Source organism: Candidatus Polarisedimenticolia bacterium (genome assembly GCA_036001465.1).
Classification (GTDB): Bacteria; Acidobacteriota; Polarisedimenticolia; order Gp22-AA2; family Gp22-AA2; genus Gp22-AA3.
In genome coordinates this window covers 1-56793 of the sequence record DASYUH010000067.1, presented here as the reverse complement: position 1 = coordinate 56793, position 56793 = coordinate 1, and the positions used below count along the sequence as shown (strand labels likewise).

The following is a 56793-nucleotide window of genomic DNA, read 5'->3' as shown; positions in this document are numbered from 1 at the left end:
AGAGCCCCCGGGCAGTAACGCGGCAGAAGGGAGCACATCACCAGGAGCCCGAGGGCGAACCCCGACATCGACGCTCTCTTGGCGGCCAGAATCAGGCAGCCCCCACCCATCATCATCCCCAGCCGCACGGGTAGTCGAATGGGCAGTTTCCGCCGACACAAGTAGATTCCGGTCAGCGAAAGAGTCATCAACGAAAAGTAGAGCCCCGCCGTGGCGGGGGCATTGCCGAAGGTCCCCCGCTGGCTGCCGATCTTCCCGGCTTCGACATCGGTGGCTCCCACCATCTTCTCGTTGCCAAGAACATCGAAGGAGAACCCCAGAATGTTCTGAAATACATAAATCGCGCATTGGATGGCGAATCCAAGATAGAGCCCACGCAAGAAGATCAGCAGGTGCTCCTCGTTCCTAATCGCGTTCAGCAGCACTAGAAAGATGAACAGCATTTCCAGTTCCTGAGCGAGGGCAACGAAGGAGAGGGTCCGATCCGTGGTGTTCACCATGGAGAGCAATCCCGCAAAGATGAACAGCAACATCGGCACTGAAACGCGTGGCTCGAAAAGGGGCCTCGCCTTGTCGATCTGCCCGGTCACCAGCCCCACCAGGGCCAGTGCGGCGGTGACCAGGAGGGTTCCGCTGACGGCCAGGACACTTCGATCGCGGTCAATGAGAATTATCTGGACGAAATACGGCATCGTGAATCCGACGCAGGAGAGCAGGAACTCGTACCTCCGGCGCAGGGCCAGGAAAAAGGCGACCACCAGGCCGGCGAAAATCAACGCAGCGAGATATTTAATCGACCGGAGCCGGAGGATGGCGGCCGTTCCCGCCAACAGGGCAAAGAGTGTCGCTCCTGAGGCCACGACAATCCGGGACGAGATTTCGATCGTCTCAAGCCGGCGGAATCCGCTGGTCCACCGGTCGCGTATCACCGTGACCGCGTTCACCAGCAGATGCCTCCCGGCTTCGTCCGGCCGTCCTGGGCCAGGCGCCCGAAGAGATCGATGAGAGTCTGCTCCTTCGTCAGCATGGTCGGGATGCGATCCACCCCCGGATCGTCGGTGCCGATGACCACGACCTCCGCGTCCCGGAGCGCGCCCTCGAGAGTCTCGACCAGAAGGGACCCGATGTGTGGAATCTCGCGTTCGATGAAATCTCTGTTGGCTCCGACCAGGGAGGAGAGCCGGACATTCGCATCGAAGATCCGGACCGGCACACCCTTCCCCAGGAGGTTTTCCACGAGCCGGACCATCGGGCTTTCGCGCAGGTCGTCGGTCCCGGCCTTGAAGCTCAGCCCTACGAGCGCGGTCCTGGGCCGGCCGAATGAAAGAATCCGGTTGGTCGCCGCCCTCAGGTGGACCTCGTTGCTCTCCAGCACGGCGTCCAGGAGCGGCACGCTGACGTCCGCGCGTTTCGCCTCGTAGGCGAGCGCGCGGAGATCCTTGGGGAGGCAGGAGCCGCCGAATGCCATCCCGGGACGCAGGTAGGCCGGCGAGATATTCAGCCTTCTATCTTCGCAGAGCAACCGCATGACCTCCATGCTGTCCACTCCGCGAGCGTGTCCCAGCCGCCCGATTTCATTGGCGAACGCGACCTTGAGCGCGTGGAAGGCATTGTTGACGTATTTGGCCAGTTCGGCCGTCTCCAGGCTCGTCGCCTTGAACGGTCGGTTCCGGCTCGCATAGAGCGCCCGGACCACATCGGCCGTCCGATCGTCGTTGGCACCGCACAGGTCGAAGGGAGCCGAGTCGTAGTCCCTGATCGAGGTTCCTTCCCGCAGAAACTCCGGATTCATGGCTATCCCGAGGCCCTCCCCCACCTTCCGTTCGCTCCTCGTCTCGACGAGGGGGATGACCCTTCCGCGAATCGTGCCTGGAGGGACCGTGCTCCGAACGCTGACGACCTGGAACTTCTCCACTCCCCGGACCGCATCGCCCACGTCGGACAGGGCCCGGAGGAGATGGGTCAGATCGGACGAGCCGTTTGCCGAGGAGGGGGTCCCGACCGCCACCAGGAATGCGTCCGCCTCCCGCGCGCCTGCGTCGAGCCTGGTGGCCGCCCGAAGGCCCCCGGTGCGGCGTCCCTCCCGGATCAGCTCGTCCAGGCCCGGTTCCAGTACCGGCGTCCGGCCGTCCTGAATGGCGCGGACTTTCCCCTCGTTGACGTCGATGCCGATCACCTCGAAACCGTCCCGGGCGAGGCAACCGGCGCAGACCGTCCCGACGTACCCCAGGCCCATGACCACGATTCTCATATCGTCCGGCCCCGCTCGACCGCATCGCGGCAGAGATCTCGAAGCGCTTGCACCTGGGCCGTGGAAATCCGCCTGCGCTCGTCCTTGAGCAACCGGATTTCCCGCTGGAGCGCCGCCCCATCGGACTGGATGAGGCGCACCGCCGCCGCGATCCCCGCCGCGCTGTTGTCGACGTGCAGCGTGCCTCGGCTGAAGACCTCTCGAAGGAGCGGCCAGTCCGACGTGATCAAGGGCTTCTCGAGCGCCACGGCTTCGTACCCTCCCCTCTGCATCGTGTGGTCCTCGCTGGTCAGAACCAGGATGGCGTCGGCTCCGCGCAGCAGGGCCAGGTAGTCCTCCTCCGGGACGAAACCCGTCAATCGGACGTTGGACGGGAGTCCTTCCCGGAACCCTCTGGGAGCGTACGAGGGATCTCCCGTGAAGGAGAATCTCACGTCTGGAAGGCGGCGCGCCGCTTCCACCACCGCCGCGACCGGCTCATCGACAGAATGGGTGCAGACGTACACCACATGGAATCGTCCGGAAGGGGTCGAGCGTCCGCCCGGATCGAGCGGCAGGGCCAGATCCTGAACCTTCACAGCCTTCCCACCCCAGGACCCAACGATCCCGCCCATATGATCGTTCGTGACGATGGTGGCGAGGGCCCGCCGGGTCAGGAAACGCTGAAGAGGCAGAGACCACATCCATCTCGTGTGCTGGAAGGCGCCCGAGTGGGCGTCGATGACGTACCGATATCGCATCAGTGTCGAGACGAGCCAGACAACCATGGGCGCGATGACGGGCGGATTCGCCACCAGGACCAGCGAGGGACGAGCGCGCATCACAAGCCACAGGGTACGCAAGGCCTGGAGGAAGTATTTCAACGGAGCCTGGTAGGGGACCTTGAACTTCAGATAATGAACCAGGTGGGAGCGCGCGCCGATCTGCTCCGCCAGGACGTCGCTTCGGCGACAGTAGGGATACCAGGTGACGAAAACCCAGGGTCGTGCCGCGGTGGCGATCAGCCCGGTCCGGGTGTCGGTGGTGGAACTCGAACGCGGCAGGGCGTCCGGCCTCATGGCTTGGCCACCGGCTGACCGGAGAAGGGAACGGCGGGCCGAGGCCCGCTTTCCGCGTCGAAGGCTACGACCGCCCCCGAAGCCGGATTGCGGCGAGAGGGAGGCCATCCCGCAGCCGCCCGGTAAACCTCTTCGAGCCGCTCCTGCATCACCCGCATCGAGTACTGGCTGACGACCGTTTCTCTATTCCGCCTGGCTTGGGTGCGAACCCGGGCGGGAGAAGCAAGAAGTCGATCGAGCGCCCCGGCCAGGGCGGATCGATTTCCAGGCGGAACCAGCAACCCGCCTTCCCCATACCCGAGCATTTCGGGAATCGCCCCGACATCGGTGGCCACCACGCCCAGCCCGGCGGCCATCGCCTCCAGGAGGACGTTGGGCATGTTCTCGAAATAGGAGGGGAGGACCAGGACGGTGCTTTCGGAGAGTAGCGCCAGTCTCTCGTCGCCGGCGACGCGTTCCAGGCACCGTACCCGGGGCCCGGATCCCGACGCCGCGATCCCCTCGGCCTCGAGGCGCGCGCGGACCGCCCCGGGGTCATCCAGTCCGGCCAGAACCCACCGGGTCTCCGGATGGCTTCGAGCGACGCCGGGAAGTACGTGCAGGAGATCCTCAAGCCCCTTGTCGCGATTCAACGCCGCGTTCCCGGTCCCGAGGAAGAGCACCTGCGGCGATCGGAAATCGCCGCTCTGGCGAAGCAACGCCATTTCTGCGTCATCCAGTCCATTGGGAACAACTGAGAGGCGGGCGGGCGGGGCGATGGCGGCGATGCGGTCAGCCCAGCCTCGCGAGAGAACCACAACCCGGGTCGTGCACCGCAGCGTCCATCGAATCCAGGCTCGAAGGAGGGCCGGACTGCGCCGGAAGAAAGTTTCGAACCGGCCGCTGTGGATCTGCAGGACGACAGGAAGGCCCTGACGGCGGGCGGTCCAGGCGTAGAGCGCGTTCTGATGAAAATTGACGCCGCTGCTTGTCTTGACGTGAACAAGGTCGACCGGGTGGTCCGCCAGATCGCGCCGCAGCGCCCGGATCCGGCCGTACATGTAGGCGATCCTCTCGGCAAGCGAGCGATGCGGATCATGCACGCGGTAGGTGTCGAAGACCCGCATCGACGTCCGCGCGGCCAGGTCGCTCCCCAGAAGCAGATCCACTCCCTTCTCAACACCCCCCAGGAACGGCGGCTCGGGGCGGGGGCCGATCAGGAGAACCCGTGGTAGCTTCTCCGACTGCTTTGCCGCCGGCACCTCTTCCTCTCCCTCCCACCGAAAGGAGGCGGGTGAGCGTTGAATCATCAGGAGCCCTGGCACGAGACAGCCTCCCTGGACCACCCATTCCACCAAGTAATAAGCGGCCCGCCGCAGGCTCCTCCCCCGAATGACCAGCGCGATGAAAGCAACTGCCGAGACCCCGAGCCAGGCCATCCCGGCCCATTCGATCCCCCTCACCCACAAACCGACGGCGACGACCCCAAGGAGGAGGTGTCCCAGGACCATCAGAACCCGGTCCAATCCATGGAAGGCGGCTCTGGCTTGCCCCGCAGACAGAAGCACCCTGGCCGCTTGTCCCCGGCCCAGGAAAAAGCCATGGTTCAAGGAACGGAGCAGACGCCGTGCGCTCTCCCGGGGCACCGTCGTATGCCGGATCATCGGCACCATCAGAACGGTGATGCGATACCCGGCCGAAAGAATCCGATAGCCAAGTTCCTCCTCTTCCTTGGCCCGGAGGTAGGGATTGAACGAACCGGCCGCTTCCAGCGCCGTTCGCCGGTAGAGAGCGCATCCGCCGTAGGCGTGCCGGCGGTCGTTGGCCGACCGTCTGTCCTGGTAATATTCGACAGAGGCCGGCACGCTGCCCTCCTGGGTAAGGTAGTAGTCCTTGCGCTGACCGGCGACGACTCCCAAGGTCGGATCCGCCTCCATAGCGGCCACGGCCTCGGGCAGGAATCCCTCCTCCAGCTCGCAGTCTCCGTCCAGGAACAAGAGATACCGGGACCGCGTCAACGAGGCGCCGATCCATCGAGCCGCGGCGGGGCAGATTCGGGAGGCCTTCCGGATCCGGAAAACTCGACATCCTTCCCGAAGGGCCCGCTCGACCGTCCGATCGCTGGATGCGGAATCAACCAGCAGGACCTCGCCTCCACCGACGGAGGATAGGCCCCTCCTCGTGGCCGAAATGCACGATCCGATGGTCCGTTCTTCATTGCGGGCGATGGCCACCGCGGAGATGAGCGGCTCCCCGACCGATTCCACCAACGAAGCCCCCTTCTTCGCTAGAAGATCGTGTAGATGAACGGCGCCAGAGCGGACGCGTGCGTGAGGACCATCAGGATCCCCAGGAAGACACAGAGGACGATGATGGGCGCCAGCCACCACTTCTTGCGGACCTTCAGGAAATCCCAGAACTCGGCGCAGAACTGAACCTTTTCCATGACCGACTTCTTGAAGCTCATCTTGATCCTTTCCTCTTCCCCTCAGTCGAGTTGGAACTCTTCACGCCAGTCCTTGTCCTCCTTGAGAGGAGGCTGGCTCTTCTTGTCCAGCAGGTAGGGCCCCATGGCCAGGTAGTCCATGTGGGTCCTCATGAAACAGCGATACGCGTCCTCCGGGGAGCAGACGATCGGCTCCCCCCGGACGTTGAACGATGTGTTGATGATCACCGGGACTCCCGTCCGGCTCTCGAACTCCCGGATGAGATCGTAGTAGAGCGCATTCTGCCCGCGGCTGATGCTCTGGATGCGGGCCGAGTGATCCACGTGGGTCACAGAGGGGATCACTCGCTTCCCCTCCCTGACGGGGGCCACCAGCAACATGTACGGACTGGGCCTGTCGATCTCGAAGTACTCGCCGATCTTCTCCTCCAGGACCGACGGGGCGAAGGGCCGGAAGCTCTCCCGGAACTTGATCTTGAGGTTGACGACGTCCTTGTTCTCGGGATTGCGGGCATCGGCCAGGATGCTCCGGCTCCCCAGGGCCCTGGGGCCGAATTCCATTCTGCCCTGGAACCAGCCGATGACGGTCTGCCCCTCGATGAGGGCCGCCACCTGCCGGACCAGCTCGTCCCGCTCGAGGCGCCGGTAGGGGGCGCCGTACCTCTTGAGGGTCTCGAGGATCTCCTCCTCGCCGTATTCCGGGCCGAGGTAGGCGTCGTCCATGCGGATGGTGCGCGGATTGCCCAGCAGGGAATGATTGATGTAGGCCGCCACGCCGAGGGCGCCCCCCGCGTCCCCCGCCGCCGGCTGGATGAACAGATCCTTGAAGGGGCCTTCCCGCAGGATCCGGCCGTTGGCGACGCAGTTCAGGGCCACGCCCCCCGCCATGCACAGGTTCTCCATCCTCGTCTCGCGGTGCAGGTAGGAGGCCATCTTGAGCATGACCTCTTCCGTGACCTTCTGCACCGACGCCGCGATGTCCTTCTGTTTCTGGTCCAGCTTCGATTCGGGGTCCCGCGGCGGGCCGCCAAACAGGTCCGCGAAGCGGCCGTTCGTCATCTTGAGGCCATGGTGGTAGGAGAAGTAGCTCATGTCCAGCTCGAAGCTTCCATCGTCCTTGATCTCGATGAGCTTCTTCACCTGGTCGACGTACCGGGGGACGCCGTAGGGCGCCAGGCCCATGACCTTGTACTCCGCGCTGTTCACCTTGAATCCAAGGTAGTAGGTGAAGGCGCTGTAGAGTAGCCCGAGGGAATGGGGGAAGCGGATCTCCTTGAACAGGTCGATCTCAAGGTCCCGACCGACACCGTAGCTCGCCGTGGCCCACTCCCCCACGCCGTCCACGGTGAGGATGGCGGCCTCCTTGAAGGGACTCACCAGAAACGCGCTGGCGGCGTGGGAAAGATGGTGCTCCGTATACAGGATCTTTCCCTCGTAATTCAGCTCCTTCCGGATCCGCTGCGGGATCCAGAGCTTCTCCTTCAGCCAGACCGGCATCGCCTTGGAGAAGGAGCGGAATCCCCGCGGGAAGGTGGAAAGGTAGGTGGACAGGAGACGCTCGAATTTCAGGAACGGCTTGTCGTAGAAACCGACGTAGTCGAGGTCCTTCGCCGCGATCTTCCCCGCCCGGAGGCAGTATTGGATCGCCTCGTGCGGGAACCCCTCGTCGTGCTTCTTGCGGGTGAATCGTTCCTCGGAGGCGGCGGCCACCAGGCGCCCGTCCTGGATGAGGCAGGCGGCCGAGTCATGATAGAAAGCGGAAATTCCCAGGATGTTCAACGTCGTGTCTCCCCTCGAATGGAGAATGGCTTCATGGCTTCGTTCCCTCTTCAATGACCAGCGCATACCGAATCCTGCAGGGCGCCTCCCCCTCCCATTCCACCCGCACGGTGGGGGCCTTCACGGTGACTCCATAGGAGGGGGAGTGCAGGTCGTCCTCCACCCGCACGCGGGCCTCTTCCGGCGGACGCTTCCAGCGGAGGCTCAGGGTGGGGCCCTCCTTCGGGCTGCGGGCCGTCCACCCCTCGGCCCCGGAGGTGACGCTCCAGCCGGGGGCCAGATGGAAGCTGGCCAGGAACCGGTGCCGGCCCCTTCCCTTGAGCCAGTCCTCAATTTGAAAGATCCCCGAGGCGCGGTCAAGGAGAATGCTCCGGCGATGGACGACTGCGGCAGGAAGGCGCCGGTAGGCGAAGTGCTCTGCCTGCATGTAGGCGTATTGCTTCCCCAGGCGCCATCGCAGGACCCGTGGAGAATCGGCGGGAATCAGGCGGAAGGGCTCGTCCGGAAACGGGTTCGTCTCTGCATCGTCGACCTGGATGGTATTGTGAGCGCGGGTGGAGCGGAATCGATTTCTTTGCGACAGGTCCGGGGAATAGGTCCCGGTGCCCCGATCGGGCAGGACCTCCCGGCCGAACGCGAAGAGGTCGAACGCCAGCGTGTCGTTGTGGGCGTGGCTGCCGTTGTTCCTCTGCCCGACGCTTCCCGCGTCCACCACCATCTGGATGCTCCCGGCCCCCAGCTGGTATATCCCCGCCTCCGGAAACGCATGACAGCGGAAGTCAGGGACGGCAGCAGAGGCCTGCAGCGATTTCCGCCAGCGGAGGAAGGGCTCTCCCAGCACCCACGCCCCTTCCACCCAGGCGTCACCGGCGAGCGAGAGCCACCCGGCGCGGCGGTAGAGGTAGGCGCCCAGAGCCAGGAGCGGTCTCCAGTCCCGGCGCGGGCGATGGTACTGGGAGAAGATCAGGAAGCGACCGTCGTCGTTGTCGCCGATCTGCGGAAGCGTCCCGTCGGGGCGGATCAGAATGGCCACCGCTTCGAGCATCTTCTCCAGTCTCTCCAGATACGGCCGGGGGAAGCCGCTGCCCTTTTCGGACGCCAGGAGCGCCGGGAAGAGGAAGATCTCCGTGACGAGTGCGTGGTAGGGAAGAGAGGCTTCATAGTCCAGCCCGTCCTCCGTGACCTGCCGCTGCATTTCGGCAACGAGCCTTTCCCGTGCAAATTCCGTCCATCCCGCAGTCTCGCGGAACTCCGGCAGACCGAGACCGCACAGAAACAGCCCGGCGAGATTTGAAAGGTAGTGGTTCCCCCGGACCGGTCCGTCCTCGAGGTTGTCGAGAATGAATCGGGCGTGGAGCAGCAGGGATTTCAGGAGCTCGGCCCAGAACCGGTCGTCACCGGCCCCGCGAAGATACCCTTCGGCAGCCAGGATCTGCGCGGCACGGATGGCCACGTCCATGGAGCAGTTCCAATTGACGCCGCGATAGACAGGGTTCTCGGCGACGAACGAGGCGATTTGGGACACCGCCCGCTCCCGGAATCCGGTGTCGTCGCTCAAGGCCGAGCCCATCCCGAGCGTCGGAAGGTGCTGGAGTCGGGCCAGCTCCCAGGGAACCTTGATGTCATGTCCTTGATCGTGGGTCTGCACGATGTCCAGGGAATAGGCCGCCCGGTCCCATCGCCTGCCGGACTTGAAGTCGACATGCCAGTCCGGATTCGGCCCGAGTCTCACCGGCCCGGATCCCAGGAGGTCGAAGGTGCCCTCCGCCACGGATCGCGCCGCCCTCAGGATGGCCTCGCAAGCTCCAGGCGCCTCGTCCCGGAGAATGCCCGCGGTTGCGGCGCATCGGGACGACGCCGGCACCAGGGGATCGCATTCCCGGCGCCGCGCAACCAGGTCGGTCACCGAAGACAGCGGTGCGGCCAGCGCGGAGAGCAGCGCCGCGTCGGTCAGGTGGGATGCGCGCCGCCGGTTCCGGACCTTTCGCGAGTAGCGCACGGCCCTCCCCGAGAGGCGGCGCATCACCTCTCCCGCGGGAAGGGAGAAGGCCTTCCTCAAGTCCCATGTCAGATCATCCAGTCGATACGTCACTGTATGCCGTCCTTCACCCGCCGACTCGCTGCTGGTAGAGCCACGCCAGCAGATCCCTGCGGCAATATCTCAGTCCGGAGGTCTTGCCTCCCCCAATCCGATAGGCCGGGATCAGCCGACGGCGCGTGAGCTCGTGAAGCTTGGTCTTCCCGATCTTCAGCAGCTGCCTGGCCTCCCGGCTCGTCAGGATGACATCCGTTTCTCCGGCGGACTCGCGTTGCACCGCGAACCCGCTCCGCCGCCGCGCTCTTCGTACCGTATCAGTCTCTGCCATGCCGTCCTACGCCGAATCGGGCCGAATTGTTCGGCCAGCGGGAAAAAAGAGGGACCGCTGCCTCAGAACTGTCGGCCACACTCTTCCATGCGCTCCCGGGTGTGCTCCCGGGGATTCCAGAAGGACCCCGGCTCCCTCGGGGCCTGCATCGGGTCCTTCCGGAACAGCTTCATGAGAAGCCCGATTGGCCCGAGAACCAGGGAGAACAGGAGGAAGAGCAGAATGGCGGTCTGAACCACCGCGATCTTCACTGCGATCCGCTTCCACCCTTCCCACAGGACGCGCAGCGAGGACCCGATCTCGCCCAGCAGGTTCCGCCGCAGGGCGTGTTCCACGGCGCAGGCTCCCAGGAGGAAGAGGGCCGGATCCGCCGGAATTCGGTAGCGCATTTGAGTAAAGAATGGCGCGTAGCAGGCCCCGAGGACGATTGGCCAGGCGATCAGAAAACCGGAGTGCGGGCTGCCCCGACCGGCTATCAGGGTTCCCATCAGGCCGGTCACGAGCAGAAGCGTGAACCCGATGGCATAGATCATCCGGGGGGCATCGCCGATCAGTGGATTGTCCACGACCATCCGACTGTCCCTCGAGTGCAGGCTCTCTCGAAATGCGGCGTCTGCGGCCACCATCCGGTCGGGATAGGGATCCCAGAAGTGCCAGAACTCGTGGATCATGTAAGTGAACGTCCAGCCGGGATGGTCAGCCAACCCGGCGAGCTTCGCCTTCAGGAGATTCGTCCCGCTTCCCTGCCACAGGGGCGGATTCGATCCCGGGGCGGCGGGCAGGTGCATCCCGGCCCGGAGGATCAGAGGCCGGTAGTCACCGGCGCGAGCCATCTTGATGAGCCAGGGACTCAATGTGAGCAGGCAAGCCAGAAGCAGCATGGCGGCTGTCCGCATCCGGAGCCGCATTGGGCGGCGTTCCGCGAGCGCCCAGAGCACCAGGAAGAAGGCCGCGACCAGCCCCCCCTCGAAGAGCATGATGGCCAGACCGGTCACGACACCCGCAGCGACGATCCGCGCCGGCTTCCTTTCCTCTTCGCCCGGAGCCCGGGCGAACAGCGCCAGGGCGACCCAGATCAGGAACGTCCCGGGAACGAGGGGGTATTCGATCCCCGGGAGGATCACGTGGACGGGGAACAGAGCCGCTCCCGCGAGGGCCAGCATCCCCGCCCTCGCACCGAAATAACGCCGACCCAGGACCCAGACGCATACGCACATCCCGACGGTGAGCAGTGCCTGCAGGATCCGGAACGGGGTGAGGGAGAAACCAAACAGGCGATAGCTGGCCGTCAGCAGGAGCGGGTAAATCGGTGAGCGGTAGTATCGGGCATCGAAATGGCCGGTGTCCAGGAAGGTCCGGGCGGCCTTGTCGAAGTCCAGCGAATCCTCGAAGTAAAAGCCCGCCGGCTGCTGCAGGATGAATCCCACCCGGAGAAGCAGGGCCAGGCCCAGGAGCACCGCCACACCGATCCATTCGCGACGCGAGGGGGAATCAGGCCGCATGTCTCCCCTCGTGCCGCCAGGTCAGCAGCCTGTCCACAAGCTCCCGACCGATCACCGCCGGGGATGCCTTGGCCTCGAAGCGGCGTCGACCGTTGTCCCCCAGCCTCCGGGACAGCTCCGGGTCAGTCTGCAGTCTGCGGATGGCGCTGGCCAGGGCTCCCGGGTCTCCCCGTTCACACAGGAGGCAGTCGAGCTCGTCCGTCAGAAACTCCCGAGCCGCGGGTGAGTCGCCGGTCACCAGAGGTTTTCCCGAGGCGAGCGCCTCATAGACCTTGTTGGGCACCACCCGGGCCGCCTTGTCCGTGACCCCGAAAATCCCCAGGCAGAGATCGGCCTGCCGGATGCTCTCGGCAAGATCCCGAGGCGCCAGGGAGTCCTCGAACCGGATCGAGGTCGTCCCGAGCGTCCGGGCCAGGTCTTCGATCCGCCGCCGCCCTTCCCCGTCCCCCACCAGGAGGAATCGTACCGGCTGGCCTTCCTCCTCCAGTCGCCTGGCGGCCCGGACGATCGTCTCCAGGCCGTGCAGCGGGATGTAGCGGCCGAAGTGGATCACGGTATATGGATGCCCGTTCCGGGCGAGCGCCGCTCCGGGACGGAACACGTTGTCGTCGGCGCCAATCGGCAGCTCCCAGAATTTCTCCCGCGGCACCCGGAAGGTCTCGCAGAAGAAGCTCACGTGCGCCCGGGTGTCCAGCAGAATGCGATCGGCGAGCCGGCAGGCGGTGGCATCCACCGCCGCCAGGAATCGCGCCCGCCAACCATCCTTCGCCACGATGCCTCGATCGAGGACCAGCGAGTCGTAGAGAGAAAGGAAGGCATCGAAAACCAGGGGAACTCGACGCATGCGGCTGAGACACCAGGCGGGAAAGACATCGAAATGCCCCGAGTAGCCCACGAACAGGAAATCGGGACGCGGCGCCCTCAGGAGCCGGACGGACAGAATCAGGTACGCCCAGGCCCACCGGAACAGAAGCGCAGGCCGAATCCAGCCCGAGCCGGCCCGGCGCACCTTGTCGGCCGGGCCTCGCCAGATGGGAAAATGGAACTCCCGGACCTCCGCGCCGTTCGCCCGCAGTCCGGCGATCAGGATGCGATTCCTCGGATAATCGCGATCGTAGGTCCCCCAGTAGTAGATCGTCATCTCACGCTTGTTTCAGCACTCCGGCGGGCGCTCCACGCGACTTGCGGCGCACGTTCTGGGAGAAGTAGATCAGGCGGCTGAAAATGGAGAGCCCTCCCCGGAAGACGCGGCGGAGCTCACGGATGCTGGTCAGCCGCCCGAGGGTGCGAAGGATGAACCTGGGACGCAGGTAGAACCGACGATAGGCCTCCAGGCGCGCCTTCTCCAGATCCAGGCGCGACAGCGTCTCCGTTTCCAGGACGATGTCCCGGGCGGCGTAATCCTCCCAGGTCTGGGCCTTCAGGTAACCCTTGCGGACCGATTCCTCGTACATTTCAGTCCCGGGATAAGGGACCGCCGCGGCGAACTGGGCATTGTCGGGATCCAGGCGAATCGCGAACTCGATGGTCTCCTTCAGGGTTTCCTTGGTCTCTCCGGGGCCGCCCAGCATGAAGAAGGCCTGGGTCTTGATCCCGGCCCTCCGGGCCGCCTTGAACGCCGTCACCACCTGGGAGAGCTGGATCCCCTTCTTGAGCCGCTTCAGGATCTCCTGGGAGCCCGATTCGACCCCCAGGTAGACGTTGTCGCAGCCGGCCTTGCGCATCTCGCGCAGGAGCGCTTCGTCCACCGTGTCGACGCGGCCCATGGCGATCCAATGAACTTTTAATTCCCGCTCCTGGATCAGGCGGCAGATTTCGAGGAGGCGTTCGCGATCGATGGTCATGGTGTCATCGTCGAAATAGATGTCGTCCACCCCGTGCTGCTTGACGAGGTGCTCCATCTCGTCGACCACCGACTCCGGCCTCCTGGCCCGGAAGTCCCGCCCCACCATCGTCCCCGGCCAGAGGCAGAAGGTGCAGCGGTAGGGACAGCCGCGGCTGGACAGCATGAACGTTCCGTTCGTCCCCTGGTACTGGGCGGTCTGGTACTTCTCGATGGGAACGATGTCCCGGGCCGGATAGGGCCAGCTGTCGAGGTCGAAGTCCATCGGCCGGTCGGGTGTGACGCGAATCCCGGTCCCCTCACGGAAGGTCAGGCCCGCGACGTCGGAGAGGGGGGTGCCCCTCTTGAGCGCGAGGGCGGTCTCCCGGATGGTGATCTCGAACTCACCGCGGATGATGGCGTCGACTTCCGGGTGCTCTTCCAGGAGCTGCTTGTGAAAATAGGTCGCATGGGAGCCCATGAGGGCAACGTAGGTCCGCGGCCGGAGCTCCTTGATCTTGCGCACCGAGGCCAGGTCGTGGTCGATGGACGGCGTGGAGCACTCCATGGCGACGAAATCGGGCGCCAGCCGATTCACCTCGCGGGCGTACGCCTCGATCCCCAGCTCGTCCACGACCCCGTCCAGGAAGGCCGTTTCGACGCCGGCCTGGCGGGTCAGCGCCACGGCATACGAGAGGAAGATCGGGTACTCCAGCTTCTTGTCCTTCCGCTTGTGGGGCCACCGGACCGAAGCCCTCGCCCCGTAGCCCTCGCCCGGCCAGGGCGGATTGGTCACCAATGCCTTGAACATCGTCGTCTGTCTCCTCTCGTCTTCGTTAATTGCCGCTCACCAGCCCCCGGGAAGCAAGCTCCGCGGCGGCGTATTCGAACCGGTCCAGGGGCTTTTGGGTCCTGGCCCATTCAACCAAATCGTCAAATCCCTTCTCGAGCGCCACCTTGGGCTCGTAGCCCAGCCGGGTGCGGATCCGCGTGATGTCGGCGTAACAGTGCCGGATGTCGCCCTCGCGGAACGTTCCCAGGACCTTCGGCTCGATGGCCTTCTCCGGAGCGAGTCTCCGCATCAGGCCTCGCACGAGCTCGTGCAGCGACGTCCGCGTGCCCGTCCCTACGTTGAGCACCTGGTAGTCGGCATCGCACTTCTCCATGGCCAGCAGGTTCGCCTGGACGATGTCGCTCACATGAACGAAGTCGCGGCTCTGCTTGCCGTCCTCGAACATGCAGGGGGGATTGCCGTTGAGCAGGCGACTGGAGAAGATCGCCGCCACGCCGGTGTATGGATTGGAGAGGGCCTGCCCGGGGCCGTAGACATTGAAGTAGCGCAGGGCCACGGCCGGGATTCCATACGACTTCCCCATGACCAGCACCGTCTCCTCCTGGCTTCGCTTGGTCACCGCGTAGACCGAGGTTGGATGGAGCGGCTTGGCTTCATCGGTCGGGAGCGGGGTCAAATCCAGCCCGCAGGCCGGGCACGGAGGCTCCCACTTCCCGGAACGGAGCCGTTCCCGGCTGCGGGGCTCCGGCGCCACCGGGCCGCAGGCCGGACAGCGGTACCGCCCCTCCCCGTAAATCGACATCGACGAAGCCACGATCACCTTCTCGACCCGGGAGTCCGGCGTGGCGATCTTCTCCATCAGCATGGCCGTCCCCAGGCTGTTCACCCGCGTATAGGCGGCCGCCTCGTACATCGACTGGCCCACCCCCACGGCGGCGGCCTGGTGGAAGATCACCTCGACCCCCTTCAGGGCTCGGGTCAGCGTTTCTGGGTCCAGCAGGTCGCCGCGGATGATCTCGGCTCCCGGAGTCTCCGGCCGCCGGGCGTCGGCGCCGTGCACCTGGGGATCCATGATGTCCAGCACGCGCACCCGATGTCCCCGCTCGATCAGGGCCGCGGCCAAGTGGGATCCGATGAACCCCGCTCCTCCGGTCAGGAGGATCTTCCTGGTGGTCATGACTTTCTTCCCGCCACCGCGGTCGGCCCGGCCGCCTTCGTGGCCAGGCTTTCGATCCTCTCCCCGCCCCTCCGGCCGCTCTCCAGCTCCATGCGACGAATCCGATACTGGATGTCCTCCGCCAAGTGCCGGTTGGCCGCGATCAGGTCGCTGACGACTCCGATCAGGACCAGCAGGAGCCCCATCGCCGACAGCGAGGCACCCGCCAGGAGGGACTGAAGCCTGCCGACCGGTCCCGCGCCGGCGGCCAGGAAGTAGTAGAGGAAGCGCAACAACAGGACCGCCCCGACTCCACCCACCAGGGTCCCCAGATAGGAAAACGCCTTCAAGGGCTCGTACATCGCGTAGATCCGGACCATGGTGCTGACCGACCGCTTGAGATAGGTCCAGAGGTTGGGGAACAATCGAGACTCCCGCAGCTTCTGGTTGACCCGCACCGGGACGTGGGCCACGACAAGATTCTTCTTGCCGGCCTGGATGAGCGTCTCCAGCGTGTAGGTGAACTTCGAGAAGACATTGAGCCTCAGCGCGGCCTCCCGGCTGTAGGCCCGGAACCCGCTCGTGGAATCGAGGAGCTCGATTCCGGACAGCTGCTCCATCACCCGATCTCCGAGCCGGTGCAGCAGCTTCTTGATCGCCGAGAAGTGACGCAGCCCCTGGATCTGGCGATCCCCCACCACCATGTCGGCCGTCCTGTCCAGGATGGGCCGCAGCAGGTGCTCCATATCCCGGGCGTCGTACTGATTGTCGGCGTCGGTATTGACGATAATGTCGGCTCCCAGCCGCAGGCTGGCCTCGAGCCCGGCCCGGAACGCACTGGCCAGCCCCTGATGCCGGGGGAATCTCACCAAATGGTCGACCCCCATCCGCCGTGCCACCTCCACCGTCCCGTCCGTGCTACCGTCGTCGATCACCAGCACCTCGACAGCGTCCACTCCGGGGAGCGTCCGGGGCAGGCCGGCGAGTGTGACGGGGAGAGCCTCTTCCTCGTTCAGGCAGGGGATCTGGATGATCAGCTTCAAGCCTTCTTCCCCCCCGAGTCCTGCCGGACGCTCTCGCCTTCCGTGGCCCCGTAGCCGTAATAGAGATAATTCGGGTAGTGGTAGCCATCCTTCTTGAGGTCGACGTTGTTCATGACCAGGCCCAGGATGTTGGCCTTCACCTCGTCCAGCTTCTCCCGCGCATGCCTGACCATTTCCCGGCTGGCGGCCCCGGGGCGGTGGACCATGAGGACCGCTTCCGCGCGGGACGCCATGATGATCGCGTCGGGGACGGAGATGACCACGGGAGCATCGATCACCACCACGTCGTACCGGCTCTTGAACTGCTCGATGAGCCCGACCATCCGATCCGACCCCAGCATCTCGGAGGGATTGCTGGGCACCGAAGGGCAGAGGAGCAGGTCCAGATGCTCGACATAGGAGGCCTGGACCGCCTCCTCCAGTCGGCAGCTCTCTTTCAGGAGGCGGACGATGCCCCGGTTCCGCTCGCGCGCGAAGTAGCGATGGAGGGCCGGGCGGCGGAGATCGGCGTCGACCAGGAGGACTCTCCGGCCGCTCTGTGTCATGACGAATGCCAGGTTGGCGGCGGTCGTCGATTTCCCCTCTCCGCCGACTGCGCTCGTGACCAGAATCGTCTTCGGAACCGGCCGTCCGGTCGAGAACAGGATCGAAGTCCTGAGGTTCCGATAGCACTCGGCGGCGTGCGACCGCGGTCGATGGAACGCGACGAGCTCGGCCTTTCCCTCCCCCTTCCCGACCTCCGTCTTGATGTCGAGAGCGGGAATGACGGTCAGGAGCGGCAGGCGAAGGTAGCGCGCCGCCTCTTCGGGGTTCCTGATCCGACGATCGAGGTTGTCGGCGAGCGTCGCGAGCCCGACTCCCAGGACCAGGCCGAGCAGGACGGCCACCATCAGGTTCCTGACCGGCTGCGGCTCCGTGGGAGAGCCGGGAGGCTCGGCCCGGTCGAGCACCCGCACGGCGGAGATCTTGATCTGACCGGAGAGCTGTGCGTCGTTGAGGCGGCTCAGGAGATCGTTGTAGCTCTGCCGGTTCATGTCCACCGCCTGCTTGCGAAGGGAGTAGGCCACTCCCGTCCTCGACAGGTTGCGGGACTGTGCCTTCTGGGCCTTCAAGGTCTGGGCGAGCACCGACTCCTTCTGGGTCAGGGTCGTCAGCTCGGCCTGCAGATCGGCGATCTGGGCGTCGGTCACGGGGGGCGCCGTCTCGGTCCGGACGATCGGCTGCTCGAGCGACTCGAGCTCCTTCTGTATTCTGGCCACCTTCCCCGTGAGGGTGATGATATCGGGATGTTCCGGGCCGTACCGCTCCGACAGCTTTCGCAGATCGAGACGGGTCTGGATGTAGTCGGCCTCCAGGCTCTCCCGCACCTTCCGTTGGGTCTCGGCGTCCAGCGACTCGGCCGTCGAGCTGCGGCCTTGGGCGGGCCGTGAACCGCGGTTCCGCTTCATCGCCGCAAGCCGGGTCTGCCTTTCCATCCGCTGAAACCGGGTGGTCAGGTACTCGTCGTTGATCCGGCTCAGGCTGAGCGTCGAGAACGGATCCGCCTCGTCCGGGGCGACGATGTTCTCCTTCTCTTTGTAGGCCCGCAGCTCCTCCTCCGCCTCGGTCAGCTTGCCCCGCTGCTCGGCCAGTTTGGTCGTGAGCCAGGCAACCGCCTGACTGGCCAGCATCGATTTTGATTCCTGGTTGCTCGCCACGTATTCGTCGGCGATGGCATTGGCGATTCGAGCCACCCGATCCGGGACTCCCCCTGCCACGATGACGGTGATGAGCTGGGTGTCCTCGGCGGTCTGGACCCGCGTCCGGGGCTGCAGCTCCTTGGCGAGCTTGGAGGATGTCTCCTCGACGCGGTCCTTGGCCACAATGCCGTAGAGGCCTTCCGGCATCAGCCGCTTGACGGCCCCCTGTAGCAGAGTCCGGCTGCTCAGAATGGCCGCCTGCGTCTTGAGGTAGTCCCGCTGGCCGATGCGATCTCCCGGGATGGGGTCGGAGGTCAGCAGGCGCGGCGCCTCCCTGCCCACCAGGAGCGTGACCTTTGCCTCGTAGACCTTGGGCTGGAGCGCAGTCCCCACTCCCACCGCGACGGTCAGGGCCGCGGTGAAACCGAGGATGAGCCACTTCCGGTTCTTCAGGACCTGGAGGTAGGTCCTTAGATCGAACTCCTGTTCCCGTCGAGACTCGTCAGCCATTCAGTCGCCTCGCGCCATCGGTCTGCGCCGTTAGGAGGACCCCAGCGCCCGGACCACGACGCCGAGTGTCTTGAAGAGAATCTGAAAATCCAGGAACACGGATCGCTCCCGGACATATTCGACGTCCAACCTGATCCAATCGTGGAACGAGCTCTTGCTCCGGCCGCTCACCTGCCACAGGCCGGTGATGCCCGGCTCCACCTTGAGCCTCACGTCGCGCCAGGCCGGGCAGAACCGCATTTCCCGGGCGGCCAGCGGCCGGGGGCCGACAAGGCTCATCTCCCCCTTCAGGACGTTCCAGAGCTGCGGCACCTCGTCGATGCTGTACTTGCGGAGGAACCGTCCGAGAGCGGTCGAACGCGGGTCGTTCTCTATCTTGAAGACCGGCCCGTCGACCTCGTTGAGCGGGCGAAGCTCCGCCTGCAATCTCTCGGCGTCCCTGACCATCGTCCGGAACTTGACCATCCAGAACTCCCGGCCGTTGCGCCCGCACCGCCGCTGCCGGAAGAAGACCGGGCCGGGGCTGTTGAACTTGATCGCCAGCGCCACGGCCAGGATCAGCGGAAGCTGAACGACGAGGCCGACCAGCGCGACCGCGAGGTCGAACCCCCGCTTGAACGTCTGGTAGAGCAGGTACCGGAACTGGCTCTGGGCATACTGGCCGGCCGAGCCCGCCACTCCCTGTATGAGCAGCTCGGTGTCGGCCAGGTCGATCGCCCCGACATCCATGCTCTCCGGAATGGCGACGACCTCCCGAAGCGTCTGGCCCGGGGCGATCACGGTATCGGCCGCCAGGACGCACCCTTCGACGCTGGAATTCTGTTCCACCCGGGATCCCGGAAGCAGGAGGCTTTCCCTGACGATCGTCCCCTCCTCCACGACACAGCCGTCGCCGACACAGGCCGGGCCGATGATCTGGGCGTCGGGAGCGATGATGCAGTCGCGCCCGATCATCACCGGCCCGTGGAGAGTGGCCCGCGGGGACACATCGCTTCCCCGTCCCACCCAGACTCGGTCGGCGATCTGTCCGTCGAAGCGGTACCCGTTCACCTCCCCGCGGAGAATGGATCGGTTGAGGCTCAGGTAGTCCTTCATCTCGAGGATGTCCCGGCTGTAGCCCCGAAGCTCGCAGGCGAAGACCGGCTTCCCGTCCTGGCGCAACCGGGGGAGGAGCTGCTCCTTGATGTCGTAATAGACTTCGGGCTCGATGGCGGAAAGGACCGCCGGCTCGAAGACGTAGACCCCGACGGGCAGCGCGGAGGACTGCGCCCGGTCCGACAGGTTGCGGATCTGGATGCCCTCGACCCGGGCCCCCTCGCCGAGCCGCAATTCCATGTGATGCCAGTCCCGGGATCCCCCCGGGTTGCGCCGCACCCCGAGGGTCGCCAGAGCCCCACGGGACTGGTGAAACTCCGCCAGAGCCTTCAAGTCGACATCCAGGAACAGGCTCCCGTGGATGACCAGGAATGGCTCCCTGCCGATGAAGTCCGCCATCGGCAGCAGGCACCCCGCGGTCCCCCGGGGAAGCGTTTCGTACGAGTAGCGCAGGCGCAGGCCGAAACGCCTGCCGTCTCCGAGGACATCCTGATAGGGATCCTCGGCGGCGTTGACGGCCAGGACCACATCACGGACCCCGTTCTTCCTGAGAAGATCGAGCATGTACTCCACCATCGGCCGGTTGGCCACCGGCAGAAGCGGCTTGGGTACCGTCTGGACCATCGGCACCAGATGCGTGTTCTGGCCGCCGGCGAGTATGACCGCCTTCATCGCCGCCCCTCCTGGATGGCGACCGGCAGGGTGGGGAGGCTTGCCGTTCCCGTCGCACGCCCCGGGGCCACTCCATACACATCCTCGAGCTGGGAAATCATTCTCTGCCGCGCGAATTTCGTCTCAGCCACCTTCCGGCTCGCCACTCCCATGCCTCGCCGCAGGGACGGATCGGCAAGCAGGCCCTCGATCGACGCGGTCAAGGCCGGGATGTCGCCCGCCGGAACCAGACGTCCCGTGACCCCGGGAACCACCATTTCCGGAATGCCGCCGACCGCGGTCGCCACCGCCGGCAGGCCGGAGGCCATGGCCTCCATCAGGGTGACCGGCGTGTTGTCGGCGAGGGTCGGAAGGACGAACAGGTCGCTCCGCCGATACTCGTCCGGCATCGCCTCCCTGGGGATCCTGCCGGCGATCTCGATCCCGTCCCCCTCGGTCAATCCGTCCGGGGGATCCCCCACCACCCTCAACCGGAGCCCCGGGTATCTCTGCCGCAGCCGCAGGAAGGCCGGCCGGAGATCGGCCATCCCTTTCGTCGGGTTGTTGGGACCGGCAATAAAGAGGATGGTCGCCGGGCCCCCCGGCAGACTGCTTCGCTCCCCCGCCTCGCCCGGGCTGAACCGATCCAGGTCGATGCCGTTGTAGACGAGGTGCACCGGCTTTCTTCCCAGGAAGGAGTAGCGCAACAGGTCGCCGAGCCAGCGCGAGGGAACCACGACCTCGAGCGGAGAGGCGGCGAAGACCGCCTCCTTGAGGATCTTGTTGGCGACGGAGAGCCCCGGCCACGCCGTGCAGAAGAGGCAGAACCTCTTCATGCCCTCGCACGACGGGGGCTGCGGCACCGAGCGCACGCAGAGCGGCCACTGATCGTGAATCGTCCAGAACGACCGGCGGCGCCTGGACATGAGGAGCGACGCCAGGGAGAAGCTCCGCCTTTGGACGATGTGAAAATGGACCAGGTCGGGATTCAGCGAGCGCAGCGTCTGCCGCAGCCTTCGCACGATGGCGGGGCTCCAGTAGAGGTGCGACGCCCCCTGTTCCTCCGCCTCAGGCAGCGCCAGGGAGATCACCCGGAGCGCCCCCTCCTGGCGATCGGAGTCCGACGTGCCGCCGTGGATGAAGCTCACCTCGTGACGGAGGGCAAGTCCCTCGGCCGACTCGCGCGCGATGACGCCCGCGCCGGAATAGGGATATCGTCCGCAGAGGACCGCGATCTTCACGCCTGCTCCTGCTCCTCGAATCGGGTCCCGATCGGCCGCGGGAACCCGGTCGCGGCATACCGGCTCAGGAACGCCTTGAACTGCCTCCAGTTCTCCTTGATGTCGTAGATGTTGCGGATCCTGGAGACCCGCTTCAGGATGCGGCGCGGCGTCAGGTAGTGCTCGATGTAGATCCGGTTCATCGCGTTCTTGAGCTCCGCGGTCGAGAGATCGCACCAGGAGCGCCCGGAGACACCGTCGAAGTCGTGCCAGTCGGAGACCTCGTGCTTCACCTTTTCGTAGAAGGGGGTCCCCGGGATGGGAGTCATCAGGCTGACCTGGATGTCGTCCGGCTCGGTCTTCTTGATGAACTCCAGCGTCTCTCTGAGCGTCTCCCGGGTCTCCCCCGGAGCGCCCAGGGAATAGGTGCAGTGCACCCGGACCCCCGCCTCCTTGGCCCAGCGGATCGTGTCTTCCACTTCCTTCAGCGTGATCTCCTTGTCGATGGTCTCGTCCAGGAGCTTCTGGGAGCCGCTCTCCACACCGAGCAGGATCTTGGTGCAGCCCGCCTTCTTCATCAGCCGGAACAGCTCGGGAGTGGTCTGGTCGCCGCGGAAATTCGCAATCCAGCCGATCTTCACCCCGCGTCGAAGGATCTCGTTGCAGAGCTCCTCCACCCGGCGGACCGTGATGTTGACGGTGTCGTCGTGGAAGAACACCTCCCGCGCCCCGTATCTCTGTTGCAGGTGGATGATTTCATCCACCACCTTGTCCACGTCTCGGAACCGGACCTTGTTGTTGAACATCACCGGAACCCAGAGACAGAAGGTGCAGCGGAACGGACAGCCCCGGCTGGCCATCACCATGAAGCAGGGATCCTGGGTCCGGAGCCCCACGATGTACTGGTCTCCGGGGACCAGGTCGCGATCCGGCCACGGCAGCTCGTCCAGATCCCAGAGCAGCGGGCGATCCGGGTTGACGATCACCTCGTCCCCGCGCTTCCAGGTGACGCCCGGGACGGACGAGAGGTCCGCGCCCTGGTTCAGGGCGTCGGCCAGATCGGGAATCGCCGTCTCGAATTCGCCCCGCACGGCGGCGTCGACGAACGGCTCGGACACGAGCTCCCGGTGGAACACGGTCACGTGCGTGTCGACGAGGACCGTCGTCGCCCCCGCCTTCTCCTTGGCCAGCCGCGCCATCAGGAGGTCGGTGTGAATCGTGGGGGTGGAGGTGGCGACCACCACCAGGTCCGGATGCTCCTCGAGGAAGAGGGCCACCGTGCCGTCGATGCCGAGGTCCTCGGCGATCGAATCGACGTAGCGGACCTGGTAGCCCCGCTGCTTGAGCACGGCCCCGCACTGGGCAAGCCAGAAGGGGTAGGCGTGCGGCACCTGCTTGGTGATCTTGCGCGGCAGACGGTGGGGCCACCGGTCCCCGCTCCGAATCATCACCGAATTGACCCGGTCGTCCGGTCCATTCAGTAGCAACACCTTCCTGATCATGTCCTTCTCTCCGATAGAGCGTGTCCGATTGACGTCGTCAAATCCATGCTTCCGTCCGGGGTCGCGAGACCCTTCCTGCCGCCCTCATCATCCAGTAGTAGAGATAGCCGATTCCCAGCAGCATGCGGCGCTCCTGCGCGAATCCTGCTCTCGGCAGGCCGACCGCGGCCAGCGCCGCGGCGCTCAGGGCGCAGAGAGGACTCGCTACGATGAACAGCAGGCAGCGGAGGGCGATGCCTGTCGTCCGTTCCGAGCCGAGAGCGGCGCGGGTATAGCCCGAGTAGAAGAGCCGCTCCCGGAAAAAGGGGCGCGTCAGGCGGGAGGCGGGCACCAGGTGCCGCACCACCAGGCTCGGCAGGTAGAGGAGCCGGTGGCCGCGGGCATGGGCCCGCTTGAAGAGCTCGGTGTCCCCCCCTCCCATGAGCGAGTCCCCCTTGCGATCCAGATCCAGGCGGAACAGCCCGATCTCCTGGAACAGGCTCTTGCGGAACGCAACGTTCGTGCCATAGAGCCACGGCGGCGACGTCACGGGGACCACGTCGGGACCGTAATCGCAGTGGATCAGGTAGCGCAGCAGGACGTCGCTGAACCAGACCGGCCGGGGGGCCTCCCAGGTCAAATCGACCCGGCCGCCCACGATCGGTGCGTCGTGGCGCTTGAAGCCCTCCAGGATCGCAGCCGCCCAGTCGTTTCGGGCCCGGGCGTCGTCGTCGAGGAAGGCCACGATCTCCCCCGCCGCCTCCCGGATGCCCCGGTTCCGGGCGGCGTCCAGCCCGAGCTCCATTTCACGAACGCAGCGAATGTCGATGATCCCCCGGGCCGCGCACTGGGCCACCACCGCGGCTGTCGCGTCGGTCGAGGCGTTGTCCACCACCAGGACCTCGAAGCCGTCCCGTGGCAGGCTCTGGCCCTCGAGACTCTCCAGCGCGCCGCGCAGGAGATCGGCCCGGTTGTGGGTGCAGACCAGGATCGTCAGCGGCTTGTTCATGGCCGGACCTCCTCGTCGAGGGGTCGCAGCGTCGAGCGGCGGGTCCGCGAGTCGTACGTGTAGACCAGCGCCTCACGATCCGGATAGAGGGCCGCCAGCCTCCGATCGGCCTCGAGACCAAGGTCGCGCGCGAAGACGACACCGCTCCGAAAGTCGAGGGGATTCCGAACGAGATCCCCCGGTGGCATCCGGCCGCTGCCGGTGGCGAGAAAGACCAGGGCGGATGACCGTCCCGACCTCTCGATCGAGGTGAAGAGATCGCGGTTGTGGATCACCTTGTCCCGGTAATGGAACATCAGGAACGGGATCGTGCCGGCCACCGTCAGGCAGGCTCCGAAACCCAGGACCAGCGCCGCCCCGCGCCTCACTCGCGCGGCGGGGACCACTCCCGCCAGCGCCTCCGGTGCCCGCATCCAGCCGGCCGCCAGGAGAATGGCCAGGTAGGTCATGCCGTCGTAGTAGTACCGGGGGCCATACTCGTTCCCCCCCTTGTTCTGGAACACCAGGTACGAAGCCATCAAGGAGGCGAGCGCGACCAGCATCAGCACAAGGATCGGCTCCCGCCGGAACCATTCCCGCCAGCGCCGGCCGGAAATCAGGAACCACAGCCCGGCGAGAGTGCCTGGGACCAGCCAGAAGCAGAGCTTCAGGATCCACCAGCCGGTGATCGCCAGGTGATCCGATCCCATCCCGGGCCGGATGTCTCCCGGGTCGTAGGCGCCGTAGCCGCTCTGCCAGATCGACCCGAACATCCATCGGTTGTAGCCGGCCAATCCGGCCAGGGCTGCGAGGATGGGGGCCGCCGTTGCGGCCAGCAGGCGCCATCGGCCTGCCCGCACCCATCTCGACCCGAGCCAGATCAAGAAGGGGAGCGCCAGCGTCACGGCCGACGCCGGACGGATCCAGAGGGCCGCGCCGATCGCGAGCCCGGCCAGGAACGCCCACGAGACGCCGGCCCCTTCGGAGAGCCGGATCACTCCGATCAGGAACAGGGTGATCAGGAGCAGCGTGGCGGGATGGTTGTAATACGAGGCGGCATTGAGCAGGAAGAAGGGCGTTGCCAGGATGATCGCGACCACCGCCAGCTCGCCGTGACGGTTCAGGAGACGCCCTCCCGCCCAGCCGGCAAGGACCAGAGTCAGAGCCGACAGGAGCGGATTCACCGCCCAGGGAATCCCTGCCCTCACCCCCAACGACAGGATCGCGGCCCACCCGGGGAAGGCCTTGGCGAAGAAGCGCCCGCTCCCCTCGTCCATGATGAAGCTCCTGGCCCGGAAGAAATCGGGCCGGGACGGCGCGTCCACCCAGAGCCTTCCCGTGGCGAGGATCCTGGCCTGGGTCAAGTAGGAGTTTTCGTCGGAGGAATTCGGGAAGTCCTGCAACACCAGAATCCCCACCCCGATCGCCAGGAGGAAGACCAGAATGGCGAGGGGGATCCGCCAGCGGAAGGCCGGCCCCTGTTGCAGGAACCTCACTCCTCTCTGCACTCGATCCGCCACGCTCCTCTCCGGCCCGGAAGCGGGGCGGTCCAGGAGCAGCGGAATCAGGGAGAGGAACAGCAGGAAGGAGCCCCCGAGCACCCCGATGGCCGAGAATCCCCGCAAGCGGTAGAGCAGGCTTTCCTCGAGCCCTGCCTCCGGCGCCAGGCAGGTCCGGGCCAGGGGGCCGGCCATCACTCCAGCCAGAAGGAGGCCGCCACCCGACAGGGCCAGGGAGCTGCGCCAATCGAGGAGGGCCACCGTGCCCAGCGCCGTCAATCCCAGCGCGGTGATCAGGAGCAGGAACCGGACGAGCGTCAGCTCCCCGGAGTGGATCTCCTGGAGCAGGTAGGCGAGGGTGTCGTACCGGCCAAGGAACGCCTTCAGGTTCCAGGCGACGAGTCCGCAGGCCGCGGCGCCGGCGGCCATCGTTCCGGCGAGCGCCGGACCGAGCCTCACAACCGGGGCGGTTGCGGGATCGGGGACGCGCGCGTGATCCAGCAGGCGGATGACCAGGCTCATCGACCCCTCTTCCCGTAGAGGGCCAGCGTGGATCCATCGGGCTCCCGGAAGGACGCCAGCAATTCGAAGGAGGCGATCCGCGCTTCGAAATAGGCCTGCATCCGTGGAACCACAGCCTCCCAGGGTGGAACCGCGTTCACACCGCTCTTGGTGACCATGAAGTCGTACTGATCGAAGGTCTGGTAGAAGTCCCCCCGGTCGAAAGGATCCAGTCCCACCTCCACCGTGACGTGCCGCTTCATCCGGTTCACCAGCTGCACGACGGCCACCGGGAGATCCCGTCGGGCCGCGTAATAGGCGATCGTGGGTCCGTTCACCTCGCGCATATCGGGGATCACTCCCAGCCTGTAGGTCCTGTTCGGGAGCGGGGACCGGCCGGCGAGGTCCTTCTCCAGTCGTTCGACCAGCGGTCGGATGTTCCAGTCCCCCGTGAACCCGGTCCCCCATCCCCCGGCCAGCCCGGTGACGGGGACCAGGGCCAGCGCTCCTGCCGCCAACCGGACCCAGCCCCGGCCGGATGCGACCCGGCGCCAGAGAGTCACCAGACCGCCCGCCGCCATCAGAAGCAGGATCGGCAGCCAGGGGAGCAGATATCGCGACTGCTTGTTGGCCACGGCGAAGGTGAACACCGCATACAGGACCAGGGCCCAGCAGGGAAGCAGCCACCTCCCCCGGTCCGCTTTAGAACCACGCCACAGGAAGGCGACGATCCCGGCCGCCGCGGTGACGGTCAATGGCCACCCGAACAGCTTCCGGGGCAGCGCCTCGATGTGGAAGAGCGCGGACTCGAGCGTGAACGGTGAGGAGACACCGTCCGCCGCCGCCCCCGCGTGTACGACGGCTTTCATCACGAGGATCGGCAGGATTGGGAGGTAGAACGGGGCCGCGACCACGCCGCCGGCCAGGACCGCCAGGGCGAAATGCGCCCAGCGACGGCTCCGCTGATGCGGCTCCCGGCGCGAGGCGGCGCCCCCCGTGGCGAGGACCCAGATCACCGGCAGCGCCAGGAACAGGAAGAAAGTCCATTTGATCAGCATCCCGGCTCCGGACAGGAGCCCGAAGGCCAGGCTTCTGTCCAACCGGAGGAAGCCGTCGGTCGCAAGCAGCATCCAGGCCGCGACCACCACCGCGGCGGCCAGGGGAAGATCGAGCATGTATTCCCCGGCGTTGAGCCGCACTCCGGGTGCGGCCAGAAGCATCAGGGCCGCCCCGAGGCCGACGGGAGTTCCCATCAGTCGATTCCCCAGGAGCCACGTGCCGAGAATCAGCAGGGCCAGGAACAGGATCTGCGTCGCCATCGCGGTGGCGTAGGAACGCCCCGCCACGAAGTACAGGAGGGCGGTGACACCCGGCACGAGGGGTGGGTAATAGCCGGATGGAGTCAGCAGTGGATACTCCTCCGAGCCGTGCAGGATGTCCGCGAACACGCCGCCTCCCAGCGCCGATGGATGGCGCACCATCTGTTCGTAGATCAGACTGTCGCGCAGATGGACCGATTGATCCCATCCCGGGGGAGTCCCCGTTTCGATCAGTCCGGGGCTGAGGGCCAAGGCGAACGCCGCCAGCCCCAGCAGCAGGATCGAAACCTCCCGCCCAGGGGACCATCGCCGGATCGATCCGATGGAACGCCCCAGGGCGTCCATCGAGGTCGACAGGAGCGGCGAATCCATGGCTCTGTCTCTCACGCCGCCCCCCGCTTGAGATCCGCCACTCCGGAAGGGCTCGAGCCGTTGTTCCGGAGAAGCCGTCCGACCCCCTCGAAGAGCGCCGCCACGTAGATCGCCTGCTCGGCCACTCCGCGTCGATCCAGGGCGCACGCGGACCGGATGAGGTGGACGATCCGAATGGCCAGCCGGGCCACGAATCGCCATCCGCTGATCCAGTCCCCCGCCATGAAGTGCTTGGCGAAATAGGCACCGGCCCCGATGCCGTAGGCCCTGGAGAGGCGGCGATTCTGCTGCGCCGATCGCCAGGACCTGTGCCAGACGACCGCCTTCGGGGCGTACACGAGCCGATCTCCGGCCCGCAGGATCCGGTGAATCAGGTCCATGTCCTCGGCGCTCTCCAGGGGAGCCCCGGGGCCGAATCTCTCGTCGTAGGGCCCCCCCCGCCGAAGGAGTTCGCGCCCGGTGGCGAAGTTCCCACCCCCCCCCACGCGCCAGGGGTGGGTCCGTCTCGAGAAGACCGGGCTCCCCGCAGGGGCGTAGAACGAAGAGGTTTCCCCCGCGCCGTCCGCGTTGCTTTCCGGCAGCGTCCGTCCCACCGCGGCATCCGCCCGGCCGGCCCGAAGCGGCTCGGTCAGCTCGAAGAGCCAGGCCGGGTCCACCCGGCAATCGTCGTCGGTAAAGGCGATGACCGGCGACGTGCACTCCGCGATCCCCTGGTTCCTTGCCCGGGAGAGTCCGGTGCCGATTCCCCGCAGGTACCGGATCGGCGCCTTCCCTCCCTGCCGGCGACCGACGGCCAGCCGGGTCGCCTCGTCACGGCTCTGATCCACCACGATCACCTCGGCGGGGGGCGGCGAGCAACCCAGAACCGAGTCGAGGCAGCCCTCGAGCAGGGCGCTTCGATCGCGCGTGCAGATGAGAACCGAAACGTCCGGGAGGGTCGTCATGCTCGCCTCAGTGAGACCACAGTCCGCAACAGCGGGAGCAGTAGGGGAACAACCCATCCTCCCGCATGGCGCGACGGAACGTCTGGTACGAATCGTTGTTCCAGATCTCCAGGAACCGGTCCTTGCGGACGTTCCCGACGATCAGGTCGGGGCGGTCGGAGCAGGGGGTCACGTCGCCGTTCGGGAGGATTTCCGCCTCCAGCCAGGGGACGAAGCAGCGCGTCTTGCCGAAGGCCTCCTCCGGGCGGGCATAGTAGTCGTCGACCTGTCCCGGATGCAGGTCGGGCAGGAATCCGAGCGTCATCGCGCTCTTGCGCAGAGACATCTCCCGCATCTGAGAGGCGATCTTCCCGGAGTCGAGGACCGAGACGTCCATGACAAAGCCGCGCCACGACCCGGCGTGGGCGCTGAATTTTTCCCTGAAGTAGATTTCGTTGGCCCGCCCGATCTGCTCGGTCGTGAACCACAGCTGGGAGAGGATCATCCGATCCGCCCCCATCGCCTCCACCGTGTCGTACGTGTCGAGGAGCACCTCCTGATTTCCGGGAGAGATCGTCGTGTTCACGATGATCTCCGGCTTGCCGGCGTGGCCGTTGCGTGCCTCCCGCACGGCCTTGATCCCGTCGGCGATGCGCTGGAACGAGCCGTCCATCCCCCGGATGCGGTCGTGGATCTCCCGGGGACCGTCCACCGAGACCATGATCGCGTCGACCCCGAGCTCGACCAGGCGCTTCGCCTCCCGTGGGAGGTAGGTGCCGTTGGTGTTGATGCTGCAATAGAGGTTCTTCGACTTCACGTACTCCACGAACGGCATCAGGTCCCGGTGCAGGAACGGCTCCCCTCCCCAGAGGAAGACCCCGGTCTGGCTCCCGGCCACGTCGTCGATGACCGATCGCAGGGTGGCGAGATCGAGCTGCTGAATCTCGTGCTCCTTGGTGAGGTCGTGGAACAGCCCCTGCTGCCCCCACTGCCAGCACATGGTGCAGCGCAGATTGCACCGGTAGGTCATCATGAAGGTGAGCATCCGGGGGGCCGCCCATCGATCCGCCATGAACATCGGTCCGGTCTTCAACAGAAGATCTTTCAGCCGGGAGGCCAGGTCATACGACATGTTCGATCCTCATTTGCGCGGCGTCACCGCGGCCAGGTAGTTGATGGCCAGGTGTCCGTCCAGGTCCTGAAGCGTCCGGGCCATGCCGAAGCCCGCCCGGGCCGCCGATCGCACCAGCCGCTCGCCGGACAGTGCGAGCAGATTCAGTCCCAGGTAAATGCCCTTCAGGGGGGCGGACGCGACGCGACCGGCTCGACCATACCGGCGGACTAGGTATCCCTCCACGCCCATGGCGAGGACGGCGTTTGCCAGCTGCGGAACCAGCCTGAGATACCCGCCGTTTTCTTCCACCCGGGCCTCGCCGAACTCGCTCAGGACCTCCTCCAGCTCGCGCCGGCTCCAGCGATGGAGCCTGACCGCCGGCGGATAGGGCCAGATGCCGATCGTGGTCAGGAGGATCCGGCCGCCGCGGCGGGTCACCCGGACGAACTCGGCGAGCACCCCGCGGAAGTCCTCCATCAGGTAGAAAGCCTGCGTGCAGAGAACCAGATCGAAGCTGTCATCCCCGAAGGGGAGATGCGCCGCGTGGGACTGGACCTCCACGCCCCGATATCGTTCGAGATCGACGCCGACATGGCGCGAGGCTCGCCCCGCGAACAGAGCGCGGTAAGGCTTGTACTTGCATCCCACGTCGAGGATGTCGATCCCGGTCTTGCCGTTGAGGGCCGCCGCCTGGCGGCTCAGGCCCGCCGCGATCTCGTTCAGCATCAGATAGTCGTACTGCCACATCCGGGGATTCGCGATCCGGCGGGCCACCCTGGCCGCTTCCCGGGCTTCTTCCCGATCCGGCGCGATCGAATCGGCCAGGGCGCTCATGGCTCCTCCGTCACGGCGGCGGGGCCGGCCGGCCCCCCGTTTCCGGACCAGGCGGCCCGCAGGAACCCGCGGACGAGTCCGCGAGCGAATGCTCCGCTGGCCTGCACGTCCTGCCGGCGCCCCAGGAGAATCGCTCCTCCCAGGTCCCGGCCGGCATCCCAGAGGTTCCGCGCCATGCGCGCCGCCATGTGAAGGTCACCGCGGCGGAGGTGCTTTCCATAGAAAGTCCCCTGCCCTACTCCATAGCCCCCGAAGACCTTCACCTGGTCCGGCCCTCTCCTCCACGACCGGTGCGTCACCACCATCGCCGGCAGGTATCGGATCGGGACACCGGCCTGGAGCAGGCGGTACCCCAGATCGTTGTCTTCGGCGGCGGGCGCCGGAGTCCCCGGGCCGAGCCCTTCGTCGAAGCACCCGGTCTTACGCAAGAGCTCGGCCGGGATGGCCATGTTGTTGCCGAACAGAACGTCCCGGAAGGACGGGGCGGTGTACGTCGTTTCAAGATCCTGCTCCCTCAGCGATGGAGCGGTCACCGCCTCCCCTTCCGGAGAACCTGGAACGACCCGACCCGTGAGGGCGCACCGCGAGCCAGACCCGCGGGCCTCCCGGTCGATGACCTCCAGCCAGTCCTCGGCCACCAGGCAGTCATCGTCGGTGAAGGCGAGCCAGGGTGCCCGGGCCTCGCGCACCCCCAGGTTGAGCGCCGCGCTCTTCCCTCGCCGCGGGCAGCGGATGAACCGGATGGGCAACCCGCCCCGGTTGACCTCCGGCGGCGTCGCGTCCGTCCGGCTCTGATCCAGAACCAGGACCTCGGCCTCGCCGAATCGGGAGGCGGACAGGCTGTCCAGCAGACCGGCCAGGAGCGCCGGGCGATCCGCGGTGGCGATCAGGACGGAGATCCTCGGGGTCGTCACGCCGCCCTCCACGGCCGCTTCAAGGCCTCCGCGCCGGTCGGAACGGTCCGTCGTCCAGCGTCCCGGACGCCGCGCCAATACGTCCGTTCTCCCATCAGCGACTGCGCATGGCTCAGAAGAAGCCCCCGGAGCGCACACCGTTCCGCCGCGATCAACGTCCACCCCAGCGCCATCCAGGCGGCGGCCATGGCGTCGAAGGAAGACAGTCCTGACCATCGGGCCAGACGCTTGACGGGATGCGTTTCACGACGGGACAGGCGAAGCGTCGGGGCAATTGTCGGATGCTTCCCGGCGAGGAGGACGTCGGCCCGGCCGACGCCTTCGACATCGCGCAGCCACGCGGAGAAGCTCTTGTCATAGATCTGCAGCGCCACCGCCCGTGGCGAGAAGCGTATGTCGGCGCCCAGGTGGATCAGCCTGAAGCCCAGGTCATAGTCCTCGTTCCCATAGGCCACGAACGACTCGTCGAAGCCCCCCAGGCTGACGAACAGGGAGCGCGAGATGGAGGCGTGTCCCGAATGCCAGTCGTCAAATCGGAACCGGTAACCCGGTGCCGAGACTCGCTCGGCGAACTCCTTCCCCCAATCCTCGACCCCTTGCTTCAGGAAAGAGCGGCGCACGCCCGCGGCGAGCCCCATCTGCCCCAAGATCACACGCTCCCGAGAGGAGCCGTGCTCCTCGCAATGGATGGCGACCAGATCCGGCGCCGCGATCATGTCGTCGTCCAGGAACAGCAGAATCTCGCCCAGCGCCTCGGCGGCCCCTCGGTTGCGAGCCGAGGCCTGTCCCCGGTTGGGCTGTTGGACGACGCGGAGCCGCGATCCCCACCTCCCCTGGTTCAACATGTCCTGGGTCCCGTCGCTGGAGCCGTCCACCACCACGATGACCTCATAGTCGGCTCCGGGCTCTTTCTGACCGAGGAGCGCGGGCAAGGTCCGGGTCAGAATCCGCCGACGGTTGTAGGTCGGCACGATGATCGAGATCGACGGCCGGCTCACGAGGCCACCCCCCGCGGGGTCGGGACGAGCCGGCGAAGCAGCTCGCCTGCCGTCGACCTGGCCCAACTCCTCACACCGAACCCGGTTCGGACCTTGAAGGAGAACGACCACGGCGTGTCGTAATAGGAGATCTCGCTCCGGTGCAGCCGGTAGGGATTCGTCCCCGGGCCGTTGCCGCCGGGCAGGGTGGAGCAGGCTCCGGCATAGCCCGCCGCGGCGACCAGGCGTTGACATCTGGCATCGTGGAGGCCGTGGGGGTAGGAGAACAGGCGCACCGGCTGGCCCAACCGGTCTTCGATCGACTCCTTCGACCCGCGTACCTCGCTTTCCATTTCGGCTTCCGTGAGGTCGGTCAGGAGGGGATGGGTCCGACTGTGCGATCCGATTTCCATCCCCTGGGCCGCCAGCTCCGCCGCCTCACTCCATCCCATCAGGGAGCGGGGCCGATCGCCGTGCCGGGCGTCCCAGGTATTGGTCGCTCCGACCCGATCGCTCACCAGGAAAAAAGTGGCCGGGAAACCGAATCGCTTCAGGACCGGCAAGGCATGATCCATGAGGCTCAGGTATCCGTCGTCGAAGGTGAGTGCGACACTTTTGGGGGGGGCGGGGCGCAGGCCCCTCACGATCTGGAGCACGTCGTTCAGCGGCAGGACCCGATATCCGCCCTCGGCCAGCGCCACCATCTGCGCCTCGAACGCCTCCGGAGTCAGGCCCCACTCACGCAGCCTCTGCCCCGGGTCGCGATCGATCCAGTGGTAGACCATGATCCTGACGCCGGACGGGCCGCTCATCGGAACGCCTCCACCCACACCTTGCCCACCAGCCGCCGCTCCTCCCGGAACGCCCCGGCCAGGGCATAGATCAGCGCGAAGCCGGCCAGGCAGCCGACGGCTCGCAGCGCCACGGTCTGGATCGAGGGATCCGGCGAGGCGCTCTTCCAGGCGGCCAGAAGGAGCATGATTGGCAGGGCGGCGAGGAAGGGCGCTCCAAGCGAGCGGGTCAGGAATCCAGTCGTATCGAGACCGGCCCACCGGCAGGCGCGGACGATCACGATTCCAGCGTCGACGGCTACGATGGATACCAGCGTCCCCAGCGCCATTCCGGTGAAACCGATCCAGCGATAGAGGATGAGCACCAGCGTCAGGTTGAGGACGTACCTGGCTGCCTCGGCTCCAAGCAGGACGCCGATTCGGCCCACCCCGAACAGCAGGGTGGACGAAGCGAGGGAGGCTGCCATCATCAGGTTGGCCAGCGCGAACGCCGCCAGGACCGGATAGCTCGGCTCGAAGCCAGGGCCGACCCAGAGGCGCAGCAGGGTGGGACCATCCACCAGGAGGATGGTGACCAGCGGAAGGGCCAGCGCCAGGTTGACCCGGGTCCCGATCTCGAGCAGCCGGCCCGCCTCGGAGCGCCGCCCCAGGGCCTCCATCTCGGAGGCCATCGGGAAGAGGACTCCGGAGATCGGCTGCAGCCCTTTCGAAACGAATGACGCGAGGCTCACTCCGACGCCGAACACACCGACGGCCGCGGGACCGGCGAGAATCCCCAGCAGAAGGAGGTCGGCGTTGTCGAACAGGGTGCGCAGGCTCTCGTAACCAAAGGAGAGGGCCGAGAAGATCGAGACGTCGGCGGACAGGCCGGACCATTCCGGCCCTCCGGTCAGGTGGATCTGGGGCGCCACCCGCCGGATCAGCAGCCAGCGGGTCAGGTGTCCTCCAATCGACGCGGCCAGCTGGATTCCTCCCAACGCCAGAAGGCCATGACCGGCGCCAAGTAGAACGACGGTTGCGACCAATCGGAATGAGGCCCAGACCACTTCGACCCCCCCGAGCAGATGGAACCGGTGGAGTCCGGCCAGAACGCTCCGCGTGACCCCGAAGGGGAACGAGATCAGGAAATTGATCGCGATCAGGATCAGCAGGGCCCGGGCCTGCGGCTGGTCCGCCGCCGGGACATGGAAGTAGTCCAGCGTCGTGAAGCTCAGGAGAGTCAGGGCCCCGGCGGCGAAGACTCCGACCGCCAGATAAATCCGGAATATCGAACCGACCTCCCGACTGGCCTCACCCATCCTCCCGGTTCCCGCCAGCCGGGCCACGGCGCGAACCCCGGCTGCCCCGCTGCCCGCGTTGAGGAATCCCAGGTAGCTCCCCATGGCGGCAGCCAGCACCCAGATCCCGTACTGGCTCGAGCCGAGGTGCCGCACGACCAGAGGCGTCAGCAGAAGCAGCACGACGCCGTTGACCGCCGCGCCGGCATAGCCGGAGCCGATGTTTCGAACCACGCGCGAGAGGGTCACTCGGCCTCCCTGCTTCCCGAAAGGACTTCGGGGGGAGTGTCGAGAATCTTGCGCACAGCCATCCGGGCCCGCGCGAAGTGGCCGGTCTCGTCCCGCTTCAGGTGCTGAAATTTCTTCAGGCAATAGCCGGCCCAGGCCAGGCTGACCAGGGGTGGGAGCAGTCCCTGCTGGAACCCCATGGCCGTCGCGTAGCGACCCAGGGTGCAACGCAGCTCGCGGGCCAGCGGATCTCGCCCGTGCAGGAGTCGTTCCAGGGCGGCGAATGGATCCGGCTCCAGGTGTCCCTCGGTCCGGAACGCGACCCACAGGCAGAGATCCACGATGTCGTAGACGGGGATCGATTGCTCATCACAGAGTTCCCAGTCGATCACACCGTAGCGCTCGCCGTTCCCCAGGATGTTTTCACCGCAGAAGTCCCCCTGGGCCAGGACGCCTGGAAACGTCCCGCCGAAGCCCTCCCACACCTGTCGAGCCGCTCCGTCCAAGAGCGCACGCGAGCGGCCGGTCCGGTCCAGCTTCACGCTGAACTCGTCGGTCCAGCCGGTGACCAGCCCCCCTCCATCGGTCCTGGTCGCGCGGCCGAGCGCAGCGCTCCAGCTCGCGGCCCATGCCAGGAACCGGCCGAGACGTCCGTTGAGTCGCATTCCCGGGGTCAGCCAGGTGGAGACCTTCTCCCCCCGGAGAGCGCTCTGCAAAAGAGCCTGCCGTCCGGCCACTTCCCCGTAGTGCAGTAGCCGCGGGACCGACGTCTCCGGGATGCCCTTCCCGCGCTCGGTCAGATACAGGAGTCCCCGATGCTCCCTCTCCAGGTAATGGGCTCCCGCCGGATCGAACCCCACTTTGCCCACCGCCGACGGGAACCGATCATGCGGAAGAAAAAAGAGGTAGACCGACTGGTCTGCGTAGTCCTTGTCTTCATGAGGACGGTGGATCATGAGAACCGAGACCTCGCGCGCGGGAACGCCCATCGCCTTCGCGGCCACATCCCTGTAGGTTTCCGAAAGAGCGCTGATCATCCTGCTCTCCGCGCCACCACGATCAGGTTCGGCAGAAACATCCGGTGCAGCCTCAGGGCGCAGAGACACCGGGCGCCCAGGGCGAGCAGACGCTGCCGGGGCGCGCGAACACCAACGGCCAGCCGCAGGAAGTAGCGGAACGGATCCGGGCAGTCGAGCGGCACGAGGATGCGCGGCGCGCGCAGCGACGGGTAGGCGTAGTAGGTCTCGATTCTCTCGAACCCTTCCCGCCGTGCCTGCCGCACGATGCGGTGGCCGGCCAGCCCGATCCATCCCTGCCTTTCCAGCGCCACGACCCACCGCCCTCCGGGAATCAGGAGCGATCGGATGCGTTCGAGTCGAACCGGTGCACTGCCGTTCGTTCGATCCTCCAGAACCAGATCCAGGCCCGGGTCCCAGATCGGCCCGGGAGGAGTCGCCGTCCTCTCGAACCGGACCCCGGCCTCCCTCAGAAAAGCGAAGAGCTCGGACCCGTCCCCGCCGACCTCCAGCGCTCGCTGTCCCCGTCTCGGGAAGAGCAGGCTCCTCCAGAGCGGACCCGCTCCCCCGGGCTGGGGCAGCATCTCCGGGGTTGCGAACACAGGTTCCCGCACGAAGATCGGAACCTGCTTTCCGTGCTCTATCGTGTACAGCTCCGCCATTGAGAGCCTCCGGCTCCCTGACCAAAATGACTGAAACAAAACGACTTGCCTCTAACCGCTCCCCGCAGAGACGAGCGGCCGGAGCTGACTGGTGTCGCACTCCAGAGCCACTTGCCGCCGGAAGAGTTCCAACAAGATCCGGACTCGGTCGCCACCCTTCAATGTCGCGGCGACCTGTCCCTCGAACCCCGTGAACGGACCCTGGCCCACCCGCACCCGGACTCCCGGCTTCCATCGGACCGGCCGCAGCAGGAGGCGGATCCCCTCCTTCTCCATCTCACGCACCGACGAGAGCATCGTTTCACTGACCGCGAGGGGCGTCCCGCCGCTCATGACGACCCGGACCAGCCCGGGCGTCCACCGCACGCGGGGATACTCGATGCCGAAATCGAACCGGGCGAACAGATATCCCGGGAAGAGAGAGGCTTCCCGCCACGACTTGCGATCCGCGCGACCGATCGGCTTCCGGATTCGGGGACAATAGACCTCGATCCCCGCCTGATCGAGTGCGGCCTGCACCGAAGGCTCTTTTCTTGGCTTGGTCTGGATGGCATACCAGGTCATCACATTCCTCGTCAGAAAACCCGCAGTTCCAGGCGCAGGAAAAAGGTGTTGACCGTCAGATCGTCCCCCGTCACGCTCGTGACGTCCTGACTGCGCCGCCGGGCCTCCGCCACAATGTTCAGGTGCGGGTTGAGCGTGACTGTCCCCAGAAGGGCGCCGCCGGTATAGGTGAGGGCAATCCGGTCTCCGCTTTCCAGGACCGAGTTGCGGCTTCCGTACTCGCCGCGCACCGTCATCGAAGCCCGCTGTCCGATCCGTGCGGAGATTCCGGCATGGGCGTCCTGCGCCACCGTCACGTTGGCGACGCCTGAATCGGCGCCCAGTCCGCGGCGGTAGCCGGACACGAAATCCATCCGCCGGAAAGGATGGTGGAGCGAGGCGCTGGCCGTGATCCGGTTCTCCCGTTCCGACGCCCGGGAGACCTTGGAGACTCCGGCAGACAGCGTCCAGTCCGTCCGCGTCGGGATCCCGTGCGACCAGGACAGGTCCATCCCCTGGGATTCGGCCCCGTCCACCCCGGCGCCCTGGAAACCGAATCGGGAATAGCTGTAGGTGGTGGAAAAGGCGTCCTCCCGTCCAATCTGCTTCCTGATCCCGAGTCGTCCGGAGTCCATGTTGCTGTCGACGCTCGGGCTCAGATCGAATCGCTCGATCCGGCTCGATGCGCCGAGCTGCAGGGACAACGAACGGGAGAGGCTGGCATCGAACGCCGCGTCAGCGAAGTTCCTCCAGCGCCTGGTCAGGCGGGTCAGGATGACCGCCTCGCCGGCCGTTTCCCCGGTGTCGACCTGGGACAGGTCGCGACTGGAGTAGAAGCGCTCGAGAAGTCCAAGCCTGCTGCGGGGGCTCACGACGTAGCGTGCATCGAGATTGAGCGCGTGATTGACGGTGTCGAACTGACTGTTGCTGCCGTAGCGCGTGTAGAAGGGCGTGTACCTCGACGACCACTCGGTCCTCGGGCTCCTCCGGCGACCGGTGACGTCGGCCCGCAGGTCGGTGATGGAATCTCCCTCCCGGCTTCCGCCGTCGGATGCGAGGCCGGGATTGTTCGTGAGCCGCATCCCCATGCCGACGTTGAGATCGAACCCGTCGGGCGTCGGACCGCCCGGGGCCTGGGCGCGCGCGAGACCCGCCTGCAGACCCCACACCACCACGAGCAGGCTGAGGATCCGCCGCGACGCCGCGAGCGATCGGACCGACCAGCTCCACTTCACGAGTTCACCGCCGATTCGACAGGCACCGGAGTCAGTCTCTGCTCCGGATTCCAGCCGGTGATATTTCTGTCGCAGGAGCGCCCATGTCATCAGCATGGAATTGCATCTGCGCAGGTCCCATAGCAAACCGCTCCACGAGCACGTCCTCTCGCATTCGATGTCGGATTAACGGACGACGATGGTGTCCCCGGGCTCAAGAACTAGATTGTCCCCGGGTCTTTTTCCCGACACGATGTCCTTGTAGGACACCTCGATCACTTTCTCTCCGGCCGGCGAGCTCCGGTAGATGACCACCCCGTTCTTTCCTCCGAACTGAGTTACCCCGCCCGCCATGGATATGGCCTGGAGCAGCCGGACCTTCGACCGCACGGCCACCGGCCCGGGCTTGGCGACTTCTCCGAGGATGTACAACTTGATGCTGTTCACTTCGCGCACGATCACAGTCACTGAAGGATTGCTGAGGAACTCCTTGAAGCGGGTTTGCAATTCCTTCCCGAGCTCCACGGGCGTTTTCCCCGCGGCCATCAGATCCTGCAACAGCGGCAGGGAGATCTTGCCGTCCGGCCGGACGGGGACCTCCCGCGTCAAGTCGGGGTCGCGCCAGACCGAGATGAGCAGCACGTCTTCAATGCCGATCCGATACTGGCTCTCCAGCGGGAAGACGAGCCGGGCGGTGCCGGCTATCCCGGGATCCTGATCGATGCCGTCCCCCTTCTCGGTCGTCGTCGGTTCGACCGGGGCACCATCCGGTGTGCCGGCGAAGACGATCAACACGAAGAGACCCGGGATCGTAAGAAGGAGAGGGATGATTCTGTTCGGAGACTTCAACTGGATGTTGCTCCCCTTAGCAAGAGATGCCAGAGCCTCGAACCGAACTAAGGGGGAACTCCAACGAGACATCGAGATGATACTCTGATATCTCATGAGACAGTTCAGACAATACCCCTGAGCTTGCCACTGTTACCCTGCCTTAAGTCATTTGGGCCAAAGGTTTTCTCAGTTTATATACGATGATTCTGTGGTGGGTCAAGGTTTACTTGCTCCACTGGGTATTCCGGTTGCCGTATTTGATTGATTCGGTTGCGCTAAACCACACCTTGAAACGGTCGCCAGAAGAGTCCGCTACGGGCGCGGATAAATCATTATGTCATGGCGATTTCAGAAACGAACCGATTCGCCAGGAAAGTGACGGTTCCACCCTCATTCTAGTCAAGGCATGAAATAGGTGAGACTCTGTTTTCGGCCTGTGGAATGCCCCCTCACGCGAGCTTCGCCCCCTTCAATTCCCCGACCTTCCGGGAGGCAACGCCGCGGTTACATCGGGTGAACTCTCTACGACCGCACGGGCACTCCATCAATGAGTGAATCCCTGAAAAGCCCTCAGGGAAATCATGGATTCCCCGGCGTGTCCCGGGATTCATGCCCGTGGGGATGTTGTAGGACGGAACGGGCTAGGAGGCGATGGTCAAGGCCAGTTCGGCCCCCTCGCCTGGACAGAGAACGCCGAATCGACTGGTGTATCCCAGCGGCACGTCGTAGTAGCACCCCTTCTCCGGCTGGTAGATCTCGCAGGAATCGAACGGGCGGGAGTAGACGTGCACGGACACGGCGCGCGAGCCGAACTCCTCCAGGTTGTGCACGGAGTGGATCGGCTCGTTCGGGTCCACGGCGGCGGGGTGACGGGGATCCATGGCGTAGCGGACCGACGGCTCGATGAGGCAGGTGCGCGCCTCGGGATTCTTCCTGATCAGCCTGTAGTTGCGCACCTCCAGCCGGCCGATCGGCACTCCCATCCAGCATTCCTGTCCGCGGTGATTGTGGATGGCGGACACCTGGCCGGGCTCCCAGCCGATGGCGACCACTTCGAACAGATCGTTGCGGTGGATGAGGTTCCGGGTGTAATGGCTGCGCCGGAAGTAGAGGAACGGCCGGAGGGAAGCCGGATCGAGGACGGTCCGGCCGATCTCGTCCAGGACCCCGTCGCGGGTGAACGAGGGGGCCGGGATACCGCAGAGCCCCCGGACAAGATCCTGGATCGTGCGCGTCGTCACCGCCTCGGGCCGTGGCGCCATGGACAGTATTCTACCGCTCCTTCGTGATCGGGATCCCGTCAAGTGACAGGAGCCTCCCGATCGGGTAGAGGCCGATCCGGTCGTCCCACCACGGCGAGCGCCGGTAGAAGAAATCGAGACGCGCCTCGGGGCTGGCGGCGAACTCCTTGTCCTCCGTGAGCCGCCGCTCGAACTCCCCTCTCAAGGCCGGGTCTTTGGCTAGCATGTCGCGGGCCAGCGTTTCCATCACGTACGGCTCGGCGTACTCCTTGCGCTCGAAGACGGCGTTGAACATGCCCCACGCGAGACACGAGTCGGGGGCCTGCGGCTCCAGCAGATGGATGGCGACCCGCGCCGCGCGCTGGTCCAGGGGAACGACCGCAGATCCCGCCGGAAACGAGAGACGCGCGCGGACCGGGACGCAGGTTCCGGGCGTGGCGCCCGAGCGCCCGCCCCCCTCCCCGGGCGGGAAGAGCACCTGGCGTCCTTCGAAGGGGCGCGAGTGCCAGACCGGCGCCTCGCAGCGGTACGTCTCGACCTCCCCCTCCCAGGGGCGGGTGGTCTCGCGCACGCGAAGTCCGTGCGCCGCGAGCGTCCCGATCACCGCCGTCCACGGCGCAGGGACGATGTAGGCGCGCGGCGGCGCGACCGACAGGGTCACCTTGAGCGACGACTCGCGCGCCACGGTGATCTCGATCGGCTCCTCCGAATACTCGATCCGCCGGGCGCCCGAGATCGTGCTTTGCGACACGCGCGACCGGTGGCCGCGATACAGGAAGGGCGTCGTCGTCCCGTCCGGCTCGAGGCGCAGGGGGATGCGCGCGTCGGGGTCGTAGCGCGTCCCCGCCGCGATGGCCTCCGCATCGGCCGACCGGCCCATGCCGGTGAGGCGGGCCGCGTCGCGGTTCGCGATCTCGAGGAGGGCGCGCAGGAACTCGTACGTCCCGCGCACGCGCGTCCTGTAGTCCTTCAACATGTGGGTCTCGAGGAGGACCGCCGGGCGGTTCTGCAGATTGATGTATCCGGTCGAGAAGCGCGGCAGGTCCTGTCCGGCCTTCAGCCCCTGCGCCGGATCGGTCTCGTCCTTCAGGTTGATGAACGGGCCGATGACCTGCCCCGCGGCGCCGACCGAGGCCTCGACGTAGGGGGCCAGGGAATCTCGCTGCCACTCGGCGATCGCGGGGACAATATCCGGCCCGGTGTCGATCCCGTACGTCGTGTCGTACTGGTAGTCGGCGCCGTCGGTCACGTGCGTGTCGACGAACAGATCGGGGAGCCACCGGTTCCACAGCTTCAGGAAAGCGCGCGTTTCGGGCGCCTCGGCCTTCATGTAGTCCCGGTTCAGGTTCAGATTGCGCGCCTGCGTCCGCCAGCCGGTCTCCTCGGGCCCGTTCTGGTTGATCCGGTTGTGGGCGGAGAAGCGCTCGTGGCCGTCCGCGTTGTAGATCAGGATCACGACCGGGACGACCCGGTCGAGAAGGGCGGCCTTCTCCTTCGTCACGACCATGTCGCGGAGGAGGGCCAGCGAGGCGTCCTTGCCGTCCATCTCGCCGGCGTGGATGGCGTTCTGCACCAGGACGATCGGCCGGCCGGCCCGGTGCAGCGCCGCCGGATCGAATACGCCGTCCTTCGAGGCGACGATCGCGACCAGGTCCCGCCCCTCTCCCGTCTTGCCGAAGGTCTCGAGGCGCACCTGCCGCGGCGCGGCGGCGGCCAGCCGGCGGGCGTAGTCCAGCGTCTCGGCGTAACGCGGAGTCGTCCTGAAGCCGGCCGCCTCGGCCGGCGTCCGCCAGTCCGTGGCGGGCCGGGACGGCGCCGCGGCGGCCGGGGCCGCCGGACGGGCCGCGGCGAACGACAGGAACAGGAGGACCGACAGGATCGTGGCGGTGCGGGCGACACCCTCCCGGATTCGATCACAGAGTGGCCGAGCGTCGTTCATGGCGGCTCCTGGAGTCCTAGCTGTAGGCGACGTCCGGGTGCAGGAGTCGCAGCAGAATACCGAAGGCGGGTTGGTAGACGACGTCGAACACCTGCCAGGCGATCATCAGGCCGACCAGCGATATCACCGGGTTCCGTCTCAGGGACTCGATGAGACCGCCGAACGTTCCCGGCATGAGGCCCTGCACGATGCCCCCTCCATCGAGAGGGGGCAGAGGCAGCAGGTTGAACAGAAAGAGGAGCACGTTCAGGTTCAGCGCCACCGAGAGGAGCAGCGCCACCGCGTGCAGGATCGAGCCCTCCGGCGTGCCGGCCGCGGGCTCCACCAGCCGGCTGAAGTTGATCCTCTGCGGCGCAACGAACACGCCGCGCGCCAGGAGCATCCTGAGGGCCGCGAACGACAGTGTCGCGATGAGCAGGTTCCCCGCCGGCCCGGCCGCCGACATGGCCGCCAGGCGTTTCGGGTGGCGGCTCCCCCAGCCGGGGTCGAACGGGGTCGAGGCCCAGCCCATCATCCAGCCGGACGTGAAAAACGTCAGCAGCGGCACGACGATCGTGCCGACCGGCTCCCGCCTGATGTGCGGCCAGGGGTTCAGGGACACCTGGCCGCCGTGGTAGGCGGTGCTGTCGCCTCCCAGCCAGGCGACGAGCGCGTGGCAGGTCTCGTGCACCGTCAGCGTGAAGAGAAACACGACGAACCAGACGACGAACTCTCCGGCGTTCGGCAGCGCTTGCACCGGTGCATTCTATCCCGTCCCGGCGGCCCGACGCCGGGCGAAGTCACGCCCGCGAGACATTACGAGAACGGAATGGGTGACCTGATTCGCGGTCAATGACACAAGTTCAAGCCACGAGAATGGCGTCGAATTCGGCCCAAGTGCTCGCTGGCAGGGCGTTTGCACCGAACCTCCCTCAAGGGAGGTGCGGACATGCATGCGCGAACACTTGCAGTCGGCCTGCTCTCTCTGGCAGTGCTTCTCGCGGACCACCGAGCCGCATCGGCACAGTCCACGGATTCGTCGTGCGCCATCCTGAGCATCGGCATCGTCACGAACGCGGCGACGGTCTTCCCCGGCTCGACGATCGGCATCGGAGGGCGCGTCAGGAACTGCTCCTCGAAGAAGGCGCGATGGACTCTCGTCGTCTCCGGTACGTCGAGCTGCGGTCAGAAGGCGGAGGTCGCCAGGAGCAGGCTCGTTCTCGGTCCTGCGGAGAACACGACATGGGCCATCTCCTACCCGATGCCGGCCGTAACCTGTTCCGGCATCTGGGAGGCGACCGCGCAGCTTGATGACGACCGCGAGAATGGCGGCTCGGCGATAGCGACCGGCATGACGACCGTCATCGTCGAGTAACGGGGTCCATGTTGAGCAGAGCGCAGAGCAGGTGCGCCTGGTAGAGGGCGTCGTAGTCCGCCCTGTGGACCAGCGCCGTGTCCAGGCGCGGCACCGAGGGCAGGAGGATCTCGAGGTTCTCCTTGCCCGTGTCGAACCAGCCGATCCCGAGGCGCCCCATCGCCAGCGACTTGATGTCGAGCGACTTGTAGCCGAACGGGTTCGGGCGGCCGAAGAGGGCGTAGTAATAGCTGATGTAGGACCAGTCGAAGCCGACGTTATGCCCGACGAAGACGGCGCGCGCCGTGGCGCGCCGGACGCTCTCCTCGACGAACCCGGTCAGCCGGCGCATCGCCTCGTCGGCCGGGATCCCGGCGGCCTCGAGCCTGTCGCGCGGAATGCCGTGCACCGCCATCGCCTCCTTGTCGAACCGGCCGCCGATCGGCTTGAGCTCGACGTAGAAGCGATCGTCCGCCGGCTTCCAGGCCCCGCCGGCTTCGGCCACCGGGACGGCGCCGATCGACACCAGGTTGTAGAGCCCCGGCACCGGCCCCGACGCCTCCACGTCGACGCTGAAGAAGACGGTGTCCGGCATCAGCGCGGGAACCCCGGCGGCGCCTCGGACGTCTCGATGGTGTAGCCGCGGCCGGTGGTCGGATCGGAGGCGCCCAGGACGACGGCGCCGTCGGCGATCCGGAACCCCACGGTGACCTGGACCGTCCCCTTCGGCCCGGGGGGAAGTCCGGGGATTCGCACCCACCCGAGGTCATGGTTCTGGGCGACCCGCTCCGTCAGGCCGCGCAGGATGTGGAGCCTGATCTCCCTCTGATTGTCGGCGCTGGTCTTGAAGGTCACGAAGCGCATCACCGGCGCCCGCGTCCCCTGCGGCAGGACCGGCGTGAAGGCCCCCCTGGCGGTTTCGATGCCGAGGGACTCGGCCAGGCTGCCGTCGGACCCGACGATCGGCGACACCTGCTCGACGACGAGGATGGCGGGAATCGCCGCCGCCGATCCCGTTCCCGGGGCGGCGCCGGGAAGGGCCATCGGGCCCTCGCCGCCGGCGGACGGCGGGGATCCCGTCCCGCCCGGGGGCCGTGCCGCACCCCACGGTTCGTCCGGGCGGGGCTTGGGCAGTTCGTCCGGCAGCAGCAGGATCGCAGCGATCCCGAGGAGCACGACCGCCACGGCCGCACCCCAGAAAACACGATTCATCGGGTCCTCCGCCCGTCCGGGGCACCGCCTCCGGGAGCGGCGGTCATTCTAAGGTAGATTGCCCCGCGACCGGGGGTTGATCCACGCAGCCGCTCCCGCGGGTTCAGGCGCGCGGGCGGCGATCCATCCGGGCGATCCAGTCGACGACGCGCGGGTGGTCCTTCCCCGGCTTCTGGTAGTCCACCAGGATCTTGTGGAACAGGTGCGGGTCGTTCGGGTCCTGAATGGTCGCGTACCTGACGAACGGGAAGGCGGCGACGTCGGCGGCCGAGAACTCTCCCAGCAGGTAATCGCGCCCGGTGAGCATCTGCTCGAACAGGTCGAGGTAGCCCTGCATGGCCCGGCCGAGCCTCTCGACCCGCTTGAGGTCGCGCTGCCCCTCCGGCTTGGTCAGCTCGGCCTCCATGTCGTTGGGGGGCCGCTTCCAGACCCGGTTGAACCAGTCGATGAACACCATGCATTCGGCCCGGCGGGCGGGGTCCTTCGGGTACAGGGGCGGCGTGTCGGCGAACTTGTCCTCCAGGTAGCGGACGATCTCCATCGAATCGACGACGACCTTGCCGTCGTCCACCAGGACCGGCACCAGGTCCTGGCCGCTGACCTGGCGCACTTCCGTCCGGTCCCCGAACGGCATGACGACCGACTTCACCTTGAGCCCCTTGTGCGCCAGGGCGAGGGCGACCCTCTCGACGTTCGTGGACATCTCGACGCGGTAAAGTGTGAGCATGGCGGCTTCTCCTGTTGAAACGGCCCTATAATGGTCCCATCATACCGCCGACAGGAGCTGCATATGGACACCCTGGGTGAAGACGAAGTCAAGACGCGGATCCAGAAGATCCTGGACGAGATGATCAATCCGGCGGTCGCCTCCCACGGCGGATACGTCGAGCTCCTGGACGTCAAGGAGAACGTCGCCTACCTCAAGCTCGGGGGGGGCTGCCAGGGATGCGGCATGGTCAACGTGACCCTGAAGCAGGGGATCGAGGCCACGCTGAAGGAGGAGATCCCCCAGCTCGCCGGAGTCATCGACCAGACCGACCATGCGGGCGGCTCCAACCCCTACTACCAGCCGGCCAAGTAGATCGACCCTGCGCGCGCCGGGGGCGATCCTTCTGATCTCGACGTACGAGCTGGGGCGCCAACCGCTGTCCCTGGCGTCCCCCCTGGCCGCGCTCGAGGAGGCCGGGTTCTCCCCCGCCGCTCTCGACCTGGCGGTGGAGAGGCTCGATCCGCAGTCGGTCCGCCGTGCCCGGCTCGCCGCGGTGGCCGTCCCGATGCACACCGCGCTGCGGCTCGGAGTGAAGGCGGTCGAGCGGATTCGATCGATCAACCCCGCCTGCCGCATCGCCCTGTACGGCCTGTACGCCAGGCTCAATGCCGCATCCCTGCTCGCGCGCGGCGCCGATTTCATCATCGGGCCGGAATGCGAATACCCGCTCCTGCGGCTGGCGCACGATCTCGACCGCGGCGGGACGGGTCTGGACCTGGAGGGGGTGGGCACCCTGGAGGACATCGCCGGCCCGCCTGCCCCCGCCGTGCCGTGGCGGCGGATCCCCTTCGTGGTGCCGCGGCGCGCTTCCCTGCCGCCGCTCGACCGCTACGCCCGCCTCGAGCACGAGGGCGGGACGCGCCTCGCCGGCCAGACCGAGGCGAGCCGCGGCTGCCTGCATCTCTGCCGCCACTGCCCGATCCCGCCGGTCTACGGAGGCCGCTTCCTCGTGGTGCCGCGCGACGTGGTCCTGGCCGACATCCGCAACCAGGTCGCGGCCGGCGCCACGCACATCACCTTCGGCGACCCCGATTTCCTCAATGGGCCCGGTCACTCGCTCGCGATCCTCCGGTCGGCGCGGGCCGAGTTCCCCGGGCTGACCTTCGACTTCACCGCCAAGATCTCGCACCTCCTCAAGCACCGCGACCTGCTTCCGGAGATGGCGCGCCTCGGCTGCCTGTTCGTCGTCTCGGCGGTCGAGTCGATCGACGACCATGTCCTCGCCATCCTCGACAAGGGACACACGCGTGCCGACGTCGAGGCGGCGATCGGCCTGACGCGCGGCGCCGGCATCGCGCTCCGCCCGTCCCTCGTGCCGTTCAATCCCTGGACCGGCTTGCGCGAGTATCGCGACCTCCTGGCGTTCATCGAGCGGCACGACCTCATCGACCACCTCGATCCGGTGCAGCTCGTCATTCGTTTGCTCCTGCCCCCGGGATCGCTGCTCATCGGCCACCCCGCGATGCGGCCGCACCTGGGAGCGCTCGATCCCGGGAGGTTCACCTACGAGTGGTCCCACCCCGACCCGGGCATGGACCGCCTGCACCGGGAGCTGAGCCGCCTCGTCGAGGAGGCGGCGATCGACGGCGAGGACCCGCGCCTGACCTTTGACCGCATCGTCTCGCGCGCCGGGGATCGCCCTATCCAGGCCCGCTCGCCGATCGTCCACGACAAAGGGCGCCCCCCGCGCCTGACCGAGCCCTGGTTCTGCTGAGCGGAGCCCACCGAGGGTCAGTTGGACCCTTTCCGTCCCATCGAAGCCCGGTTCTAGCCCGGAAGCTCCTGCTCCCGCGGCGAGCCCGTTCGGCGCGGGTGACCAATTCGTAATCGCCTCGTCCTTGCTTGAATCATTCCGGTAATCACCTAGATTGGATCCCCGCGCGTGCCTCAGGAGTCAGGGGCCAGCGGCCAGGGCCATGGCCGGACGATTGACGCGTCCGGTTTCGACGATGCGCGCTTCGAGGCTTCGAACCGTGAGCGGAAGGCGATGGGTACCGCACCTTGTGCTGCCGCTTCTGATCGCAATCGCAGCCCTGTCCTGCGCGACACCGGCTGTGCAGCCGACGCTGATGCTCGAGCAACACTCTCTCCGGATTCCACTCACGATCGAAGCGGACGGCACGGTGCTCCTGGCGGAGCGGCCCCCCCTGATCGGCCGGATCGATCTTTCGCCCATCCTGCGGGCGGAGGGGATCGAACCCGGGACGCCGGCGAAATCGACGGTGCAGATCATGATGCACTACGGGCGTCTCTATGTCGTGGCCGACTCCTTCCGCGCCATCTGGGAGATCACGCCCCGCCCTGGAACGACCGCGGCCTCGTTCCGGTCGATTCCCGTGGTATCGGGGACCGGCCAGGAACCGATGAGAAACGTCCGGCTGTCGCGTTACGGAGCGTCGCAATCATCCTGCCTTCGCCTCGATTGGGCCGGGGGGAAGCCGGTCTTCATCACCCCGAGTGGAGACGCCCGGAATGATTGTCCGTAGGGCGGCGGGCCTCACCGTCGCGCTCGTGCTGGGCATCACCCTTGCGAACGCCGCGCCAAAGGTCGAGGCGGACCCTCACGAGCTGTACGACAGGGCGTGCGAATTCCTGGCGGACGGCGAACTCCGGGCGGCGGCCACGTCGCTCTCCCGGCTGAAGTCCCTCATTGCGGATCGGCCCGACTGGGATCCCGAGGGCGTCTTCGCCAAGGAGCTTTTGCCCCCGCTCTCCGACAGGCTGAGCCGGCTGCAGGGCGCGAGCCGCCGGCTCGACGAGTTCACCGTCCAGTCGCTCGAGGATCTGGAGCCGCCGGATATCAAGAAGGACATCTCGACGGTGCGCGACTACACGGAATGGGCCACGACCGTCATCGAGCGCCTGCGCGGCGAACGGGATCGCATCATCGCCTCCTCTCTGAGCAATCCGGAGGAGCGGGCCTTCCTGACTCACACGGAAAGCTACGTGAGGACCGAGCGGCTCCTCGAGGTCGAGGTGCTGAAGCGAATGGCCGATACCGCCGGCGACGATATCCTGGGGCTGCTCGGGGGAGACCCGGAGCTCGAATCGGTCCTGGTCCGCTTCCGGCAGCTCAAGCGGGAGCTCATGAAGATCGTGGCGGATCGGGACCAGCTCGAAGGCGAGGTGAAGGAATCGCACGAGCGAGGCGAGGCCGTCCTCCGCGTGCTGGCGGCCCTGGTGACCGACGACACCCCGCTCGAGTCCGGCCCGGGCGGCCGCAAATCCGCGAACGTGGCCACACTCTTCCCGCGCTTCCTGGACGGCAAGCTGACGGCGATGCGCGCGCGGGCTTCGCTGACGCCATCGGAGCTCGAGGCGTTCCGGGCGGATCTGGATCGCTACACCCGCTACAACCGGGTGCTGCACGAAGCCGGCATCGGGCCGGACCAGGGCCCGAGGATCGACGCGCTGGCGAAAGCGGTGCATGACCTCCCGGTGGATGCCGGCGACCTCAAGGCCTTTTCGGCAGTCGGCCCGGCGTGTCTGCTGCTCATCGGTGCCCTGACGCTGGCGACGGGGTTCGCGGCGTGGCTGGCGATTACGCGCGGCCGGCGGCTCGCGTCGCTCCACCGTTCCGCGTCCGTCCGCCTCCCGATCACCGCAGCCGAAACCCATGGGTCCGATGCCGACCGGCACGCCGTCTGACCGGGGGCCGTGGCGCAGGCTGGCACCCTCCCGTCTCACTCTGCATTCCCGCACTCTCGCCTACGGCGGCCTGGGCTTCGCTTTCGGACTGACCCTGACCCTGGTCGGCTACCTCGTCGACTACTACGCCCTCTACAAGACGCTGCCCGAGGCGATCGGCTTGGCCATGATCCAGGGGCTCCACCGGGTGACGCCGGTGCATTTCTTCACGGACCTTTTCGCCCCGATCCTGGCGGCCATGGGGGCCGCGGCGGGCCACCTCCATGATCGGCTCAGGTACCACTCCAACCATCTCGAAGAGATCGTCGCCTCGCGCACCGAGGCCCTCAGACGCAGCCAGGAGCGCTACGAGATCGCCGCCCGCGGGTCCAACGACGGGCTCTGGGACTGGGACCTCGTGACCGGCAGGATCTACTATTCCCCGCGCTGGAAGCGGGGGCTGGGCCACGATGAGGCGGCGGTGGACGACAGCCCGGCGGCGTGGCTCGATCGCGTCCACCCCGACGATCGCCCCGGGCTCGAGGCGCGCATCCAGAGCCACCTGGCCGGAGGCACGGAGCACCTCGTGGCGGAATACCGCGTCCGCCACGCCGACGGGTCCTATCGCTGGATGCTGTCGCGCGGCATCGCGGTCCGCGACGAGGCCACCGGGAAGCCCTATCGCTTCGCGGGATCCCAGACCGACGTGGACGAACGGAAGAAGATGGAGGAGCAGCTGATGCACCTGGCCCTCCACGACCCGCTGACCGATCTGCCGAACCGCACGCTGTTCTTCGACCGCCTGTCGCATTCCTTCAATCGGGCGCGCAAGCGCCGGAAGGACGAGAGCCTGGCGATCATCTTCGTGGACATCGACCGGTTCAAGAACATCAACGACAGCCTGGGCCATCTGGTCGGCGATCGCGTCCTCAAGGAGGTCGCGACCCGATTCCGGGCGTGCATCGAGCGCGTCATCGGCTCGCAGGGTGGAGAGGACGAAGACCGGGGGCCGCTCCCTCGCGCCGGCCGGGACTGGACGGTGGCCCGGATGGGGGGGGACGAGTTCACCGTGCTCCTGCAGGGCGTCGAGTCGCTCCGCGAGGCGACGGAGGCGGTGCGCGAGCTCGAGCAGGAATTCAGGAAGCCCGTCACGATCGAAGGGCGCGAGCTCTACGTGACGCTGAGCACCGGGATCGTGCTGGGTCCGGGAGAGTACGAGCGTCCCGAAGACCTGCTGCGGGACGCCGATACGGCCATGTACCGCGCCAAGGCCCACGGCCGCGCGCGCTGCGAGATCTTCGACGAGCGGATGCTGGCGCGGGCGCAGGAGCAGCTCCGGCTCGAGACGGATCTCCACCTGGCCGTGGAGCGCGAGGAGTTCCACGTCGTCTTCCAGCCGATCATGGAGCTCGCCACCGACCGGCTCACCGGTTTCGAGGCGCTGCTGCGGTGGCGGCACCCCGAGAGAGGGCTGATCCCACCGACCAAGTTCATCCCGCTCGCCGAAGAGACCGGGCTCATCGTGCCGCTGGGGAGCTGGATGTTCACCGAGGCCTGCCGGAGACTGCGGCACTGGCAGGACCTCGATCCCCGATTCCAGGGACTGACTCTGGCGACGAACCTGTCGCTACGGCAGATCTACAGCCCCGCCCTCGAAGAAGAGATCACCACGCTGGTGGAGGAGGCCGGCCTGGACCCCGCTCTCCTCCATTTCGAGATCACCGAGAACACCCTCATCGAGCATCCCCGGCAGGTGACCAAGATGCTCCTGCGCCTGAAGAGACGGGGCTTCAAGGTGGCGATCGACGATTTCGGGACGGGCTACTCGTCCCTGGCCGCCCTGCAGAGCCTCCCCGTCGATCTATTGAAGATCGACCAGGTCTTCGTCAGCCGGATGTGCGAGACGGGCAAGGCGCGCGAGATCGTGGCGACGATCGTCGGACTCGCCCGGGCGCTCGGCCACGAGGCCATCGCCGAAGGGATCGAAACCGCGGCGCAGATCAAGGAGCTCCGCCGGATGCGCTGCACCTTCGGCCAGGGGCACATCTATTCGCCCGCGCTCGAAGGGGACTCGGTCGAGACCGAGGTCCTGGCCCGCTACTACCCCGACCTCCCGAAGTCCGGCAGGCGCGAGGCCGGCCTGCGCCGGGCCCGCTGAATCCGTCCGCCTTCGGGTCGCCGGCAATCGAAAGTCCTCCGGACACCGCTTCTGTCCGCTTCCGGGATGGCGATTCCCACGAGCGGGCGCTTCCACGTCGGGATGGTCGGACCGTCCTGCCGGAAGTGCCGTGTCTGCATCAGTCACCGGACGGAGTGACGGGGACGGTTTCAGCTCCCCGCCGCGCCGCCCCGTTCGAAGGCCGCGATCGCCCCCTCCTGCTGCAGGAGGAAGCTCAGCTCGTCGAGGCCGTTGAGCAGGCAATAGCGCGGGAACGGCTCGATCGGGAAGGTCGCGCTCGTCCCGTCGGCCAGGGTGACGGTGCGGGCCTCCAGGTCGATGGTCACCGTTCCGCCGCCCGCCGCCTCGACCAGCTTCCGGTGGAACGCCGGCCCGACGGCGATCGGCAGCAGTCCGTTCTTCAGGCAGTTGTTCCGGAAGATCGACGCGAACGAGGTGCTGACCACAGCGCGGAAGCCGAAATCGGCGAGCGCCCAGGGGGCGTGCTCGCGCGACGACCCGCATCCGAAATTGTCCCCCGCCACGAGCACCCGCGCCGCCGCGGCGTCGGGGCGGTTCAGGACAAAATCCGGACGCGGCGAGCCGTCCCCGGCATAGCGCCAGTTGGCGAACAGGTGCCGGCCGAGGCCGGCCTTCCCGGTGACCTTCAGGAAACGAGCCGGGATGATGATGTCCGTGTCGATGTTGTCGATCGGCAGGACCAGGTAGGTCGACGTGATGGCGCGGATCATCCCATCATTTCCCGCGCGTCGGCGATCCTGCCGGCGACGGCGCTGGCCGCGGCGGTGAGCGGGCTCGCGAGGAAGGTCCGCCCGCCTTGTCCCTGCCGGCCCTCGAAGTTGCGGTTGCTGGTGCTGACGGCGTACTGCCCCGGCAGGATCTGATCGCCGTTCATCGCGATGCACATCGAGCAGCCGGCCTCGCGCCACTCCCCCCCCGCTTCGCGAAACACGCGGTCGAGGCCCTCCGCCTCCGCCTGCCGCTTGACCAGTTGCGAGCCCGGCACGACGAGCAGGCGCACGGTGGCGGCGATCTTCCGGCCGCGCAGGAGCGCCGCGGCCTGGCGCAGGTCGCTCAGCCGGGCGTTGGTGCAGGAGCCGATGAACACGACGTCGATCGGATGTCCCAGCAGGCGCTGCCCGGGGCGGAGCCCCATGTAGTGCAGCGCCCGCTCGATCGACGCCTCGCCGTCGGACGGCGGCACCTCGCCGCGGATCGGCGCCGCCATCCCCGGGTTGGTGCCGTAGGTGATCATCGGCTCGAGCCGCGACGCATCGATCGTGACCTCGCGATCGTGCGCCGCCCCGTCGTCCGTCGGCAGGCGCCGCCAGGCCGCGAGCGCCCGCTCCCACGCCTCGCCCTGGGGCGCATGCGGGCGTCCCGCGAGGTACTCGAAGGTCGTGTCATCCGGGGCGATCATCCCGGCTCGCGCCCCCGCTTCGATCGACATGTTGCACACCGTCATCCGCTCGTCCATCGACAGCGCCCGGATCGCCGGCCCCCCGTACTCGATCACGTGCCCCGTCCCTCCGCCGACGCCGATCCGGGCGATGATCCCCAGGATGAGGTCCTTGGCCGTCACCCCGGGATGGAGCCGCCCCCCGACCCGGATCGCGAGGGTCGACGGCCGGGTCTGCAACAGGCACTGCGTCATCAGGACGTGCGCGACTTCGGTCGTGCCGATCCCGAACGCCAGCGCCCCGAACGCGCCATGCGTCGACGTGTGGCTGTCGCCGCAGACGATCGTCATCCCCGGCTGCGTCAGCCCCAGCTCCGGCCCGATGACGTGCACGATCCCCTGCCGATCGCTCCCCAGGGCGTGCAGCGTGATGCCGAAGTCCCGGCAGTTCGTCTCGAGCTGGTCTATCTGGGCCGCCGCGTCCCGGTCGGTCACCGGGATCCGCCCGTCCGCGCCGCGCGGGGTCGTCGGCGTCGAGTGGTCCATCGTCGCCACCGTCCGCTCCGGCCGCCGGACCCTTCGCCCGCTCTCGCGCAGCATCGCGAAGGCCTGCGGCGAGGTCACCTCGTGGACGAGGTGCAGGTCGATGTAGAGGACGGCGGGGGTGTCGACCGTTTCGGGGCGCACCAGGTGGGCGTCCCAGACCTTGTCGAACAGGGTGCGGGGCATGCGATCGGGGCTCCGGAAAAGCCGATTTTAGCGCGATTCGGGGCGGCGAGGCGCCCCGCCCGGGGAGTATGGCATGACGAGGGTTCTGATGCCTGAACAGGGGGCCCGCCAACCGGAAACGGGACCGGCGGGGCGGGCACGTCACCCGTTGAACTTGTAGCCCTGCCCGTGTACCGTGACGAGGTAGCGCGGCTGCGACGCGCGGTCCTCGATCTTCTTGCGCAGCTTGGCGACGTGCATGTCGACGGTGCGGGTCAGGGGGGCGGAGTCGTAATCCCACACGGCGTCCAGGAGCTGGTCACGGGACACGACCTCCCCCCGGTGCTCGATGAAGTATTGCAGGAGCCTGATCTCGCGGGCCGACAGGTCGAGAAGCTTGCCGTTGCGTCGCACTTCGCCGCGCTTGAAGTCGGCCTTGACCCGTCCGAATTCGAACGACTCGACCTGGGTGGTCCTCCCCGCGGCGCGGCGCAGCACCGCCTCGACGCGCGCCATCAGCTCGAGGAACCCGAACGGCTTGGTGACGTAGTCGTCGGCGCCCAGCTTCAGCCCCAGGACCTTGTCGATCTCCTGCCCGCGCGCCGTCAGCATGATGATCGGGACGGTGTTCCCTTCCTTGCGGATCTCGCGGCAGACGTCGAGCCCGCTCATCTTGGGCAGCATGACGTCCAGGATGATCAGGTCCGGTGCGACCTCGGAGGCCATCCGCAGCCCGGCCGCCCCGTCGCGCGCCAGCGACACCGTGTACGCCTCGTACTCGAAGCCGTCCTTGAGCGCGGCCACCATCGAGTCGTCGTCCTCGACGATCAGGACCCTGGGCATGCGGCCTCCCGGCCTCCAGGAAGATTCCGGATCGGCAGCCGGATGAAGAACGTGGTCCCCGTCCCGGGCTCGCTCTCGACCGACACGCGGCCGCCGTGCACCTCGACGATGTGCCGTACGATCGACAGCCCCAGGCCGCTTCCCTTCACCTCGTGCACGAGGGCGGTCCCGACCCGGTGGAAGCGATCGAAGATCTTCTCCTGCTCGCCGCGTGCGATGCCGATCCCGTGGTCCTTGACCGACAGCGCGAGGAACCCGTCCTCCCGGGCGAGGCGGACCTCGATCTGCCTGGAGTCGCCGGAATACTTCACGGCGTTGTCGAGCAGGTTGTGCAGCGCCTGACCGATCGCCTCGGCGTCGATCGACACGTGCGGCAGCGGCGGCCCGTCCATCCCCTCCAGCGTGATCCTGAAGCCGTTGTGCCGCAGGTGGGCATCGAAGGTCTTCACCGTCGCGGCGACGACTTCCCGAAGGTCGGCGGGGACGAACCGGTAGTCCTTCCGCCCCGACTCGATGCGCGAGAAATCCAGGATGTTGTCGATCAGGCGCGACAGCCGCCGGCTCTCGGCCTCGATGTACTCGCCGTATTCCTGGATCTTCTCCGGGGTCTGCACCCGGCCGAGCCGCAGGAGCTCGGCGAAAACGCGGATCGATGCCAGGGGCGTCCGCAGCTCGTGCGACACGTTCGAGACGAAGTCGGATTTCATCTCCGACAGCCGCACCGCCCGGTCGGCCGCCCGGAGCGCCAGGACGATCCCTCCCATCAGGACGGCGGCCAGAACGGCCGACAGGGCGACGTTGTACACGAAGTTGGCCCGGGCCCACTGCTCCGGCGACGTGCCCGGACCGCGCAGGCTCATCGTCCAGTCGGTGAACACGAACGGGAAGCGGGCCGTCGCCGTCTTGCCGTCCCCCGCCGGCGCGCCGTCCGGCGAGGCCTCACCGGCCCTCACCGAAGGGCCGCCCATCGCAGGATGGCCGCCTGTCCCCGCGTTCGACGTCGTCAGGACGACCTCCCCCGCGGCGTTGCGCACCGTCACGGCGAGGCCGCTGCCATGGCTGCCCGGGAAGAACGCCGGCAGCGCCTTCGACACGACGGCCGGCAGGAGTCGTTCCCGGAAGTAGGTCTCGTCCAGGATCATCCCGGCCACGCCGACCACGCGCGACTCGTCGTCCGTGATCGGATTCAGGATGAGCCGGAATTCCGGCGTCCGCTCGTCCACCTTCAGCGCCTGCGCCCCGGCGCCGGTGCGACGATAACTCTGGATCTGGAGGGGCGCGCAGGCCACGATGATCGCCAGCGCCTCGTCGGAGGCGGGCAGCGGGTCGAGCCCGCCGTGGTCGGGATCGTAGACGTAGAAGTTGCCGAACCGGTCCCGCGTGTAGTCGACCAGGAACAGCCGGCCGACCCCTTCCACCGGCTTCTTCTTCCAGAAATAGGCCGCCTCCTCCAGGCGACGCTCGGTGAACAGTGACGCGGGGAGGTTCAGGGCTCGCTCGGCCGTGGAACGATAGAAGTACTGGACCTCCGTGCCGATCGCCTCGAGGTAGTTGCTGTGCGCCGCCTTCTGGGCGAGGGCCGACACCTGCTTCAGGCGCGCCAGCCACATGTATTGCAGGGCCAGCAGGACGATGAGCGGCGCCAGCACGGCGAGAAAGCCGGCCCACAGGGAATGTCGCTTCACGAATGCCGCCAACCTGCCCACCGCCGCGTCCTCGCCGATTCCTCACTATACCGCGGGCCGCCCGGCGCCAGGCGGCTGCGGGGCATCGTTTACATCTGTTGACATCTTAGACAATCTTTTACTGACCGCTTGGCGACATTTACACGCCCTCCCCGTACACTCAGGCACGGTTCGATCAGGAATCGTGAAGTACGGACTGGCCCGGCGCCGATGGAGCAGGTTTCCCAAATGAGCGTTTCCCCAATCCGAACCCCACCCCACACAGCAGTCGGCAACCATCGGCCGCCGGACGGTCCGGGTCACGCACCCCCCCTTTTCCCGTGGAGGACCGAAACATGCGACGTCATCTGCTGCTGGTGATCCTCGTGATCGCAGTCGTAGCCGTCCTGCCGGCGTTCGCCGGCGGCGATCACAGCAAGTGCAAGTACGGCACGCAGGAGTGCCTCGACCACATGGCCAACAAGATGAAGAACAGCGGCTGGGTGGGCGTGGAGCTCGACACCGACGTGCCCGAGGGGTACGCGGTCACCAAGATCTTCCCGGGCAGCCCGGCCGAGGCGGCGGGCATCCAGGCCGGCGACATCCTCGTGGCCTTGAACGGCGTGGCCATCACCCACGACAACGAGGAGGCCCTGATGAAGGTCCGCAAGGACTGGAAGCCGGGCCAGAACGTCACCTACACCATCAAGCGGGACGGCAGCGCGCGCGAGGTCTCGTTGACCCTCGCGACCTGGCCCGCCGACGCCCTGGCGAAGGTGATCGGCCAGCACATGCTCGAGCACGCCGGCAACGGCGAGGTGGCGTCGAAGTAATCCGGAAAACCTTTCAGGTACCCCGGCAGGGGGTGGGGCCGGCGGATCGTCCGCCGGCCCTTTTTCTTTGCGAAAATGCCCGACGACCGTGGAGGCGCCTGATCGGGGATGAGGCGCTGGATCGGGCCTGAGTCCGTGGGCGGACAGTTCGAGGGCCTGGTCGAGGCGGAGGCTTCGGCGGACTCGCCGATCGGGCGGCCCGTTGGCTCGCT

General features: G+C 66.8%; 49 protein-coding genes. 7 read left to right on the top strand and 42 right to left on the bottom strand.

What is annotated here, in order from left to right:
- The 35 genes from VGV60_13410 to VGV60_13240 form a co-directional block, all read right to left on the bottom strand.
- On the bottom strand, positions 1-944 hold a 944-nt coding region (locus tag VGV60_13410), incomplete at its 3' end, for a hypothetical protein (protein ID HEV8702265.1).
- Positions 941-2251: a nucleotide sugar dehydrogenase gene (locus tag VGV60_13405; protein ID HEV8702264.1), complete on the bottom strand. Its 1311-nt coding sequence runs from the start codon at positions 2249-2251 to the stop codon at positions 941-943. The genes VGV60_13410 and VGV60_13405, both read right to left, overlap by 4 nt.
- Positions 2248-3309 carry a glycosyltransferase gene (locus VGV60_13400; protein HEV8702263.1) on the bottom strand — a complete coding sequence of 354 codons (1062 nt, stop codon included), beginning with the start codon at positions 3307-3309 and terminating at the stop codon, positions 2248-2250. The genes VGV60_13405 and VGV60_13400 overlap by 4 nt, the downstream gene beginning before the upstream one ends.
- Positions 3306-5522: a glycosyltransferase gene (locus VGV60_13395; protein ID HEV8702262.1), complete on the bottom strand. Its 2217-nt coding sequence runs from the start codon at positions 5520-5522 to the stop codon at positions 3306-3308. Before VGV60_13395 ends, VGV60_13400 begins: the two co-directional genes overlap by 4 nt.
- A gap of 53 nt (positions 5523-5575) precedes the next feature.
- Positions 5576-5734, bottom strand: coding sequence for a DUF5989 family protein (locus VGV60_13390; GenBank protein ID HEV8702261.1), 159 nt, complete (start codon positions 5732-5734; stop codon positions 5576-5578).
- A 42-nt stretch (positions 5735-5776) separates the two neighbouring features.
- Positions 5777-7513 carry a carbamoyltransferase gene (locus VGV60_13385; protein HEV8702260.1) on the bottom strand — a complete coding sequence of 579 codons (1737 nt, stop codon included), beginning with the start codon at positions 7511-7513 and terminating at the stop codon, positions 5777-5779.
- 31 nt (positions 7514-7544) lie between these two features.
- Positions 7545-9536, bottom strand: a complete 1992-nt coding sequence (locus tag VGV60_13380) for an alginate lyase family protein (GenBank protein ID HEV8702259.1) — start codon at positions 9534-9536, stop codon at positions 7545-7547.
- An 82-nt stretch (positions 9537-9618) separates the two neighbouring features.
- Positions 9619-9828, bottom strand: coding sequence for a helix-turn-helix domain-containing protein (locus VGV60_13375; GenBank protein HEV8702258.1), 210 nt, complete (start codon positions 9826-9828; stop codon positions 9619-9621).
- Between the two features lie 113 nt (positions 9829-9941).
- Positions 9942-11381 (bottom strand): glycosyltransferase family 39 protein, encoded by a 1440-nt coding sequence (locus tag VGV60_13370; protein ID HEV8702257.1) that lies wholly within the window; start codon positions 11379-11381, stop codon positions 9942-9944.
- On the bottom strand, positions 11371-12522 hold the full coding sequence (locus VGV60_13365) for a glycosyltransferase (GenBank protein ID HEV8702256.1): 1152 nt from the start codon (positions 12520-12522) through the stop codon (positions 11371-11373). Before VGV60_13365 ends, VGV60_13370 begins: the two co-directional genes overlap by 11 nt.
- Position 12523: 1 nt before the next feature.
- Positions 12524-14014 (bottom strand): radical SAM protein, encoded by a 1491-nt coding sequence (locus VGV60_13360; protein ID HEV8702255.1) that lies wholly within the window; start codon positions 14012-14014, stop codon positions 12524-12526.
- A gap of 25 nt (positions 14015-14039) precedes the next feature.
- Positions 14040-15173 carry an NAD-dependent epimerase/dehydratase family protein gene (locus tag VGV60_13355; protein HEV8702254.1) on the bottom strand — a complete coding sequence of 378 codons (1134 nt, stop codon included), beginning with the start codon at positions 15171-15173 and terminating at the stop codon, positions 14040-14042.
- Positions 15170-16195 carry a glycosyltransferase family 2 protein gene (locus tag VGV60_13350; GenBank protein ID HEV8702253.1) on the bottom strand — a complete coding sequence of 342 codons (1026 nt, stop codon included), beginning with the start codon at positions 16193-16195 and terminating at the stop codon, positions 15170-15172. The genes VGV60_13355 and VGV60_13350 overlap by 4 nt, the downstream gene beginning before the upstream one ends.
- The gene (locus VGV60_13345; GenBank protein ID HEV8702252.1) at positions 16192-18384 is read right to left on the bottom strand and encodes a polysaccharide biosynthesis tyrosine autokinase; all 2193 of its coding nucleotides are present in this window, start codon (positions 18382-18384) and stop codon (positions 16192-16194) included. Before VGV60_13345 ends, VGV60_13350 begins: the two co-directional genes overlap by 4 nt.
- 30 nt (positions 18385-18414) lie before the next feature.
- The gene (locus VGV60_13340; GenBank protein ID HEV8702251.1) at positions 18415-20151 is read right to left on the bottom strand and encodes a sugar transferase; all 1737 of its coding nucleotides are present in this window, start codon (positions 20149-20151) and stop codon (positions 18415-18417) included.
- Positions 20148-21371, bottom strand: coding sequence for a glycosyltransferase (locus VGV60_13335; GenBank protein HEV8702250.1), 1224 nt, complete (start codon positions 21369-21371; stop codon positions 20148-20150). The genes VGV60_13340 and VGV60_13335 overlap by 4 nt, the downstream gene beginning before the upstream one ends.
- A complete protein-coding gene (locus tag VGV60_13330) occupies positions 21368-22852 on the bottom strand; it encodes a radical SAM protein (GenBank protein ID HEV8702249.1) in 1485 nt (494 codons plus the stop codon). Before VGV60_13330 ends, VGV60_13335 begins: the two co-directional genes overlap by 4 nt.
- Positions 22853-22889: 37 nt before the next feature.
- Positions 22890-23840: a glycosyltransferase family A protein gene (locus VGV60_13325; protein HEV8702248.1), complete on the bottom strand. Its 951-nt coding sequence runs from the start codon at positions 23838-23840 to the stop codon at positions 22890-22892.
- The gene (locus VGV60_13320; protein ID HEV8702247.1) at positions 23837-25840 is read right to left on the bottom strand and encodes a hypothetical protein; all 2004 of its coding nucleotides are present in this window, start codon (positions 25838-25840) and stop codon (positions 23837-23839) included. The genes VGV60_13325 and VGV60_13320 overlap by 4 nt, the downstream gene beginning before the upstream one ends.
- Positions 25837-27510, bottom strand: coding sequence for a glycosyltransferase family 39 protein (locus VGV60_13315; GenBank protein HEV8702246.1), 1674 nt, complete (start codon positions 27508-27510; stop codon positions 25837-25839). Before VGV60_13315 ends, VGV60_13320 begins: the two co-directional genes overlap by 4 nt.
- 11 nt (positions 27511-27521) lie before the next feature.
- A complete protein-coding gene (locus VGV60_13310; GenBank protein HEV8702245.1) occupies positions 27522-28454 on the bottom strand; it encodes a glycosyltransferase family A protein in 933 nt (310 codons plus the stop codon).
- Between the two features lie 7 nt (positions 28455-28461).
- Positions 28462-29565: a radical SAM protein gene (locus VGV60_13305; protein ID HEV8702244.1), complete on the bottom strand. Its 1104-nt coding sequence runs from the start codon at positions 29563-29565 to the stop codon at positions 28462-28464.
- Between the two features lie 9 nt (positions 29566-29574).
- The gene (locus VGV60_13300) at positions 29575-30381 is read right to left on the bottom strand and encodes a class I SAM-dependent methyltransferase (protein ID HEV8702243.1); all 807 of its coding nucleotides are present in this window, start codon (positions 30379-30381) and stop codon (positions 29575-29577) included.
- On the bottom strand, positions 30378-31295 hold the full coding sequence (locus tag VGV60_13295; protein HEV8702242.1) for a glycosyltransferase: 918 nt from the start codon (positions 31293-31295) through the stop codon (positions 30378-30380). Before VGV60_13295 ends, VGV60_13300 begins: the two co-directional genes overlap by 4 nt.
- Positions 31292-32293 (bottom strand): glycosyltransferase, encoded by a 1002-nt coding sequence (locus VGV60_13290; protein ID HEV8702241.1) that lies wholly within the window; start codon positions 32291-32293, stop codon positions 31292-31294. The genes VGV60_13295 and VGV60_13290 overlap by 4 nt, the downstream gene beginning before the upstream one ends.
- A complete protein-coding gene (locus tag VGV60_13285) occupies positions 32290-33084 on the bottom strand; it encodes a polysaccharide deacetylase family protein (GenBank protein HEV8702240.1) in 795 nt (264 codons plus the stop codon). Before VGV60_13285 ends, VGV60_13290 begins: the two co-directional genes overlap by 4 nt.
- The gene (locus VGV60_13280; protein ID HEV8702239.1) at positions 33081-34589 is read right to left on the bottom strand and encodes an oligosaccharide flippase family protein; all 1509 of its coding nucleotides are present in this window, start codon (positions 34587-34589) and stop codon (positions 33081-33083) included. Before VGV60_13280 ends, VGV60_13285 begins: the two co-directional genes overlap by 4 nt.
- Positions 34586-35605 carry a hypothetical protein gene (locus VGV60_13275; GenBank protein HEV8702238.1) on the bottom strand — a complete coding sequence of 340 codons (1020 nt, stop codon included), beginning with the start codon at positions 35603-35605 and terminating at the stop codon, positions 34586-34588. Before VGV60_13275 ends, VGV60_13280 begins: the two co-directional genes overlap by 4 nt.
- Positions 35602-36246 carry a hypothetical protein gene (locus VGV60_13270; protein ID HEV8702237.1) on the bottom strand — a complete coding sequence of 215 codons (645 nt, stop codon included), beginning with the start codon at positions 36244-36246 and terminating at the stop codon, positions 35602-35604. The genes VGV60_13275 and VGV60_13270 overlap by 4 nt, the downstream gene beginning before the upstream one ends.
- Before the next feature lie 51 nt (positions 36247-36297).
- On the bottom strand, positions 36298-36810 hold the full coding sequence (locus tag VGV60_13265; protein ID HEV8702236.1) for a transcription termination/antitermination NusG family protein: 513 nt from the start codon (positions 36808-36810) through the stop codon (positions 36298-36300).
- Between the two features lie 11 nt (positions 36811-36821).
- Complete coding sequence (locus VGV60_13260) at positions 36822-38024, bottom strand: hypothetical protein (protein HEV8702235.1); 1203 nt, start codon at positions 38022-38024, stop codon at positions 36822-36824.
- Positions 38025-38189: 165 nt separating this feature from the next.
- On the bottom strand, positions 38190-38852 hold the full coding sequence (locus VGV60_13255; GenBank protein HEV8702234.1) for a polysaccharide biosynthesis/export family protein: 663 nt from the start codon (positions 38850-38852) through the stop codon (positions 38190-38192).
- A gap of 623 nt (positions 38853-39475) precedes the next feature.
- Positions 39476-40096 (bottom strand): cysteine dioxygenase family protein, encoded by a 621-nt coding sequence (locus VGV60_13250; protein ID HEV8702233.1) that lies wholly within the window; start codon positions 40094-40096, stop codon positions 39476-39478.
- A gap of 10 nt (positions 40097-40106) precedes the next feature.
- Entirely contained in the window at positions 40107-42014 is a 1908-nt protein-coding gene (locus VGV60_13245; GenBank protein HEV8702232.1) for a M14 family metallopeptidase, read from the bottom strand.
- 16 nt (positions 42015-42030) lie between these two features.
- On the bottom strand, positions 42031-42750 hold the full coding sequence (locus tag VGV60_13240; GenBank protein HEV8702231.1) for a site-2 protease family protein: 720 nt from the start codon (positions 42748-42750) through the stop codon (positions 42031-42033).
- Between the two features lie 192 nt (positions 42751-42942).
- Here VGV60_13240 and VGV60_13235 point away from each other — a divergent pair, with 192 nt between their 5' ends.
- Complete coding sequence (locus tag VGV60_13235; protein ID HEV8702230.1) at positions 42943-43368, top strand: hypothetical protein; 426 nt, start codon at positions 42943-42945, stop codon at positions 43366-43368.
- Here the strand turns inward: VGV60_13235 and VGV60_13230 are convergent.
- The 3 genes from VGV60_13230 to VGV60_13220 form a co-directional block, all read right to left on the bottom strand.
- Positions 43355-43942 carry a 3'-5' exonuclease gene (locus VGV60_13230; protein HEV8702229.1) on the bottom strand — a complete coding sequence of 196 codons (588 nt, stop codon included), beginning with the start codon at positions 43940-43942 and terminating at the stop codon, positions 43355-43357. The two genes, VGV60_13235 and VGV60_13230, sit on opposite strands and share 14 nt — an antisense overlap.
- Positions 43942-44559, bottom strand: a complete 618-nt coding sequence (locus tag VGV60_13225; GenBank protein HEV8702228.1) for an Hsp70 family protein — start codon at positions 44557-44559, stop codon at positions 43942-43944. The genes VGV60_13230 and VGV60_13225 overlap by 1 nt, the downstream gene beginning before the upstream one ends.
- Positions 44560-44662: 103 nt before the next feature.
- Complete coding sequence (locus VGV60_13220) at positions 44663-45286, bottom strand: glutathione S-transferase family protein (protein HEV8702227.1); 624 nt, start codon at positions 45284-45286, stop codon at positions 44663-44665.
- A gap of 63 nt (positions 45287-45349) precedes the next feature.
- Between VGV60_13220 and VGV60_13215 the strand changes: the two genes are divergently transcribed.
- The 5 genes from VGV60_13215 (at position 45350) to VGV60_13195 (ending at position 51113) form a co-directional block, all read left to right on the top strand.
- Positions 45350-45640: a NifU family protein gene (locus VGV60_13215; protein ID HEV8702226.1), complete on the top strand. Its 291-nt coding sequence runs from the start codon at positions 45350-45352 to the stop codon at positions 45638-45640.
- A gap of 7 nt (positions 45641-45647) precedes the next feature.
- A complete protein-coding gene (locus VGV60_13210; GenBank protein HEV8702225.1) occupies positions 45648-47042 on the top strand; it encodes a CUAEP/CCAEP-tail radical SAM protein in 1395 nt (464 codons plus the stop codon).
- Positions 47043-47301: 259 nt separating this feature from the next.
- Positions 47302-47814, top strand: a complete 513-nt coding sequence (locus tag VGV60_13205) for a hypothetical protein (protein ID HEV8702224.1) — start codon at positions 47302-47304, stop codon at positions 47812-47814.
- Complete coding sequence (locus tag VGV60_13200) at positions 47801-48976, top strand: hypothetical protein (protein HEV8702223.1); 1176 nt, start codon at positions 47801-47803, stop codon at positions 48974-48976. The genes VGV60_13205 and VGV60_13200 overlap by 14 nt, the downstream gene beginning before the upstream one ends.
- Complete coding sequence (locus VGV60_13195; protein HEV8702222.1) at positions 48945-51113, top strand: EAL domain-containing protein; 2169 nt, start codon at positions 48945-48947, stop codon at positions 51111-51113. The genes VGV60_13200 and VGV60_13195 overlap by 32 nt, the downstream gene beginning before the upstream one ends.
- Positions 51114-51283: 170 nt before the next feature.
- On the opposite strand, the gene leuD is transcribed toward VGV60_13195, so the two are convergent.
- From leuD to VGV60_13175, 4 genes are all read right to left on the bottom strand, one after another.
- Positions 51284-51865, bottom strand: a complete 582-nt coding sequence (leuD, locus tag VGV60_13190) for a 3-isopropylmalate dehydratase small subunit (GenBank protein HEV8702221.1) — start codon at positions 51863-51865, stop codon at positions 51284-51286.
- On the bottom strand, positions 51862-53262 hold the full coding sequence (leuC, locus tag VGV60_13185; protein ID HEV8702220.1) for a 3-isopropylmalate dehydratase large subunit: 1401 nt from the start codon (positions 53260-53262) through the stop codon (positions 51862-51864). The genes leuD and leuC overlap by 4 nt, the downstream gene beginning before the upstream one ends.
- A 141-nt stretch (positions 53263-53403) precedes the next feature.
- Positions 53404-54084 carry a response regulator transcription factor gene (locus tag VGV60_13180; protein ID HEV8702219.1) on the bottom strand — a complete coding sequence of 227 codons (681 nt, stop codon included), beginning with the start codon at positions 54082-54084 and terminating at the stop codon, positions 53404-53406.
- Positions 54069-55769: a HAMP domain-containing sensor histidine kinase gene (locus VGV60_13175; GenBank protein ID HEV8702218.1), complete on the bottom strand. Its 1701-nt coding sequence runs from the start codon at positions 55767-55769 to the stop codon at positions 54069-54071. The genes VGV60_13180 and VGV60_13175 overlap by 16 nt, the downstream gene beginning before the upstream one ends.
- A 335-nt stretch (positions 55770-56104) precedes the next feature.
- On the opposite strand from VGV60_13175, the gene VGV60_13170 reads away from it, so the two are divergent.
- The gene (locus VGV60_13170; protein HEV8702217.1) at positions 56105-56581 is read left to right on the top strand and encodes a PDZ domain-containing protein; all 477 of its coding nucleotides are present in this window, start codon (positions 56105-56107) and stop codon (positions 56579-56581) included.
- Positions 56582-56793 lie beyond the last annotated feature (212 nt).

Coding starts and splice junctions, on each gene's coding strand:
- VGV60_13405 (HEV8702264.1), bottom strand. CDS start 2,251: ATGAGAATCGTGGTCATGGGCCTGGGGTACGTCGGGACGGTCTGCGCC.
- VGV60_13400 (HEV8702263.1), bottom strand. CDS start 3,309: ATGAGGCCGGACGCCCTGCCGCGTTCGAGTTCCACCACCGACACCCGG.
- VGV60_13390 (HEV8702261.1), bottom strand. CDS start 5,734: ATGGAAAAGGTTCAGTTCTGCGCCGAGTTCTGGGATTTCCTGAAGGTC.
- VGV60_13380 (HEV8702259.1), bottom strand. CDS start 9,536: ATGCGCCGCCTCTCGGGGAGGGCCGTGCGCTACTCGCGAAAGGTCCGG.
- VGV60_13370 (HEV8702257.1), bottom strand. CDS start 11,381: ATGCGGCCTGATTCCCCCTCGCGTCGCGAATGGATCGGTGTGGCGGTG.
- VGV60_13365 (HEV8702256.1), bottom strand. CDS start 12,522: ATGACGATCTACTACTGGGGGACCTACGATCGCGATTATCCGAGGAAT.
- VGV60_13360 (HEV8702255.1), bottom strand. CDS start 14,014: ATGTTCAAGGCATTGGTGACCAATCCGCCCTGGCCGGGCGAGGGCTAC.
- VGV60_13355 (HEV8702254.1), bottom strand. CDS start 15,173: ATGACCACCAGGAAGATCCTCCTGACCGGAGGAGCGGGGTTCATCGGA.
- VGV60_13345 (HEV8702252.1), bottom strand. CDS start 18,384: ATGGCTGACGAGTCTCGACGGGAACAGGAGTTCGATCTAAGGACCTAC.
- VGV60_13340 (HEV8702251.1), bottom strand. CDS start 20,151: ATGAAGGCGGTCATACTCGCCGGCGGCCAGAACACGCATCTGGTGCCG.
- VGV60_13330 (HEV8702249.1), bottom strand. CDS start 22,852: ATGATCAGGAAGGTGTTGCTACTGAATGGACCGGACGACCGGGTCAAT.
- VGV60_13325 (HEV8702248.1), bottom strand. CDS start 23,840: ATGAACAAGCCGCTGACGATCCTGGTCTGCACCCACAACCGGGCCGAT.
- VGV60_13320 (HEV8702247.1), bottom strand. CDS start 25,840: ATGAGCCTGGTCATCCGCCTGCTGGATCACGCGCGCGTCCCCGATCCC.
- VGV60_13315 (HEV8702246.1), bottom strand. CDS start 27,510: ATGGATTCGCCGCTCCTGTCGACCTCGATGGACGCCCTGGGGCGTTCC.
- VGV60_13310 (HEV8702245.1), bottom strand. CDS start 28,454: ATGACGACCCTCCCGGACGTTTCGGTTCTCATCTGCACGCGCGATCGA.
- VGV60_13305 (HEV8702244.1), bottom strand. CDS start 29,565: ATGTCGTATGACCTGGCCTCCCGGCTGAAAGATCTTCTGTTGAAGACC.
- VGV60_13300 (HEV8702243.1), bottom strand. CDS start 30,381: ATGAGCGCCCTGGCCGATTCGATCGCGCCGGATCGGGAAGAAGCCCGG.
- VGV60_13285 (HEV8702240.1), bottom strand. CDS start 33,084: ATGAGCGGCCCGTCCGGCGTCAGGATCATGGTCTACCACTGGATCGAT.
- VGV60_13275 (HEV8702238.1), bottom strand. CDS start 35,605: ATGATCAGCGCTCTTTCGGAAACCTACAGGGATGTGGCCGCGAAGGCG.
- VGV60_13270 (HEV8702237.1), bottom strand. CDS start 36,246: ATGGCGGAGCTGTACACGATAGAGCACGGAAAGCAGGTTCCGATCTTC.
- VGV60_13265 (HEV8702236.1), bottom strand. CDS start 36,810: ATGACCTGGTATGCCATCCAGACCAAGCCAAGAAAAGAGCCTTCGGTG.
- VGV60_13250 (HEV8702233.1), bottom strand. CDS start 40,096: ATGGCGCCACGGCCCGAGGCGGTGACGACGCGCACGATCCAGGATCTT.
- VGV60_13245 (HEV8702232.1), bottom strand. CDS start 42,014: ATGAACGACGCTCGGCCACTCTGTGATCGAATCCGGGAGGGTGTCGCC.
- VGV60_13235 (HEV8702230.1), top strand. CDS start 42,943: ATGCATGCGCGAACACTTGCAGTCGGCCTGCTCTCTCTGGCAGTGCTT.
- VGV60_13230 (HEV8702229.1), bottom strand. CDS start 43,942: ATGCCGGACACCGTCTTCTTCAGCGTCGACGTGGAGGCGTCGGGGCCG.
- VGV60_13225 (HEV8702228.1), bottom strand. CDS start 44,559: ATGAATCGTGTTTTCTGGGGTGCGGCCGTGGCGGTCGTGCTCCTCGGG.
- VGV60_13220 (HEV8702227.1), bottom strand. CDS start 45,286: ATGCTCACACTTTACCGCGTCGAGATGTCCACGAACGTCGAGAGGGTC.
- VGV60_13215 (HEV8702226.1), top strand. CDS start 45,350: ATGGACACCCTGGGTGAAGACGAAGTCAAGACGCGGATCCAGAAGATC.
- VGV60_13200 (HEV8702223.1), top strand. CDS start 47,801: ATGATTGTCCGTAGGGCGGCGGGCCTCACCGTCGCGCTCGTGCTGGGC.
- VGV60_13195 (HEV8702222.1), top strand. CDS start 48,945: ATGGGTCCGATGCCGACCGGCACGCCGTCTGACCGGGGGCCGTGGCGC.
- leuD (HEV8702221.1), bottom strand. CDS start 51,865: ATGATCCGCGCCATCACGTCGACCTACCTGGTCCTGCCGATCGACAAC.
- leuC (HEV8702220.1), bottom strand. CDS start 53,262: ATGCCCCGCACCCTGTTCGACAAGGTCTGGGACGCCCACCTGGTGCGC.
- VGV60_13180 (HEV8702219.1), bottom strand. CDS start 54,084: ATGCCCAGGGTCCTGATCGTCGAGGACGACGACTCGATGGTGGCCGCG.
- VGV60_13170 (HEV8702217.1), top strand. CDS start 56,105: ATGCGACGTCATCTGCTGCTGGTGATCCTCGTGATCGCAGTCGTAGCC.